The 57,671-nt window shown below is 66.1% G+C and carries 48 protein-coding genes and 2 tRNA genes; 24 read left to right on the top strand and 26 right to left on the bottom strand.

Annotation, left to right across the window (positions count from 1 at the left end; all coding sequences use genetic code 11):
- Positions 1-45: 45 nt before the first annotated feature.
- From ACFFGN_RS00250 to ACFFGN_RS00240, 3 genes are read right to left on the bottom strand one after another with little or no spacing between them, the layout of a single operon-like run.
- Positions 46-2,199 carry an acetate--CoA ligase family protein gene (locus ACFFGN_RS00250; RefSeq protein ID WP_380043153.1) on the bottom strand — a complete coding sequence of 718 codons (2,154 nt, stop codon included), beginning with the start codon at positions 2,197-2,199 and terminating at the stop codon, positions 46-48.
- Positions 2,200-2,238: 39 nt separating this feature from the next.
- Entirely contained in the window at positions 2,239-3,465 is a 1,227-nt protein-coding gene (gene frc, locus ACFFGN_RS00245) for a formyl-CoA transferase (protein WP_380043152.1), read from the bottom strand.
- 15 nt (positions 3,466-3,480) lie between these two features.
- Positions 3,481-5,220 carry a thiamine pyrophosphate-binding protein gene (locus ACFFGN_RS00240; RefSeq protein ID WP_380043150.1) on the bottom strand — a complete coding sequence of 580 codons (1,740 nt, stop codon included), beginning with the start codon at positions 5,218-5,220 and terminating at the stop codon, positions 3,481-3,483.
- Between the two features lie 159 nt (positions 5,221-5,379).
- Between ACFFGN_RS00240 and ACFFGN_RS00235 the strand changes: the two genes are divergently transcribed.
- Entirely contained in the window at positions 5,380-5,685 is a 306-nt protein-coding gene (locus ACFFGN_RS00235) for an Rv0250c family protein (protein WP_380043148.1), read from the top strand.
- Here the strand turns inward: ACFFGN_RS00235 and ACFFGN_RS00230 are convergent.
- Positions 5,682-6,311: a hypothetical protein gene (locus tag ACFFGN_RS00230; RefSeq protein ID WP_380043146.1), complete on the bottom strand. Its 630-nt coding sequence runs from the start codon at positions 6,309-6,311 to the stop codon at positions 5,682-5,684. The two genes, ACFFGN_RS00235 and ACFFGN_RS00230, sit on opposite strands and share 4 nt — an antisense overlap.
- 6 nt (positions 6,312-6,317) lie before the next feature.
- The gene (locus ACFFGN_RS00225) at positions 6,318-7,697 is read right to left on the bottom strand and encodes an MFS transporter (RefSeq protein WP_380043144.1); all 1,380 of its coding nucleotides are present in this window, start codon (positions 7,695-7,697) and stop codon (positions 6,318-6,320) included.
- Positions 7,698-7,857: 160 nt separating this feature from the next.
- Between ACFFGN_RS00225 and sucC the strand changes: the two genes are divergently transcribed.
- The 3 genes from sucC to ACFFGN_RS00210 are packed head-to-tail and all read left to right on the top strand — an operon-like array spanning position 7,858 to position 10,837.
- A complete protein-coding gene (sucC, locus tag ACFFGN_RS00220; RefSeq protein ID WP_380043142.1) occupies positions 7,858-9,045 on the top strand; it encodes an ADP-forming succinate--CoA ligase subunit beta in 1,188 nt (395 codons plus the stop codon).
- Positions 9,046-9,057: 12 nt separating this feature from the next.
- Complete coding sequence (gene sucD, locus ACFFGN_RS00215) at positions 9,058-9,948, top strand: succinate--CoA ligase subunit alpha (RefSeq protein WP_380043139.1); 891 nt, start codon at positions 9,058-9,060, stop codon at positions 9,946-9,948.
- A 13-nt stretch (positions 9,949-9,961) separates the two neighbouring features.
- On the top strand, positions 9,962-10,837 hold the full coding sequence (locus ACFFGN_RS00210; RefSeq protein ID WP_380043137.1) for a 2-hydroxy-3-oxopropionate reductase: 876 nt from the start codon (positions 9,962-9,964) through the stop codon (positions 10,835-10,837).
- Between the two features lie 60 nt (positions 10,838-10,897).
- Here ACFFGN_RS00210 and ACFFGN_RS00205 read toward each other — a convergent pair whose 3' ends face one another.
- From ACFFGN_RS00205 to ACFFGN_RS00195, 3 genes are read right to left on the bottom strand one after another with little or no spacing between them, the layout of a single operon-like run.
- Positions 10,898-11,872: a 2-dehydropantoate 2-reductase gene (locus ACFFGN_RS00205; protein WP_380043135.1), complete on the bottom strand. Its 975-nt coding sequence runs from the start codon at positions 11,870-11,872 to the stop codon at positions 10,898-10,900.
- Between the two features lie 11 nt (positions 11,873-11,883).
- A complete protein-coding gene (gene gcl, locus ACFFGN_RS00200; protein WP_380043133.1) occupies positions 11,884-13,602 on the bottom strand; it encodes a glyoxylate carboligase in 1,719 nt (572 codons plus the stop codon).
- 60 nt (positions 13,603-13,662) lie between these two features.
- Complete coding sequence (locus ACFFGN_RS00195) at positions 13,663-14,457, bottom strand: hydroxypyruvate isomerase family protein (protein ID WP_380043131.1); 795 nt, start codon at positions 14,455-14,457, stop codon at positions 13,663-13,665.
- Here ACFFGN_RS00195 and ACFFGN_RS00190 point away from each other — a divergent pair.
- Positions 14,417-14,752: a phospholipase domain-containing protein gene (locus ACFFGN_RS00190; protein WP_380043129.1), complete on the top strand. Its 336-nt coding sequence runs from the start codon at positions 14,417-14,419 to the stop codon at positions 14,750-14,752. The two genes, ACFFGN_RS00195 and ACFFGN_RS00190, sit on opposite strands and share 41 nt — an antisense overlap.
- Here ACFFGN_RS00190 and ACFFGN_RS00185 read toward each other — a convergent pair.
- Both ACFFGN_RS00185 and ACFFGN_RS00180 read right to left on the bottom strand, forming a co-directional pair.
- Positions 14,696-15,745, bottom strand: a complete 1,050-nt coding sequence (locus tag ACFFGN_RS00185; RefSeq protein WP_380043128.1) for a Gmad2 immunoglobulin-like domain-containing protein — start codon at positions 15,743-15,745, stop codon at positions 14,696-14,698. The genes ACFFGN_RS00190 and ACFFGN_RS00185 overlap by 57 nt on opposite strands.
- A gap of 99 nt (positions 15,746-15,844) precedes the next feature.
- A complete protein-coding gene (locus ACFFGN_RS00180) occupies positions 15,845-16,753 on the bottom strand; it encodes a LysR family transcriptional regulator (protein ID WP_380043126.1) in 909 nt (302 codons plus the stop codon).
- A gap of 92 nt (positions 16,754-16,845) precedes the next feature.
- Between ACFFGN_RS00180 and ACFFGN_RS00175 the strand changes: the two genes are divergently transcribed.
- Positions 16,846-17,940, top strand: a complete 1,095-nt coding sequence (locus tag ACFFGN_RS00175; RefSeq protein WP_380043125.1) for a TDT family transporter — start codon at positions 16,846-16,848, stop codon at positions 17,938-17,940.
- Positions 17,941-18,115: 175 nt separating this feature from the next.
- A complete protein-coding gene (locus ACFFGN_RS00170) occupies positions 18,116-18,319 on the top strand; it encodes a cold-shock protein (RefSeq protein ID WP_328996045.1) in 204 nt (67 codons plus the stop codon).
- 90 nt (positions 18,320-18,409) lie between these two features.
- Here ACFFGN_RS00170 and ACFFGN_RS00165 read toward each other — a convergent pair whose 3' ends face one another.
- Positions 18,410-19,294 carry an arginase family protein gene (locus tag ACFFGN_RS00165; RefSeq protein ID WP_380043122.1) on the bottom strand — a complete coding sequence of 295 codons (885 nt, stop codon included), beginning with the start codon at positions 19,292-19,294 and terminating at the stop codon, positions 18,410-18,412.
- An 88-nt stretch (positions 19,295-19,382) separates the two neighbouring features.
- On the opposite strand from ACFFGN_RS00165, the gene ACFFGN_RS00160 reads away from it, so the two are divergent.
- Entirely contained in the window at positions 19,383-19,991 is a 609-nt protein-coding gene (locus ACFFGN_RS00160) for a CGNR zinc finger domain-containing protein (RefSeq protein ID WP_380043120.1), read from the top strand.
- A 73-nt stretch (positions 19,992-20,064) separates the two neighbouring features.
- Here ACFFGN_RS00160 and ACFFGN_RS00155 read toward each other — a convergent pair whose 3' ends face one another.
- Complete coding sequence (locus tag ACFFGN_RS00155; protein WP_380043118.1) at positions 20,065-20,625, bottom strand: GNAT family N-acetyltransferase; 561 nt, start codon at positions 20,623-20,625, stop codon at positions 20,065-20,067.
- Between the two features lie 132 nt (positions 20,626-20,757).
- Here ACFFGN_RS00155 and ACFFGN_RS00150 point away from each other — a divergent pair, with 132 nt between their 5' ends.
- On the top strand, positions 20,758-22,119 hold the full coding sequence (locus ACFFGN_RS00150) for a hypothetical protein (RefSeq protein ID WP_380043116.1): 1,362 nt from the start codon (positions 20,758-20,760) through the stop codon (positions 22,117-22,119).
- 55 nt (positions 22,120-22,174) lie between these two features.
- On the opposite strand, the gene ACFFGN_RS00145 is transcribed toward ACFFGN_RS00150, so the two are convergent.
- The 3 genes from ACFFGN_RS00145 to ACFFGN_RS00135 all read right to left on the bottom strand — a co-directional run bounded on the left by ACFFGN_RS00145 (position 22,175) and on the right by ACFFGN_RS00135 (position 27,797).
- Complete coding sequence (locus tag ACFFGN_RS00145; RefSeq protein ID WP_380043114.1) at positions 22,175-22,567, bottom strand: M23 family metallopeptidase; 393 nt, start codon at positions 22,565-22,567, stop codon at positions 22,175-22,177.
- 41 nt (positions 22,568-22,608) lie between these two features.
- Entirely contained in the window at positions 22,609-24,387 is a 1,779-nt protein-coding gene (locus tag ACFFGN_RS00140) for a DUF222 domain-containing protein (RefSeq protein WP_380043112.1), read from the bottom strand.
- 155 nt (positions 24,388-24,542) lie between these two features.
- Positions 24,543-27,797, bottom strand: coding sequence for an AfsR/SARP family transcriptional regulator (locus tag ACFFGN_RS00135; protein WP_380043110.1), 3,255 nt, complete (start codon positions 27,795-27,797; stop codon positions 24,543-24,545).
- A gap of 115 nt (positions 27,798-27,912) precedes the next feature.
- Between ACFFGN_RS00135 and orn the strand changes: the two genes are divergently transcribed.
- From orn to ACFFGN_RS00120, 3 genes are all read left to right on the top strand, one after another.
- Positions 27,913-28,521, top strand: coding sequence for an oligoribonuclease (gene orn / locus ACFFGN_RS00130; RefSeq protein ID WP_380043108.1), 609 nt, complete (start codon positions 27,913-27,915; stop codon positions 28,519-28,521).
- 46 nt (positions 28,522-28,567) lie between these two features.
- A tRNA-His gene (locus tag ACFFGN_RS00125) sits at positions 28,568-28,643 on the top strand.
- A gap of 99 nt (positions 28,644-28,742) precedes the next feature.
- Positions 28,743-29,252, top strand: a complete 510-nt coding sequence (locus ACFFGN_RS00120; RefSeq protein WP_380043106.1) for a hypothetical protein — start codon at positions 28,743-28,745, stop codon at positions 29,250-29,252.
- Here the strand turns inward: ACFFGN_RS00120 and ACFFGN_RS00115 are convergent.
- The gene (locus ACFFGN_RS00115) at positions 29,222-30,949 is read right to left on the bottom strand and encodes an aminotransferase class V-fold PLP-dependent enzyme (protein WP_380043104.1); all 1,728 of its coding nucleotides are present in this window, start codon (positions 30,947-30,949) and stop codon (positions 29,222-29,224) included. The genes ACFFGN_RS00120 and ACFFGN_RS00115 overlap by 31 nt on opposite strands.
- Positions 30,950-31,018: 69 nt before the next feature.
- Between ACFFGN_RS00115 and tenA the strand changes: the two genes are divergently transcribed.
- The 9 genes from tenA (at position 31,019) to ACFFGN_RS00070 (ending at position 37,963) form a co-directional block, all read left to right on the top strand.
- Positions 31,019-31,678: a thiaminase II gene (gene tenA, locus ACFFGN_RS00110; protein WP_380043102.1), complete on the top strand. Its 660-nt coding sequence runs from the start codon at positions 31,019-31,021 to the stop codon at positions 31,676-31,678.
- 1 nt (position 31,679) lies between these two features.
- The gene (locus tag ACFFGN_RS00105; RefSeq protein ID WP_380043100.1) at positions 31,680-33,368 is read left to right on the top strand and encodes a phytoene desaturase family protein; all 1,689 of its coding nucleotides are present in this window, start codon (positions 31,680-31,682) and stop codon (positions 33,366-33,368) included.
- A 151-nt stretch (positions 33,369-33,519) separates the two neighbouring features.
- A tRNA-Lys gene (locus ACFFGN_RS00100) sits at positions 33,520-33,592 on the top strand.
- 517 nt (positions 33,593-34,109) lie between these two features.
- Entirely contained in the window at positions 34,110-35,306 is a 1,197-nt protein-coding gene (locus tag ACFFGN_RS00095) for a tyrosine-type recombinase/integrase (protein WP_380043098.1), read from the top strand.
- A 274-nt stretch (positions 35,307-35,580) separates the two neighbouring features.
- Positions 35,581-35,880 carry a 5-carboxymethyl-2-hydroxymuconate Delta-isomerase gene (locus ACFFGN_RS00090; protein ID WP_380043096.1) on the top strand — a complete coding sequence of 100 codons (300 nt, stop codon included), beginning with the start codon at positions 35,581-35,583 and terminating at the stop codon, positions 35,878-35,880.
- Positions 35,881-36,298: 418 nt separating this feature from the next.
- Complete coding sequence (locus tag ACFFGN_RS00085) at positions 36,299-36,514, top strand: hypothetical protein (RefSeq protein ID WP_380043094.1); 216 nt, start codon at positions 36,299-36,301, stop codon at positions 36,512-36,514.
- A complete protein-coding gene (locus ACFFGN_RS00080; RefSeq protein ID WP_380043092.1) occupies positions 36,511-37,332 on the top strand; it encodes a hypothetical protein in 822 nt (273 codons plus the stop codon). Before ACFFGN_RS00085 ends, ACFFGN_RS00080 begins: the two co-directional genes overlap by 4 nt.
- Before the next feature lie 171 nt (positions 37,333-37,503).
- Positions 37,504-37,749: a hypothetical protein gene (locus ACFFGN_RS00075; RefSeq protein WP_380043090.1), complete on the top strand. Its 246-nt coding sequence runs from the start codon at positions 37,504-37,506 to the stop codon at positions 37,747-37,749.
- Positions 37,750-37,789: 40 nt separating this feature from the next.
- Positions 37,790-37,963, top strand: coding sequence for a hypothetical protein (locus ACFFGN_RS00070; RefSeq protein ID WP_380043088.1), 174 nt, complete (start codon positions 37,790-37,792; stop codon positions 37,961-37,963).
- Positions 37,964-38,156: 193 nt separating this feature from the next.
- On the opposite strand, the gene ACFFGN_RS00065 is transcribed toward ACFFGN_RS00070, so the two are convergent.
- Positions 38,157-38,948 (bottom strand): double-stranded RNA binding motif domain-containing protein, encoded by a 792-nt coding sequence (locus ACFFGN_RS00065; RefSeq protein ID WP_380043086.1) that lies wholly within the window; start codon positions 38,946-38,948, stop codon positions 38,157-38,159.
- Positions 38,949-39,128: 180 nt separating this feature from the next.
- Here ACFFGN_RS00065 and ACFFGN_RS00060 point away from each other — a divergent pair, with 180 nt between their 5' ends.
- Entirely contained in the window at positions 39,129-42,425 is a 3,297-nt protein-coding gene (locus ACFFGN_RS00060) for a DEAD/DEAH box helicase (protein WP_380043084.1), read from the top strand.
- A gap of 162 nt (positions 42,426-42,587) precedes the next feature.
- On the opposite strand, the gene ACFFGN_RS00055 is transcribed toward ACFFGN_RS00060, so the two are convergent.
- From ACFFGN_RS00055 to ACFFGN_RS00045, 3 genes are all read right to left on the bottom strand, one after another.
- Positions 42,588-45,587, bottom strand: coding sequence for a DEAD/DEAH box helicase (locus ACFFGN_RS00055; RefSeq protein ID WP_380043082.1), 3,000 nt, complete (start codon positions 45,585-45,587; stop codon positions 42,588-42,590).
- Positions 45,588-46,976: 1,389 nt separating this feature from the next.
- Positions 46,977-47,897, bottom strand: a complete 921-nt coding sequence (locus ACFFGN_RS00050; protein ID WP_380043080.1) for a hypothetical protein — start codon at positions 47,895-47,897, stop codon at positions 46,977-46,979.
- Positions 47,898-48,329: 432 nt separating this feature from the next.
- Positions 48,330-48,995 carry a hypothetical protein gene (locus ACFFGN_RS00045; protein ID WP_380043078.1) on the bottom strand — a complete coding sequence of 222 codons (666 nt, stop codon included), beginning with the start codon at positions 48,993-48,995 and terminating at the stop codon, positions 48,330-48,332.
- A gap of 148 nt (positions 48,996-49,143) precedes the next feature.
- Here ACFFGN_RS00045 and ACFFGN_RS00040 point away from each other — a divergent pair, with 148 nt between their 5' ends.
- Positions 49,144-50,001 carry a hypothetical protein gene (locus tag ACFFGN_RS00040; protein WP_380043076.1) on the top strand — a complete coding sequence of 286 codons (858 nt, stop codon included), beginning with the start codon at positions 49,144-49,146 and terminating at the stop codon, positions 49,999-50,001.
- 172 nt (positions 50,002-50,173) lie between these two features.
- On the opposite strand, the gene ACFFGN_RS00035 is transcribed toward ACFFGN_RS00040, so the two are convergent.
- The 6 genes from ACFFGN_RS00035 to ACFFGN_RS00010 are packed head-to-tail and all read right to left on the bottom strand — an operon-like array spanning position 50,174 to position 53,702.
- On the bottom strand, positions 50,174-50,380 hold the full coding sequence (locus tag ACFFGN_RS00035) for a helix-turn-helix transcriptional regulator (RefSeq protein WP_380043074.1): 207 nt from the start codon (positions 50,378-50,380) through the stop codon (positions 50,174-50,176).
- A complete protein-coding gene (locus ACFFGN_RS00030; RefSeq protein ID WP_380043072.1) occupies positions 50,373-50,714 on the bottom strand; it encodes a hypothetical protein in 342 nt (113 codons plus the stop codon). Before ACFFGN_RS00030 ends, ACFFGN_RS00035 begins: the two co-directional genes overlap by 8 nt.
- Before the next feature lie 22 nt (positions 50,715-50,736).
- The gene (locus ACFFGN_RS00025; RefSeq protein WP_380043069.1) at positions 50,737-51,696 is read right to left on the bottom strand and encodes an ArdC-like ssDNA-binding domain-containing protein; all 960 of its coding nucleotides are present in this window, start codon (positions 51,694-51,696) and stop codon (positions 50,737-50,739) included.
- On the bottom strand, positions 51,690-53,072 hold the full coding sequence (locus tag ACFFGN_RS00020) for a hypothetical protein (RefSeq protein WP_380043067.1): 1,383 nt from the start codon (positions 53,070-53,072) through the stop codon (positions 51,690-51,692). Before ACFFGN_RS00020 ends, ACFFGN_RS00025 begins: the two co-directional genes overlap by 7 nt.
- Positions 53,053-53,409 (bottom strand): hypothetical protein, encoded by a 357-nt coding sequence (locus tag ACFFGN_RS00015; RefSeq protein WP_380043065.1) that lies wholly within the window; start codon positions 53,407-53,409, stop codon positions 53,053-53,055. The genes ACFFGN_RS00020 and ACFFGN_RS00015 overlap by 20 nt, the downstream gene beginning before the upstream one ends.
- A gap of 11 nt (positions 53,410-53,420) precedes the next feature.
- Entirely contained in the window at positions 53,421-53,702 is a 282-nt protein-coding gene (locus ACFFGN_RS00010) for a hypothetical protein (RefSeq protein ID WP_380043063.1), read from the bottom strand.
- Between the two features lie 711 nt (positions 53,703-54,413).
- Between ACFFGN_RS00010 and mobF the strand changes: the two genes are divergently transcribed.
- Positions 54,414-57,614, top strand: a complete 3,201-nt coding sequence (mobF, locus tag ACFFGN_RS00005; protein WP_380043061.1) for a MobF family relaxase — start codon at positions 54,414-54,416, stop codon at positions 57,612-57,614.
- Positions 57,615-57,671: the final 57 nt, after the last annotated feature.

The following is a 57,671-nucleotide window of genomic DNA, read 5'->3' as shown; positions in this document are numbered from 1 at the left end:
ATGGTCGACGCCAACTGGGAATGTACCCCCGCGGTAGTGCTGCTGCTAGAGCGTTTGCCGGCCGACCAGGCCGGCGTTGCGGGCCCAGCGGTACTTGGCGCCGAGCACGGCGACGGGTGTTTCGGTGGTGTACGGATAGGCCACCACGCCGTGCTCGAACAGGTACTGGCTGGCCTCTTCGACCTCCACGTCACCGGACAGTGAGGCGACAACCGGCTTGGAGATGCCCTTGGCCCGGTATTCGGCCACCACGTCCGCGACCAGTTCGGCGAACACCATCGGTGGCGTGACGATGGTGTGCCAGTAGCCCAGGATGAGCGCGTGGATCCGCTCGTCCTGCAGGCCGAGGGCGATGGTGTTGCGATAGGTGGACGGCGGCTCGCCGCCGGTGATGTCCACGGGATTGCCCGAGGCACCGAACGGTGGGATGAACCTCTTGAACGCCTCGTCCAGGTCGGCCGGCATGCTCATCAGGTGCAGGCCGTTGTCGACGCAGGCGTCGGAGAGCAGCACTCCGGAACCACCCGCGCCGGTGATGATGACGACGTTCTCGCCCTGCGGAGTGGGCAGCAGCGGAATGCCCCGGGCGTACTGCAGCATGTCGTTCAGCCCGGGCGCCCGGACCACACCCGACTGCCGCAGGATGTCGTCGTACACCTTGTCGTTGCCCGCGAGCGCTCCCGTGTGGGAGCTTGCCGCCCGCGCGCCCATATCCGTTCGGCCGGCTTTGAGCACGACCACCGGTTTCGTCTTAGACACCCGCGACGCCGTCTCGGCGAAGGCCCGGCCGTCCTTGAGGTCTTCCAGGTGCATGGCGATCAGATTGGTGTTGTCGTCGGCCTCGAAGAACGTGAGCAGATCGTCCTCGTCGATATCGGCCTTGTTGCCGACACCGACGATCGCGGACACCCCCATCCGGCTGGACCGGCTGAACCCGAGGATCGCCATCCCGATACCGCCGCTCTGCGAGGACAGCGCCACGCTGCCCTGGACGTCGTACGGCGTGCAGAACGTGGCGCAGAGCTTTTCGGGCAGGTAGTAGTAGCCGTAGATGTTCGGCCCGAGGAGGCGCACCCCGTGCTTGCGCGCGACGGCCAGTACCTCGTCTTGCAGGGCCTGCTCGCCGGTCTCGGCGAAGCCCGACGGGATCAGGATCGCCCCGGCGACACCCTTGAGACCGCACTGCTCGAGCGCACCGGCAACGAACTTGGCCGGTACGGCGAACACGGCCACATCCACGTCCCCGGGTACGTCGGTGATGCTGGGGAACGCCTTCAGGCCGAGGACCTCACCACCCTTGGGGTTGATCGGGTAGATCTCGCCCTGGTAGCCGCCGTTCACCAGGTTCTTCATCACCGAGTTGCCGATCTTGCCGTCCTCGTTCGAGGCACCGATCACGGCGATGGCTCGCGGCTTCATGATCCGGGTCATCGCCGTGAGGATCTCGTCCTGGCTGAACCGTTCGACCGGTACGCCGGCGGCCGGGTCCACGATGATGCGTACGTCGACCGCGGTGGCGCCGTCCGGCCCGGCCAGCACCGGGTTCAGGTCGACCTCGGCGAACTGCGGGAAGTCGCTGACCAGGTCGGACAGGGCCGTGATTATCGCGGCGATGGCCGGCTTGTCGACCGGCTTGGAGCCGCGGACGCCGTTCAGCATCTCGTGCGCGTTGATGCCCTCCACCATCGAGGCGGCTTCGTCCGGCGTGGTCGGGGCCAGCCGGAAGGTGACGTCCTTCAGTACCTCGACCAGCACCCCGCCCAGGCCGAAGGCCACGATCTTGCCGAAGGTCTGGTCGTGCACGGCGCCGACGATGACCTCCTGCACGTCCGGACCGCGCTGCAGCATCTTCTGCACCTGTACGCCGCTGATCTCCGCGTCGGCCTGATACGCCTTCGCGTTCGCGACGATCCGGTCGAACGCCTCCTTGGCGGCGCTCTCGTTCTCGACCCCCACCACCACCCCACCCGCGTCGGTCTTGTGCAGGATGTCCGGCGAGACGATCTTCAGTACGACCGGGAAGCCGATCTCGGCCGCGAGTTCCGCGGCGCCGTCGGCGGTGGTCGCCAGACCTTCGCCCGGGGTGGCAATGCCATAGGCGTCGGCCACCAGCTTGGCCTCCGGCGCGCTGAGTGCGGACCGGCCCTCTGCCAGGGCCCGGTCGAGCACCGCCTGGACCGCTGCCTTGTCGTAGCTCATCTCTCTCCTCCGGCTCTTTCGTCTCTGCTGGGGCCAGGGTCAGACGACGCCGGCGGTCTTCAGGTCTTCCAGCTCCGCGGCACTGATGCCGAGCCGGCCGTAGATGTCCGCGTTGTGCTCACCCAGACCTGGTGAGGTCTCGATCCGCACCGGGGAGTCGGACAACTTGATCGGCATGCCGACGGTCTTGAACGTGCCGCGCTGGGGATGCTCGACCTCCACCACCGCGCCGAGTTCGGCGAGCGTCTCGTCCTCGATCAGCTCGCGAGTGCTGAGGATCGGCCCGCAGGGCACGTTGAGCGCGTTGAGCGCGCCCATCACCTCGAATTTGGTGTGGTCCTGGGTCCAGGCCTCGATCAGCTCGAACATCTTGCCGAGCTTGTCGAGCCGGGCCGTCGGCGTGGACCACTCCGGATCGTCGGCGAGTTCGGGCCGGCCGATCAGGTTCGCGATCGGCGCCCAGCCGGGCGGTTGCACGATCACGTAGATGTAGTCGTTGGGTCCACCCGGCGCGCAGCGCACCGCCCAGCCGGGCTGCCCACCGCCCGAGGCGTTGCCCGAGCGTGGGACCTCGTCACCGAAGTCCTGGTTCGGGTACTCCTTCAGCGGGCCGTGCGCGAGCCGCTGCTGGTCGCGCAACTTCACCCGGGTCAGGTTCAGCACGGCCTCCTGCATCGCCACGCTGACCCGCTGGCCCTTGCCGGTCTGGACCCGCTGGTACAGCGCGGCGAGGATGCCGGCCACGAGGTGCATCCCCGTACCCGAGTCACCGATCTGGGCGCCGGTCGCGACGGGCGGACCGTCCTCGAACCCGGTGGTGCTCATTGCACCACCCATCGCCTGGGCCACCACCTCGTACGCCTTGAAGTCCTCGTACCGCCCGGGGCCGAAACCCTTGATCGAGGCGAAGATCAGCCGCGGGTTGATCTCCTGCAACTTCGCCCAGGTGAAGCCCATCCGGTCGACCGCGCCGGGTGCGAAGTTCTCCACCAGGATGTCGGACTCCTGCACCAGCTGGGTGAAGATCTCCTTGCCGCGATCGGACTTCATGTTCAAGGTGATGCTGCGCTTGTTGCAGTTGAGCATCGTGAAGTACAAGCTGTCGACGTCCGGGAGGTCGCGCAGTTGCTGACGGGTGATGTCACCGGTCGGCGCTTCGAGCTTGACCACATCGGCGCCGAGCCAGGCCAGGATCTGGGTGCAGGACGGTCCGGACTGCACGTGCGTCATATCGAGAACGCGGACACCTTCAAGGGCTTTGCCCATGATCAGCCTCCCGGGCTACTTGTACATGGTCTGGTTCAGCGTTCCCGGCGCGTACGCGTCCGGGTCGACCCACACGTTGATCAGCGACGGCAGTCCCGATTCGCGGGCGCGCTGCATGGCCGGCCCGATGTCCTTCGGGTCGCGGACCTCTTCGCCGTATCCGCCGAGCATCCGGGCGAACTCGTCGTACCGGACGTCACCGAGGGTGTTGCCGACCCGGCCGCGGGCGGCGCCGTACTTCTGCTCCTGGCCGTACCGGATCTGGTTCATCGAGGAGTTGTTGCCGACCACCCCGACAAACGGCAGGTTGAACCGCACGAGCGTCTCGAAGTCCCACCCGGTCAGCGAGAAGGCACCGTCGCCGAACAGCGCGACCACTTCCTTGTCCGGCCGCGCGTACTTGGCCGCCATCACGAAGGGGATGCCGACGCCGATGGTGCCGAGCGGACCTGGATCCATCCAGTGACCGGGCGACTTCGGCTGGACGACGCCACCGGAGAAGGTGACGATGTCGCCACCGTCGCCGATGTAGATCGAGTCCTCGGTGAGGAACTCGTTGATCTCGTGCGCGAGCCGCAGCGGGTGGATCGGGTTCGCGTCGGACAGCTGGCGCGGAAGGCGCTTCTGGTACGACGCGTCCTCTTCCGCGCGCAGTTCGCTGAACCACGCCTTGCGGTCGTTCGCCTTGTTGTGCAGGCGGCCCGACGCGGCCTGGGTCACCGCGGCCAGGATCGCGCCCGGGTCACCGACCAGGCCGAGATCGATATCGCGGTTGCGGCCGACGGTGCGGTAGTCCATGTCGATCTGTACGACGGTCGCGTTCTTCGGCAGCCGGCGGCCGTAGCCCATCCGGAAGTCGAAGGGCGTACCGACGATCAGGATGACGTCCGCGTTGTTGAAGGCGTACCGCCGCGACAGGTGGAAGTGGTGCGGATCGCCGGGCGGCAGCGTGCCGCGGGCCGATCCGTTCATGTAGGCGGGAATGTTGAGCGTGCGGGCGAAGTCGATCGCCGCGTCCGTGCCGCGGGAGGTCCATACCTGCGTGCCCAGCAGTACGGCGGGCTTCTCGGCCCGGACCAGCAGGTCCGCGAGGGCCTCGATGTTGGCCGGGTCACCGATGCTCTTGGTGGAGGCGCGGTACCGGCCGCCTTCGGGAATGACCGCCTGCTCGACCGGTACCGAGCTGTCCAGGATGTCCCGCGGGATCTCCAGGAACGACGGGCCGGGTGCGCCGTTGAAGCACTCCCGGAATGCCATCGACACCATGTCCGCCACCCGCGAGGTGTGCGGCACGGTGGCCGCGAACTTGGTGATCGGGGTCATCATGTCGACGTGCGGCAGATCCTGCAGTGAACCCATCTTGTGCTGGTTCAGCGCGCCCTGGCCGCCGATCAGCAGCATCGGGCTCTCGGCCCGGAAGGCGTTCGCGACACCGGTGACGGCGTCGGTGGTGCCCGGGCCGGCGGTCACTACCGCGCACCCCGGCTTACCGGTCATCCGGGCGTACCCGTCCGCCGCGTGCGCGGCGACCTGCTCATGCCGTACGTCGACGACGGCGATGCCTTCGTCCACGCAGCCGTCGTAGATATCGATGATGTGGCCGCCGCAGAGGGTGAAGATCACGTCGATGCCCTCAGCCTTGAGGGCCTTCGCGACCAGATGACCACCCGAGATGGTGGTGGCCTCCGCGTCCGACTTCGGGGCCGAAACGCTGCCGTTCGCGGCGGCACTGGTTTCCGACACTGTTTGCGCCATCTGTGTAGTCATCTCCTCGAGGGGGAGGCCGGTGTTCTGGCTATCAGTCCAGCCGGTTCGTAGATTGCATACCGTATGGTGTAGCCGTATTCATAGCCCACTTTCCGGCGGCTTGTCCAGGGTCTGACGACTTCTAGGCGACTGTATGCAGTATCCCGTATGCTCAACCTGGAAGATCAGGACGAGTGTGGGGAGAACGCCGTGAACATCCGCGAAGACCTGGACCACGCCACCCGTGCGGTAAGGGATCTGGAGGCGGCCGTCGGCCGGCTCCAGCACCGGATCGGCCACCATCTCGACGTACAACGCCTCGCTGACGACGTGCAGCGCTGCCAGGCGGATCTACTGCGGCTCACCACCCAGACCCGGCAACCGGCGAGCCACCCGGACCTGGTTCTTGTACCGGACGACGACTACGACGCCACCATGTGGCAAGACGCAGACCACGAAGGCGTCCGTCCCTAGCGGACCGCTCGCGGCCGCGGTGGTTCAGACGCACCCACACGCGGGAGGACGCGTGTGGCGGTCTGGCGGGGTGGGGTGCTGGAGAGGCACAGTTTGAGGAGCCGCCGGAGCTGGGCATCGCGCCCGGCGCCGGCGGCTTTTGCGGTCACGGCGACGGCCTCGGCCGCGTGTTCGGTGGCCACGAACGTTCGGTAGAACGGCTCGCTCAGCCTGATCCGATCCAGCACGGGAAACCACCATCGCGCCGGGCCCGCCACCTTTGCGGGGTTCTCCTCCAGCAAGCCGAGCGCGGTCTGCCGGGCAGTCTCCAGCCGACGCCGTTCGTCTGCCGTGATGAACTCGGGCCGCGGACTGGCCAGCGCGTTCGAAACGCACACCGCCACCAGCCTGGCCGACGTGGCGAACCCGGTGTGCGCCGTACCGACAAAGGCCGGCGCGAACTCCCGCAGTGCAAGCCGGCCCGGCACGCTGCTGTGATCATGTACGGCGCGGGCGATCGCGCCGAGCGTTGGATGTACGCAGCTCGGGTGATCCGTCCACGGTTCACCCGCGAGCTTCGACACCACCTCCAGCAGGCACGGGGTCTTGCGTTCGGCGGCACTCAGGCGGTCGTACCTCGACTTCATCGGCGGTCACTCACCCGGCCGGGGCGCGGCGGCTTGAGCGACAACCGGCTGGCCGAGCTGAGGTCGAGGCGACTCCGCGGCCAACGCCGGGCGCCCGGGTTGCCGCAGGAACCGCACCGGCACCGCTGCCATCAAGCCGACCAGCCCGGCGACCAGGAACACCGGTTGGTAGCCGACGGCAACAACCAGTGATGCGGCGGCGCCAACGCCGACCAGGCCACCGAAGGCTTTCGCGCTGTAGAGAACGGCCTGGTTCTGCAACAGGCTGTTCTCGCCGAAGTACTCCAGAACGAGATTGGCCATGATCGCGTAGAAGGCGCCGCCGCCAAGCCCCGCGAACATCGCACACAGCACGAACAGCCACGCGACGCCGGACCCGCCCGCTAGCGCGAGACCGAGGTGGGTCACTCCTTCGACCGCGAACACCGCCGCCAACACCCGGCGCCGCCCGAACCGGTCGGACAGATGGCCCGCGGTGGAACGGCCGAATCCGTTGACCGCGGCAAGCATCGCCGCCGCGAGTCCGGCGGTCCCCGCGCCCACGCCGGCCTCAACGCCGTACCCGAAAACAAAGGCGATCCCGAACAACGAGATCGCCGTACTGAGTGCGAGGGTCAGCCACATCAAGGGCAAGGCGCCGGTCCGGAAGGCCTCACCGGGAGCGTAGTGCCGCAACGCGGGCTGGTTGTGCGGGAAGCTCCGGTTGAGCTTGCGGTCGACCGCCCAGGCCTGCGCGTCGAGTTCGGCCGGCCACCAGTGCGGCGGCGGATCCTTCAGTACGCGACCGGCCACCAGGACCACCGCAACGGCCGCGACCGCCGCCATGTCGAACACGACGGCGTCGGACCACACCTGCAACAGCAGGATGCTCGGCACCGCGCCACAGGCGAATCCACCGGTCACGAATCCGATCGTCGCGGTACGGCGCTCGGGGAACCACCTGGCGGCGGTGGTGATGCACGCCGAGTAGACGATCCCGGCACCAACACCCCCGATTACGGCATACCCCGCGAGCGCGACGCCGTACGACCCGGCGTGGGCCAGTGCGACCAGGCCGATCGCGGCGAGCACTCCCCCGAGTACGACGAGGCGGGCCGGTGTGACCCGGCGCTGGCGATGGACCCGGGCAACAGGCACTGCGACGACGGCCTGGAACGCCACGAAGAGCGCGAGCAGCCACATCGTCTGGACGAGACTCCAGCCGTGATCGCCTTGCAGACCGAGGGCGGTGACACCGAAGGAGTACTGCAACGGGCTGATCGCCACCAGGCACGCCCAGGCAATCCACAGCTGCCAGCCGCGACTCCGGCCGGTGAGTTCTCGTGGATCTTCGCCGACCCGATATCGCCGGCCATAAACATCTCGCACGTCCCGCGCTGTGGTCATCCGGATCGCCTCCTCGGCTACTGCATACCGTATGAAGCCTTGGTACTCCCCTGACCTCCAGCTTGTCCAGAGGCGAATTGCGGTGACTTCTTGTTCATCTCGCTGTATACAGCATACAGTCGACCTACGCTTTGACGGCCCGACCGTGGAAGGACCACAGATGGATCTGATGGAGTACCAGGCCAAGGAACTGTTCGCCGCGCACGAGGTGCCGGTCACGCTCGGCACGGTGATCGACGACCCCGCCCTGGCCGCCGAAGCCGCTGCCGCGCTCGGCGGGCGGGTGGTCGTGAAGGCGCAGGTGAAAGCGGGCGGGCGCGGCAAGGCCGGCGGAGTGAAGCTCGCCGCAGACCCGGCCGAGGCGGCCGCCCGGGCGGAGGAGATCCTCGGCATGGACATCAAGGGTCACACCGTGCGGCAGGTGCTGCTCGCGCCCGCGGCCGAGATCGCCGACGAGTACTACTTCTCGTTCCTGGTCGACCGGGCCAACCGCGGCTACCTGTGCATCGCCAGCACCGAGGGCGGCGTGGAGATCGAGGAGGTGGCCCGGACCAATCCCGACGCCGTCGCCAAGGTGCCGATCGATCCACTGGTCGGGGTGGACGACGAGAAGGCCCTGGAGATCGTCGCGGCGACCGGCTTCCCGGCGGAGGCCGCTGACGTGATCCAGCGGTTGTGGGACGTGTTCGTCAAAGAGGACGCCTCGCTGGTCGAGGTCAACCCCCTGGTGCGGCTGGCCGACGGCCGGCTCGACGCTCTCGACGGCAAGGTCACCCTGGACGAGAACGCCGACTTCCGTCATCCCGGGCACAGCGCTTTCGAGGACACGGCCAGTGGCGATCCGCTGGAGGTCGCGGCGAAGGCCAAGGGCCTCAACTACGTGAAGCTGGACGGCCAGGTCGGCATCATCGGCAACGGAGCTGGGCTGGTCATGTCCACGCTCGACGTCGTCGCGTACGCGGGTGAGCGCCACGGTGGGGTCAAGCCCGCGAACTTCCTGGACATCGGCGGCGGTGCCTCGGCGGAGGTGATGGCGAATGGTCTGCGCATCATTCTCGGCGATCCGCAGGTGCGCAGCGTCTTCGTGAACGTCTTCGGCGGGATCACCGCGTGCGACGCCGTTTCGAACGGCATTGTGCAGGCCCTCGAACTGCTTGGCGATCACGCCGACAAGCCGCTTGTTGTCCGGCTGGACGGCAACAACGTCGAGGCCGGCCGGAAGATCCTGAAGGAGGCGAACCACCCGCTGGTCACCTTGGTGGAAACCATGGACGGCGCGGCCGATCGCGCCGCCGAACTCGCCGCGCTCGCCGTGGCCGACGATGCCGCGTCTGTCGCGGCCGAATAGAGGAGTGTCGACATGGCGATCTTCCTGACCGAGCACAGCCGGGTCATCGTGCAGGGCATGACCGGATCCGAAGGCCAGAAGCACACCAGCCGGATGCTTGCCTCCGGCACCGATATCGTCGGCGGCGTGACGCCCGGCAAGGCCGGCCAGTCGGTCGAGTTCGGCAGCCGCCTGGTCCCGGTCTTCGGGTCGGTGGCGGACGCGGTGACGGAAACGGGTGCGGACGTATCGGTCGTCTTCGTCCCACCGCGGTTCGTGAAGGGCGCGGTGATCGAGGCGGTCGACGCTGGTATCCCGCTGGTGGTCGTGATCACCGAGGGCGTCCCGGTGCACGACACCGCCACCTTCTTCGCACACGCCCAGGCAGCGGGCACCACCCGGATCATCGGGCCGAACTCCCCCGGCCTGATCAGCCCCGGTCGTTCGAACGCCGGCATCATCCCGGCGGACATCTGCGGCGAAGGCCGGATCGGCCTGGTCTCGAAATCGGGCACGCTGACCTACCAGATGATGTACGAGCTGCGGGACTTCGGCTTCTCCACCGCCATCGGGATCGGCGGCGACCCGATCATCGGTACGACGCACATCGACGCCCTCGAGGCCTTCCAGGCCGATCCGGATACCGACGCCATCGTGATGATCGGCGAGATCGGTGGTGACGCGGAGGAACGCGCCGCGGCGTACATCGCGAAGCACGTGACCAAGCCCGTCATCGGCTACGTCGCGGGCTTCACCGCGCCCGAGGGCAAAACCATGGGCCACGCGGGCGCGATCATCTCGGGCTCATCGGGCACGGCCGTCGCCAAGCAGGAGGCCCTCGAGGCCGTCGGCGTCAAGGTCGGCAAAACCCCGTCCGAGGCCGCGCGACTGATGCGCGCGGCACTGCAGCGCCAGCCGGTCTGAGCGGGGTCGCGCCATGACAAAGATCGGATTCATCGGCCTCGGCATCATGGGATCCCCGATGGCGGCGAACCTGCTGCGCGCGGGTCACGACGTCACCGGGTACGACGTAGTGCCCGCCTCGGTGGACCGCCTACTCCAAGCCGGCGGAAAGCCCGCGCCCTCCATCGCCGAGGCCGTCGCCGGCGCGGAGGTGATCATCACGATGCTGCCGGATTCACCCCAGGTCACCGAGGTGGTCCTCGGCCCCGGCGGCGTACTCGAGTCGGCCGTCGAAGGCCAGCTGCTGATCGACATGAGCTCCATCGCGCCCGAGACCTCCATCGCGGTGGCCGCGGCCGCTTCCGCCCGCGGCGTACGTGCCCTCGACGCGCCGGTCAGCGGCGGTGAGGCCGGTGCGATCGAGGCCTCGCTGTCGATCATGGTGGGTGGTTCGCCGGAGGTGTTCGAGGCGGCTCGACCCGTGCTCGAGCTGCTCGGGAAGACCGTTGTCCACGTTGGTCCGGCCGGCTCCGGGCAGACCGTGAAAGCGGCCAACCAGCTCATGGTGGCAGGCATCATCGCCTTGGTAAGCGAGGCGATCGTGCTCCTGGAGGCCTCAGGTGTCGACAGTACGAAAGGCCTAGAGGTACTCGCGGGCGGCCTGGCGGGCAACACCGTCCTGAACCGGAAGGCGTCGTCCATGCTGGCCCGGGAGTTCGCCCCGGGCTTCCGCATCGACCTCCACCACAAGGACATGGGGATCGCCTTAACCTCCGCCCGCGCCGCCGGCGTCTCCCTCCCGGTAACCGGCCTAGTAGCCCAACTAGTCGCCTCAGCCCGAGCCCAGGGGTACGGCGGCCAAGACCACTCCGCCCTCCTCCAAGTAATCGAATCCCTCTCCAAGCCCTAACCACCACAAAAGGGCCGGCTGGCTCCCCAAGGGGAACCAGCCGGCCCTTTGCGTTGAGGTTTAGGCGGTGCCTACTTTGGTGCTCAGGAGGTCGGTTACGGCGTGGACGGCTTTGAGGGTGGGGGCGGGGGTGTTGGTGAGGTCGGCCAGTTCGACTACGGCGGCAAGGATGACGTCCAGTTCGAGGGGTTTGTCCTTCTCCAGGTCCTGGAGCATGGACGTTTTGTGCGCGCCTACCCGCTGGGCGCCGTCGAGGCGCTTGTCGACCGAGATGGCCGGGTGACAGCCGACCGCGGCCGCGATGGCCAGCGTTTCCTCCATCATCAGGCGTACGGTCGCCCGCGTGCCGTGGTGTCTCGCGATCTCCACCATCGTGGCCCGGGCCAGCGCGCTGATCGGGTTGAACGCGGCATTGCCGAGCAGCTTGATCCAGATGTCGTTGCGGATATCCGTTTCGACCGGGCACTTCAGTCCACCCGCGACCATCGCCGCGCTGAACTCGAGGCACCGGTCGGACGTCGTACCGTCGGGCTCACCGATCGAGAAGCGGGTGCCTTCCAGGTGGCGGATCAGCCCGGGCCCTTCGATCTCGGTCGAGCAGTAGACGACGCAACCGACGGCCCGTTCCAGCGGTAGTACCCGGGTCACCTCGCCGTCCGGGTCGACCGATTCGATCCGGCGGCCTTCGTACGGGCCCTTGAGTCCGTGGAAGTACCACCAGGGAATTCCGTTCTGCGCGGCGACTACCGTGGTGGTGGCGTGCAGCAACGGCTCGATCAACGGCCCGCACGACGCGTACGAGTTGGCCTTCAGGCCCAGGAAGACGTAGTCCACCGGGCCGACCTCGGCCGGATCGTCCGTTGCCGGGGTCATCGCGACGAAGTCGCCGCGGGGCGAAAGCACCTTCACGCCGTTCGCCCGGATCGCGTCGAGATGGGGGCCTCGGGCAATCAGGTGGACGTCCGTACCACCCCGGTGCAGGGCCGCTCCGACATAGGCGCCGATCGCGCCCGCACCCAGAACCGCGACTCTCATGCCGGTCACCCCTACACTTCCTCGAACTCGATGACGTTGTCGATCTCCGTGCCCATCGACACGTTCGTGACGCGTTCGAGAATGACCTCGACCACCACCGGTACCTCGAACTCCATCATCAGCTTGCGCGCCTCTTCCAGCGCGGGCTGGATTCCGTCCGGCTCGAACACGCGTAACGCCTTACAGCCAAGACCTTCCGCGACCTTCACGTGATCGACGCCGTAGCCGCCGACCTCCGCGCTGTTGATGTTGTCAAAGGCAAGTTGTACGCAGAAGTCCATGTCGAACATGCGCTGCGCCTGCCGGATCAACCCGAGGTAGGCGTTGTTCACCACGACGTGGATGTAGGGAATCTTGAACTGCGCACCAACCGCGAGCTCCTCGATCAGGAACTGGAAGTCGTAGTCGCCGGACAAGGCAACCACCGTCGCGCCCGGATCGGCTACCGCCACTCCCAGCGCGGCGGGCGCGGTCCAGCCCAGCGGACCGGCCTGGCCCGCGTTGATCCAGTGCCGCGGCTTGTACACGTGCAACATCTGCGCCGCCTGGATCTGGGACAACCCGATCGTCGACACGTACCGCGTCTCGGGGCCGAAGACCGCGTTCATCTCCTGGTAGACCCGTTGCGGCTTGATCGGCACATTGGCGAAGTCCGTACGGCGCTGCAGGGTCCGCTTGCGCTCGGCGCATTCGCCGGCCCAGCGGGAGCGGTCCGGCAACTGCTGGTCCTTCGCGACGTCGAGCAATCCCTCCAGCGCGGCCTTCGCGTCGGACACCACGCCGAGGTCGGGCGCGAACACCCGGCCGATCTGCGTCGGCTCGATGTCGATATGAATGAAGGTCCGGCCTTTTGTATAGGTGTCGAGGCCGCCGGTATGCCGGTTCGCCCAGCGATTCCCGATGCCCAGCACGAGGTCGGACTCGAGCAACGTGGCGTTGCCGTACCGCTGGGAGGTCTGCAGTCCGACCATGCCGGCCATCAGCGGGTGGTCGTCCGGAATGGTCCCCCAGCCCATCAGCGTCGGAACCACCGGAATCCCGGTCAGCTCGGCGAACTCCACCAGCAGGTCCGCGCCGTCGGCGTTGATCACGCCACCACCCGCCACGATCAACGGCCGATCAGCCGCCGCCAGCATGCGCAGTACCTGTTCGACCTGGGCCCGGGACGCGCGCGGTGTTGCCAGCGGCAACGGCTCGTACAGCTCCGGGTCGAACTCGATCTCCGTGAGCTGTACGTCGAGCGGCAGATCAACCAGCACCGGGCCGGAGCGGCCGGATCGCATGATCTGAAAGGCCTTCTGGAACGTGCCCGGAACTTGCGCAGCCTCCATCACGGTGACGGCCCACTTGGTCACAGGCGCCGCGATCGCCTGGATATCGACCGCCTGGAAGTCCTCCTTGTGCAGCTTTGCCACCGGGGCCTGGCCGGTGATGCAGAGAATCGGAATGGAATCGGCCGACGCCGAGTAGAGGCCGGTGATCATGTCGGTACCGGCCGGGCCGGACGTACCGATGCAGACGCCGAGGTTGCCCGCCTTGGCGCGGGTGTATCCCTCGGCCATGTGCGAGGCGCCTTCGACGTGCCGGGCGAGCACGTGCGTGAGCTCGCCCTGGTCCCGCATCGCCGAGTAGAACGGGTTGATGGCCGCGCCGGGCAGGCCGAACATGTGGGTGATGCCCTCGCGGCGGAGGATCTCCACCGCGGCGCGGGCCGCTGTCATTCGGGGCATGGGCGTGCTCCTAGGGGTGTCTCAGGTGCAGCGAGTAGCAGGGTCTTCGGTCCGCCGGGGTCAGCGGAGCCAGGTGAGGCTGGCCAGGGTCGACGCCGTGCTCGGTTTGTATTCCAGGGCGATCCGGCCGCGATATCCGGCGGCGGCGAGTTCGTTGAGGTGCTGGTCGAACGGGACCGTGCCGGAGCCGGGTTCGTTGCGCCCGGGTGCGTCCGCGAGTTGTACGTGCGCGATGCGGTCGCCGTACGTGCTGATCACCTTGCCGACGTCATCCCCGTTGACGGTCAGGTGGTAAAGATCGGCGAGCAGTGCCAGGTTGGTGACCCCGGTCCGCTCGACGTTCGTGATGACGTCGACGACATCCGCCGCGGTCAGCAGTGGATAGCGGTCCGCGCCGCTGAGTGGTTCGACCAGCACGGTGCCGTCGATGGAACGCAGCGCCGCGGCCGCGAGGGCCAGATTCTCGATCGCGATTTCGTCTTGGGCTGCTGGATGTACGCCGTCAAGGCGGTTGCCGTACAGCGCGTTGAATGCCCTACATCCGGTCATCTCGGCGATACCGAGCACGGCCGCGAGGTTGTCGCGGAACTCCAGGGATCGGGCCGGCCAGGAGACCAGGCCTCGATCACCGGCAGCCATGTCGCCGGCGGCGAAGTTGAGGCCGATCAGCCGTACGCCGGCATCGGCGAGCGCGGTGACGAACCGGTCGACCTCGCCGTCCTCCGGCACCGCCGAGGCGAACGGCCACCAGAACTCGACCTCCTCGAACCCGGCAGCCCGCGCGGCGGCTGGTCTCTCGTACAGGGGCAGCTCAGTGAACAAGATCGAGCAATTGACGGCAAAACGCAGCGACATAGGTCCGCCTCCCAGAGGGACTTGGTATACGGGATACAGTAGGCCGCTGTCCGATCCCGGTCAACCCTCCTACGGCTGGTACGACGTCAGCGTGACGGCCGACGGCGGGTTCATCCGCAGGTTCGCGGGTCACGTCGAGAAAGGTGCCCACAGCAGCAGTGATCCCGTGATGGGATCAGGCGCGCCGCCCACGACGGTGAAAAGTACGGCGGACAAGGATCACCACCCCATGCAGCATTCAGCGAACGGTGAAGGACTTGGTGTCGCGGGTGGTGAGGCGGCCGTCGAGAGCTGAGTACTCCACGCACTCCACCTCATACGAGCCGGGCGGTAGCCGGGCACTGATGACGAACGGCCGCTGCTCGGCCGGGTTGTCGCCGGAGTGCACGGTGACGGCGTTCCGGGCGACCACCTTGCCGGTGCGGGTGTTCCGGATCCGGTAGCTGACGTTGCCCTCGAAGGTGATCGCAAGACCCGTGATCTTGACCGCCGTCGACGTACTCGCGCCCTGCGCCGGACTGGTGATCCAGATCGGCGCGACAAGCTTCCCCACCGGTACCGGCTTCGCCTCGGCGACAGCCGGTACCGCCACGAACGCCTTACCCCCGACCGTGATGCGAACCGGCAAAGGCTCGGCGAAGGCGCCGTGCACGGTGTGCACCAACTGCTGGATCGCGGCGTCGGCCAACGCGGCGTCCTGGACCACCTTCGGCAAGCTCTCGAAATCCACCACGATCACGCCGTTGATCTCGCTGACGGAATTGACCCGAGCGCCGGCCCAACCGGAGAAGTAGTCCGGATCCGGCGCCCGCTCGGTCAGTCGCCGTACCGCGTGAACCGCGGTGAGCCCGGTGAACGTCTCGACCGTGCGGTACAGCCTCGGCTCCTTTTCGCCAGGCTGATATCCGAGCCAGTAGAGCGGGAATTGCCGTCCCGCCGGCTTCACCACCGTCGGATCCGCCTGGGATGCTGATTTCCCCGCGACCGCGGGCCCGGCCGACTCCGCGGCTGGTCCGGTGGACTCCGCGGCCGATTCGGGACCCGGTTTCGGCTGGAACGCGTCCGGCAGGATCGTGAACAACCCGATCGTGGCCGCCGTACCGATCACGGCAGCGCCGATCGTCGTCCGCAACCACGGCCGTACGGGCGGCTCAGCCGGTTCGCACGCCTCAGCGCGGAGGCGTGCCTGGATCTCCTCGAGCCCGTGCCTCGGCTGTTCCCCGAACTCCGCCTCCCGCCACAACGAAAAGCGGATCACGTCGTCGATCGACTCTTCGTCGTCGCTCATGACGGACCCGCTCCGGGGTGACCTGTGAAAACCTGCACGTACGTCGACGCCGCAAGGGCCGGTTCGGTTGGCGTGAACTCCTACTAAAGGAGGAGAGGCCTACGGCCGGATGGCGATCGCAAGCAGGTTCCGGACGGGCCCGGCCGGTGGAGTGGCCGATCCGGCCCAGACGGCTCGGAGCGTCCGGGTGAGGTCCAGCCCGGCCATCGGCACCTCCACGAGTCGACCCGTCGTGAGGTCGGACTCCACGGCGTACCGGCTGAGGATGGCGGGGGCGCTCCCAGCCCGCACTGCCTCCCGCACGGCGGTTGAGGTGGTCAGTACTACTGCAGGCTCCACCAACTCCAGGCCGTGCGCGGCAAGGGCCAGTTCGAGCACCTGACGTGTACCCGAACCGTGCTCGCGGGCGCTCAACGGCGTCGAGGCGATCTCGGCCGCGCTGATCGGCGTACGACGGCGGGACCAGGCGTGGCTCGGATCGACCACCAGGACGAGTTCGTCGGCGCCGACCGAGCGGCTGCGGAGGCCCTTGGGGGCGGAAGGCCCTTCGACGAAGCCGACCGAGGCGGCACCGGACCGGACCGCCTCCGCGACGTGCTCGCTGTTGGTCGCGGTCAGGTTGATCGTGGGCGGCGTACTGCCCTGGCGAAGCTGTACCAGCCAGCGTGGCAGGAGGTGTTCGGCGATCGTCATGCTCGCGGCGATCGTCAGCTGGCCCGCCTGGTCATCGCGCAGGGTGGCGATGGCGTTGTCGAGCTCGTGCGCGTGATCGAGCAGCTTGGCGGCCCACTCGACCAGGACCGTGCCGGACCGGGTGAGGCGCGAGCCGCGCGGAGTGCGCTGAAGCAACGTGCTGCCGACCTGGGCCTCAACCGCCCGCAGACGCTCGGAAGCGGCTTGCTGGGAGATGCCGTGCAGCCGGGCCGCCGCGCCGATGCTGCCTTCCCGGGCGGTGTCCACCAGCAGTTCGAGCGACGACAGATCGGGCATGCGCGGACTCAGGGACACCTTGTGACTCTACCTCGGTCACAGGCAGGGCTTGTGAGCACACAGGTTCGCGCCCGCTACCGGAGCGTGCCCTGGGCAACCACCCTCGAACTATGACCGCGGTAATGCTCGATCGGCCCACCACGACCACCAGCACCTCCCCCTGGTTCAGCAATGTCGGCCCCAACTGGTTCGCCGCCGCGATGGGCACGGGCATCGTCGCGAACGCCGCGGCGAGCCTGCCCTTCCAGGTGCCGGGCCTGCTGGTCGTTGCGAAGGGCATCTGGCTGCTGGACGTAGTGATCCTCGCCACACTCTTGACCGCCACCAGCCTGCACTGGGCCCGCAATCCGGTGGTCGCCCGAGGCCATCTCGAGCACCCGGTGATGGCCAACTTCTATGGCGCGCCGGCGATGGCTTTGATGACGGTCGGGGCGGGCGCGCTACTGCTCGGCAAAGACCTGATCGGCGTTCCGGCGGCCCTCGCGCTGGCCGCCGTTCTCTGGCTGGCCGGTACGGCGCTGGGCCTCTTCACGGCGGTCGTGGTGCCGTACAAAGCAATCACCAAGCACCGGATGAAACCGGACGCGGCGTTCGGTGGCTGGCTCATGCCGGTGGTACCGCCAATGGTCAGCGCGGCGACCGGTCCGCTGTTCCTGCCACACCTTCCGGCCGGGCAATGGCGGCTGTCTTTGCTGGTCTGCTGCTACGCCATGTTCGGCCTGACTTTGCTGGCAAGTTTGCTGGTCATAGCCATGATCTGGACCAAATTGATCCTGCACGGCGTAGGTGCCGCGGCCGCCGTTCCGGCCCTTTTCATCGTGCTCGGCCCGATCGGCCAGTCGATCACCGCGGCGCACAATCTCGGCCAGGCCGCACCGGCGATCGTGGGCGAATCCGACGGCCAGATCTTGCGCGTGTCCGGTCTTTTGTACGGGCTGCCGATGTGGGGTTTCGCGGTGCTGTGGCTGGCCCTCGCGAGCGCCCTCACGCTGCGCGTCGCGCGGACCGAGGGGCTGCCCTTCACGTTGACCTGGTGGTCGTTCACGTTCCCGGTCGGAACGGTGGTCACGGGGACCTCCGGACTGGCCGTCGCGACCGGCTCCACGCTGCTCGGCGCCGCCGCCGGATTGCTCTACGTGGGACTCGCCGCCGCGTGGCTCACGGTGGGTGCTCGAACACTTGGCCTGCTCCGTGCTAGGGTTTGACCCAGGTTGCTCGCTGTTTTGCAGTTCCACGAACGTTGCTTTCGAACGCCCGCGGATTGTGATCCGCTGGGCGTTTTCTCATGACTGGACTTGTTCCGACGTGGGAGGGCTCACCCGGCAGTGACCGGGGTGTCGGTAATTTCGCCGGCCCCTAGTACCCACGAAGGAGATTCACATGGCTAACGGAACCGTGAAGTGGTTCAACTCGGAAAAGGGCTTCGGCTTCATTTCGCAGGAGGGCGGCGGCGCTGACGTCTTCGTTCACCACTCGGCGATCCTGACCGACGGTTACCGCTCGCTGGACGAGAACCAGAAGGTCGAGTTCGACCTCGCCCAGGGCCCCAAGGGCCCGCAGGCGGAGAACGTTCGCCCGCTCTGATTTTCAGCAGCATCTGAAGCTTCAGCTTCATCCGTAGGGCCCGGCCTCACCGCCGGGCCCTACGGCATTTCCCGGCCGAATTCGACCCGCTCAGGTGCGCGTCCGCGTCAGGCTGCGCGCCAGCCGGGCGGCGAACGCGGCGATATCGGCCGGCACGGCGTGATCCGGATTAAGCTCGGTGACGACCAGCCCGCCCAGCGCCGGACTCGCCAGGAACACGTCCAGGCAGTCCATCGTCAGGGCGAACCGCAGCCCGGTGTGATCGTCCACATGCACCGGCACATCCGCGATCGGCAGATCGAAGAAGTCGATCACGTCCACGTCGAAGTGGACCAGGAACCGCCGGCCCCGCGCCTCCATCAACTCCCGCGCCTCTTTCGCCATCGCCACCCCGGTACGCCGTACGTCCGCCGAGGCGAAATGGCGCAACCCGCGCTGATCGCTCAGCTCGCCCGAGTCGTTGACCCCAAAGCCGAGGACCGCGTCCACCGCCATCGTGGGCCCGACCGAGGCCAGCGGCTGATGGCAACCAGGCTCACCCAGCAGATGCGCGAGGCCCATCGAGTCCGCGATACCGCCAGGCGTGGTCGCCGGCGTACCGAGGTCGAACCCGCCGTCGAAGTAGACCAGCCCCGGCTCCGGTTCAACCGTACTCAGCCCTGCCATCGCGCCTACCGTGATCGAGCAGTCCCCACCGAGTACGACCGGAAGACGGCCCTCGGCGAGCGTGGCTCCAACCCGTTCCGCCGTACGCCGCGCGACGGCGACCACGGTCGAGGCGTTCGACAGGCCATCGGCCTCGCGCACGGGCTGCCAGCGGCTCACGGGCGCATCCCCCGCGTCCAGGAAATCCACCCCGGCCTCACGCAGCGCCGTACCGAGACCCGCCTGGCGGAGTGCGGCCGGCGCCTTCTCCTGTCCGGGCCAGTGCGCCCCGGCGCTGGACGGAACTCCCAGCAGTTCGATCGTTGCCATTGGTTCTCCTCCTTCTGGCATAACGCATATTGCTGGAATCCTGCGGGTACCCGTTGAGAATTCCGGCAAACAGCGATTGGGTGGAAGCGTGAACAACAAGGGCGCGAGGTTCTACGCGGGCGTGCCCTGCCTGGACTTCGCGAACACAGTGGAGCCGCGCCGAGCCGAGACCGAGCACGACTTCGTGCCGGACTACGCGGCCCTACTCGCCTGGAGTCGCCAGGCGGACCTACTAACGCCCGAGACGTACGCCGCACTCGCGGACGTTTCCGAGGCCCGAGACGCTTCCGGGCCCCGGAGGGCTTCCGAGGCCCCGGTGGTTTACGAGCGGGCGATCGAGCTGCGCGAGGCCATCTACCGCGTCTTCGCTGGGATCGCTGAAGGAGCTTCCGCCCGGGCGGACGACTTGGTGGCGATCCAGCGGGCGTACGCCGAGGCGCAGGCCACGGCCGTGTTGCGGCCCGACGACCTCACCTGGACATGGCCGCGGCTCGAACCAGCCCTGCCGGTTTGGCTGATCGCCATCGATGCGATGGAGTTACTGCGCTCGAACCGGCTGGACCGGCTCAAACACTGCGAACTGCCGTGCGCGTGGCTGTTCCTCGACACGACCAAGAATCGCAGCCGCCGGTGGTGCAGCATGCGGGAATGCGGTTTCGAGGAGAAGGTGCGCCGGCAGGCGGCCAAACGCGCCTGACTGCAATGCACCCTGACTGCGACGCGACCTGGCTGCGACGCGACCTGGCTGCGACGCGATCGGCGCGACCTGACTAGGACGCGACCTGGTGGCGGCTTTCGGCTGGGATGGCGATCGTCGGCCGCAGGTGCAGGCGCCAGCGAACCTCGGCGGCCTGCAACCGGGCTGTCGGTGTGAGGCCTACGGCACGGGCGACGGCGGCGGACGCGGCGTGATTCGGATTGACGTGCGCGATCACGGTCGGCACGTGGTGCGAGATCAGCCAGTTGACCAGGCCGCGCGCCGCTTCCTTGGCGTAGCCCTGCCCCTGCCAGGCCGTGCCGACCACCCAGGCGATCTCACCGACCAGCCCGTAGGCCGAAGGTGAGACGGTGGCCTGCACATACCCGATCAGGCCGGGCTCGTCGTGGCGGCGCAGCACCCAGTTGTGCCAGGAAGCCGATTTGTCCGGCGGCCCGGCGAGCTGGCGCTGATAGCGAATGGCGAGATCGGCCACGGTCGGCGGGGTGCCGCCGGTGAAGGTGTAGAGGCTCTCGTCGGACAGCACGCCGGCCATTTCCTCGGCGTAGTCGACTCGTAACGGCAGCAGCGCGAGCCGCTCCGTGCGAATGGCCTCGGTCTCGACTAGGGTCACGGGCGCACCTTCCCGGCCGGCGGTCTCCGCCGGTCTCGCTCGTTCTCTCATCGATGTAAGACCATCGATACCCGCTCCACGCTCCGCCTAAGCCTGAAAGACGTCGTTGATGCATCAGAAGGTTTCCGCCCGGTGACCCGCCGTCCTCGCGCGGCCGCGGCCATGGTCGCGCTGCTCGTCCTGGTGGGCTCCGTCCGCACCGTGCAGGAGAACATCTGGTCCGCCTCGTCCGGCCCCGCCGCAAACCAGGCGAAGGCCGACACCTCCCTGGCCGCCCAGAACGTCACCCCCACGCCGACCCCGCTGCCTCTCCCGACGCTGCCCACGGTCAGACCGATCACCAAGCGGCCGTTCACGCTGCGCGGCGAGCTGGCCGGGGCGCCGTACGAGATCCGCGTCCCGCGTAAATGGAACGGCACGCTGGTGATGTACGCGCACGGGCTGCGCAACGTGCTGCCGAACGGCGGCCGCCCCTCGACAACCGCGGAGGCCTTTCTCAGCGACAAGGCCGAGAAGGAGATGCTCGCGCGCGGGTATGCGCTCGCCGGATCGGGCTATCGCGCCGATGGCTGGGCCGTCGACGAGGGCACAACGGACCTGCGTCAGCTGCTCACGTACTTCGAGGCGCTGGTATCGAAGCCGAAGACGACCCTGCTGGCGGGGTTCTCGATGGGCTCGGTGATCGCGCTGACCGAGGCCGAGCGCAACCAGCTGTACGACGGCGTGCTCGGCGGCTGCCCGATCGGCGCCGGCACGCCGCGGACGTTCGACATGATGCTTGACCTGGTCCTGGCCTACGACGCGATCTACGGCTGGCCGCAGGCCTGGGGTACGCCCGGCGACCTGCGCGACGACCTGAACTTCCCGAAGGAGGTACTGCCCGTACTGCGGCAGCGGCTCGCCGCGCCGGGTGGTCCCGCCCGCTTCGAGCTGATGCGCCTGCTCGCGGGAATCCCAAAGGGGCCGGAGTGGCCCGAACGCGTCTGGGGTTTCGCCACCACGACCCGGGCCCAGCTCGAACAACGCGCGGGTGGCCCGGTCGCGCAGAACCTCGACCACCAGTACGGCCTCAGCGAGCCGGACCGCCAGCGCCTTGTGCAACTCGGTCTGCCCAAGCTCGAGGTTGATCTGGCCATGTCGCGGATGGGCCGGAACCGGATCGCTCCCGGCGCCGGACGGTCGTACGTGGAACGTTTCGGCACCTTCGCGGGCTCGATCGACCGGCCGGTACTGCTGCTCGGCACGAGGGCGGACGCGCTGGTAACGCCGTCGCACGTGCGGGCTTACGAACTGCAGGTCAACTCGCAGGGTGGTTCGCGCTTCCTCGCCGACGCCTGGACCAATGGCGTCGGCCACTGCGACTTCACCCCGCGCCAACTCGTCGTAGCCGTCGACGCCCTCAACAAGTGGGTCAAGACGGGCAAACGGCCGGGACCTCTGCCGGCGAAGCTCGGATTCTTCGAGCGCACGCCGGCTCCGTGGCCCCAGCCGTAGCCGTCATCAAGAAGGCGGTGGTGACCTTGGCCTGTGGCGCGGAACAGTTTCATCGTCATCTCCCCAGTAGGCGGTGGTTCGGGTCCAGCAGGTCGAACAGTGGACTGCGATGATCCATGTACCGATAGGGCGCGACACGCTCCTCGTAGTGCAGGCCGTCTCCCCCCGTCGCGCCGAGCCGGTCCCCCGTCTCCACCCAGTCATCGCAGTCCACCGCCGCGGCCGACAGCCGGGCGTAGAAGTGCCTGATCCCGTTGCTCTCGACGACGACCAGCAGGCCGTACGTCGGTGTCGGCCCGGCTCGCACCACCACCCCGGCCAAGGTGGCGCGAACCGTCGTACCGCAAGCCGCCGTGTAGTCCCGTCCGGTGTGATAGCCGGCCGGCCACCGGTCCCCGGCCACCCCGAACTCGCATCCCACGAGTGCGGGCCGGACAGGTGTGGCCATCAGTTCCTCCTCGGATCGCCATCGGCTTGATGCGATCCTGCTCAGGAACCTTCAGCCAGTCTTAAAGTGACTGATGGAGGGGGTCGCGAGGCGGTGAAGACTCCCGTAGCCAGGTCGACCTGGCCGAGGTACTGGGTGCCGGTGTGATCGACGAGGTAGCGGGCTCCTCGTGGGCTGATCCATTCGATGCTGCCGTCGGGCAGGAGGGTGTTGCGCCAGCCGCCGTGGGTTTTGGCGTTGTGCGGCAGGCGTGTGACCGGTGAGAGGTTGGTGGTACTGGTTTGCCCTGGTGGACCGTTCTTGGTGAATGGCCGCACGTGGTCCAGATCAGTGCTCAGGGTCGTCTCGGTGGTTGCCCAGGGAACCATCGGGGTCGGGTAGCGCAGCTTGATCCATTCCCTGATCCGCTGAGGTGCTTCGTAGGCGTCGACGCTGATCTGTTCTCGCAGGTCGATGACCGGCTTGAGGACGACGTGTTCGTGGGCGATGAGTTCCTTCAGCTGCGAGACCAGCATCGGGCCGATACCTTCGACCCGCGCGACTCCTTCACCGGCCGCCAGGGCGGTATCGGTGATGTGCACGTAGACGGTATGTGGGGCTCGTCTGGCGCTGCGGTACTTGATGTCAGCGAGCAACCGATCCAGCGACACATCCTCGTCAACGCCGTCTTCGCTGTCTTCGCTGTCTTCGTCAACGCCGTCTTCGTGAAGGTCATCTTCGAGTTCCTTGGACTGGCCTCGGGCTGCGAGCTGCGGATCGGCGCCGACGTGACGGCTCGCGCTGAGGTCCGCGTCCGGTCTGCCACCGCGGCTCACGTTCGCGTCGGCGCAAGCGCCGCCGTCGGCGGAAGTGTCGCCGTCGGCCCTTGCGCTCGCGTCGACGGTAGCGCAGGCGGAGGCGCTCGCGGAGGCGGAGGCGCTCACGTTGGCGTTGGCGTCGGTGGACGCTTCGGCGATGGCCTCGGCGGGCGCGTTGAGCTTGGTGTCGCCAGGGTCAACGGGCCTGACCGGACTGGCAGGGCCGGCGGCGCTGGAAGTCGAACGCGCAGCCTTGCGGCGGCCGTGGCTGCGGAGTTCGAGGGCGGCGGCCGGATCGGCGAGTAGGCCGAGGGCCTTCGCACGGCGCTGCTGGTGACTGTCGGTATCACCGCACAGCGCCAAGATCTCGGCGAGTTCCTCGACGGCCGCGTCCAGCCGGTTCGCATCACCGGCCGCGGTACGAGCGATCACCGACTTCGTACCGTGCTCATTAGCCCGGCCCAGCCACACACCACGCTGCCGGGCGAACAACTCCGCGTCAGCCTTCGCCTTCTCCGGATCGGCCTGCATCTTGGCAGCGGCGACGATCCGGCCCAAACGGGCTGGAGTGACCTTGTTGATGATGCCACTCACCCGGTCATCCACGATTCCCGCCGCCACCAGGCTCAGGGAAAGGCAGGCACGGGCAACCTGACGGGCACGCCACGGTTCAGCTTTGCCGGCCAGAACCTGCGCGAAGGTCTTAGGGAAACGGTGCCGCAACGCCAGAGCCTCACCCAGATAGGCCGCCGCCGCCCCGTGCGACATACCCAACCGCCCACCGAACTCCATCGCACAAAACTCCGCCAACGGCGGACACCCCTCACCCCCGAACACCCGCAACCGCTCGATCCCCGGCACGATCTCACCACCCGGCGGCGGCTGCACCACAGCGTTCAGATCCGCGTAATGCAACGCCACCAAAATCAACTCAACCTGAGCAGCGTTCTCGGCGGCACGCGCTGCCGCGCCGCGGTCCAGCGTCTGGTCCACGTCGAACTCATCAGCAATCGGATCGAACATACTCTCGATTATATCCGACAGCTGACCCCGAACCCCGTTATCCACAAGGCGAATCGAGCCATCAGAACAAGAGAGTCGATGGCCGGCCGAACCGCCTCGGACGGCGCCTGGTCGGAGGATGCCTCAGCACCCAGTCGTCAGCTTGGACAACCGGATCACGTCAATACGGGAGCTGGGAAGGGCGCGGGCTCGACGTCCAGTTCGCCCATCCGCAAGCAGTACGTGCGGTAGGCCCGGCGCGCCTCGCCGTGGGCCCCGGACTCGACTAAACACGCTACGAGCGCCAGGTGGGCCCGTTCGTCAAACTGGTCGCGTTGGAGGACCCGAAGCAGGTAACCCGCGGCAGCGTCGTGGTCCTGCCCGGAACTCGCCCGAGCCGCCAGTTGCCGGGCCACCCGCACGTAGAGGGCCCGGGCCTCCTCACGCAGACCTGCGGCCCAATCGGCGTACAAGTCCTCTTCGAGGAAGTCCCCGCTGTACGACGCCTCGGCCGCTCGTAGCAGCCGGGTGCTTCGGCCCGCGTCGGCGGTGTCTAGGCCGGCCCGGGCATCCGCGAGGAATGCCTCCACGTCAATCGCCAACTGGTCGCCCTCGAGCCAGGCCGTTGCGCGGTCGGCTCCGATGTACCGATCGGCCGGGTACTTCTTGTCCGGGTCTAACACCGATCGAACGGTGGAAAGCGCCACGGACAGCCTTGCCGACGTGACGCTCTCGTCCTCGTCAGGCCAGAGCAGATCGAGTAACTGAGCCCTGGCCACCGGACGGCATCTCCTGGTCACAAGGATCTTCAGGAGATCTCGAGCCTTCTTGGAGGGCCACTCGCTCAGTAGTACGGGCTTGCCCTCTCGAAGCACTCGGAAGCCGCCCAGGCACTCGATGCGGACTGCAGGCGGTCCCGTGCTCTCGCTGACGGCTAGTGCCTCTGCAGCGTGGCGAGTCGCTCCTGCGGCCAGGAACCGCTCGCGGGCTTTCAAGGCCAGGTCACGTGCCACTGGGCCGGGGGACTGCCTTGCGAGCATGAGCTCGGCCCGCGCCTCTCCTAGCGGGTCACCAATTTCCCGGCGGATGTTGAGCACCTCGTGGACGTCACCCTGGTTGGCTGCCGCTAGAAGTTCCAGCGCGTCGGCAAGACCGCAACGATCGCGGCGGCGCCTACAAAGCGCGGCGGCCTCGTCTGCCGCATCTCCCGCGCCTACGGGATCGCCACTGTGCAGGGTGACCCACCCGAGCGCTACGAGTGCACCCGACTGTCCTAGTACCGGCCCGAACGACACAGCGCGCCTAGCCATCTGTGCCAGCTCCACGGCGCGATCCGGCTCTTCCTCGGCTAGTACGCGCGCTAGACCCGACAACGCGGGCACAAGCGCTTGCAGGTCTTTGGCGTCACCCACCATCGCAATGGCCTCTTCGTAGCAAGCCCGCGCCATGGCCAGGTCGCCGCGTTCGCGATAGACCTCGCCCAGCAGCGCCAGAGGCTGTGCCGCCCGCTTGGAGTCCAGCCGCTGGAATACCTCGCGGGAGGCCTCTAGCTCGCCTATCGCCTCGTCGAGTCGTCCCAGCCGCAGCAGGGCCTCGCCGCGGTTGTTCAGGGCTAGGCCTCGGTAGATGGCAAAGCCTGCCCGAACGGCCATTTCCAGCGCGATGTCGAGTTCAGCGATAGCCAGCGCGTAGTTGGCCTCGACGTTGTGGTGCGAGCCCCGGTTCACCCGGATGCGTATGGCCTGCAGGAGATCTCCTGCCTGTTCCGCGTGGTCCAGCGCCCGCAGGTAGTTGGAGGCGTTCCCGCGCGGATCACTGTCGCTGGCCGCAAGCATCGCCATCACGGTGTGAGCCGCCGCAAGTGCCCGGTGGTCCCCCGACCGGCGTGCGGCCTCGAAGCCGGCCGCACTTAGCCGACGGCACTCGTCGAACTCACCCCGCACCCAGTGCGCCCCAGCCCACCAGGCCTGCAACATGCCCTCGTCGGCCAGATGGTTGCCGTCGATCCTGCCCCGGCGGTACGTCGCTACGGCCAGGTCAGTCCGTCCACGCAGGTGGTGGATCTGCCCGAGGCGCCAGGCCACGCCGGCACCGATCTCGCCGTCCGGCCCGATGATCCGGTCGAAGCACCGTTCGGCGCCTTCCCAGTCGCCAAGCACCTGCCGGGCTTCGCCTTCGAGTTCGTCGACGGCGTGATCGTGGCACTCCGGCGGCAGCTTCTCGATGGCTTGCACGAGACTTTCGGGCCGCCCCTGCGTGATCATCGCCTCACCGCGGGCGCGGATCAGGTCGGCGGCCCGGTCTTTGTCCACGGCAAGCAAGCAGTCGAGCGCGTCCGGCAACTCCCCCGCCTGTTCGAACCACTGCCCGGCCTGCCGCATCAACGCCGTCAGCTCATCCGGTTCCAGCGGAATCCGGGCCTTGGCGAAGTCCCGCACGAGCGGGTTCAGCTGATAACTGTCCCCGGCGGTGACGAGAAGACCCCGCGTATGCAGTTGTTCCAGTACGTCGTTCGCGCCGTCGAGCCCGATCGCCTGGCACAGGTCGGGACCGAACCGCGGCAACACCGCCACGCGCGCCACGAGTCGCCGTACCTGCTCTGGTTCTGCCGCGAAGATCTCCTCCGCGAGGAAGTCGTACACCGGGCCGTCCGGCCGTAACGCCCGGGTCAACCGCTCTTGCCTCTGCCCGGCAGGCGCCGTTCGCAAGGCCTCCACCGCCAGCCGTACGGCGGCAGGCCAGCCACGAACCGCCGCGTGCAACCGGGCGCTCAGGGCCTCACCACCTTCGCCCAGAACCGCCGAGGCCACGGCCCAGGTCTCCGGCCCGGTGAAGGCCAGGGTGGGCCCGTCGACCTCGAGTACTTGCCCCCGGCCACGAAGACGGTCGATCCCGAACGGCATGGGCATTCGCGAGGCCAGCACAAGGTGCAGGTTCGCCGGCGCCACCCGGACCAGGGCCTCGATCAACCGGGAGGCGGGTTCGGCCGGCGCGATCTCCTGCAGGTCGTCGAGCACCAACACCAGGTCGCCGCTGAGGTGTTCGTCGAGCGCGCCCGCCAGCACCGCGGCGTACGCCAGGGCACGGGTCTGCTGCTCGGCGTCCGCGTCGGGACCACGCGCGCCGTGCAACTCCGAGGTCAGTACGGCGGAGATGCCCGGCACCTGCAACCGCAACGCCTCGACCAAGCCGGTCACCATCGCCGTCAGCGAACCATCGTCGGCCCGCACCGTGAACCAGGCACACGAACGCTGCGCCGCCCACGACGCGAGCAGGGTCGATTTACCGAAGCCGGCGTCCGCGACCACCGTGGTGAGCCGACGGCCCGCGCCCTCATCGAGCAACGCCAGCAGGCGCGCGCGCTCGACCGTGCCCCGCGGTACGTCCTGTGGAACCGCCCGCCCGGTACTCCGGCGACGCTGCGAAGTCATCCGGTCTCCCCCTGGTAGCGACACTAGACAGAACAGCAGAGGGTGGGGAAGGTCGCAAGGGCCTTTCGGCCAGCCGCCGTCGGCTGCCCTGGCGGCGCCCGTAAGGTGGGTCCTCATGAACGACCGGCTGGTATGGATCGACTGCGAGATGACAGGCCTCGACCTGGTTGCCGACGCCCTCATCGAGGTCGCCGTACTCGTCACGGACTACGAACTCAACGTGCTCGGTGACGGGATCGACCTGGTGATCGCGCCGCCCGCGGAGGCGCTGACCCAGATGGGTGACTTCGTCCGCGATATGCACACCGAATCCGGTCTGCTGGCGGAACTGCCCAACGGCATCAGCCTGGCCGATGCCGAGCAGCAGGTGCTCGACTTCATCGCCGGTTACGTGCCCGAACCGCGCAAGGCCGCGCTGGCCGGGAACTCCGTCGGCACCGATCGGACCTTCCTGGTCCGGGACATGCCGCGGGTGGAGTCCCACCTGCACTACCGCAACGTGGACGTCTCCTCGATCAAGGAGCTGGTCCGCCGCTGGTATCCGCGCGTCTACTACGCGACGCCGACCAAGAACGGCAACCACCGGGCGCTGGCCGACATCACCGAAAGCATCGCGGAACTGCGCTACTACCGGCAGACCGTTTTTGTGCCTCAGCCGGGCCCTGACAGCGACACCGCGCGGGCCGCGGCGAGCCTGGTTTCCGGCCCGATTTCGTCGCTCTGACAACCGCCGCTATGATTACCCAGGCCGCTGCGAGAGCGGCGACATGGTGGGTGTAGCTCAGCTGGTAGAGCACTTGGTTGTGGTCCAGGTGGCCGCGGGTTCGAGTCCCGTCACTCACCCCATGCAGGAGACGAACGGCTTCGCCCTCGGGCGGGGCCGTTCGTTTTTCCCGTATCCATGGCTGGTTCAGGATCCACGGCTGGTTCAGGAAGGGCTCGAGCATGGCAGGTCGTGACATCCGCGTCGCCTATGCGGGCGCCGTCGCCGCCACCACGGTGATCGGCCTGCTCTCGTTCAGCGTCTTTGTCCTGGCCCAGGTCTTCGGCGGCTCCGAGGACGATTCCCCGCCGCCCGTCGCCGTACAGCCCGTGGTGACGCCCTCGACGACCCCGGCCAGCACCACCGCCGGCTGGGTGGAGAAGCCCGCCACGATCGTCGGCGTACGCGTAGGGAAGAAGAACCCCAGGGCGCTGGTGATGGTCGTGGCGCTGCCAGTCGGCGCTCCGGGCTGCGCGCGCGGGCTGGACACCCGCATCGTGACCGAGACCGACACCGGACTGACGGTCGAGACCCGCCTGTCGACGATGCGCAGCGGGTGCGACGTGGTGTCCCGCACGATCGCCGCCACCGCCCGCGAACCGCTCGGCGACCGCCGTCTCGTCATCAACGGCGAGGCCTGGACCCGCAACGCCAAGGGCGGCTACCGCCGCTGCACGCCAACCTGCGAATAGGCCTCGGCCAGACAGCCGGAGGGCAGGTCGAACCACCTCAGGTGGTCGAACTCCGCGTTGACCGTTCCCTCGGCGTCCGTCGAAGGCGCGCCGGCCGCGGCGAACAAGGCCTTCGCCTCCGCCAGGTACTCGTCGAGCACCGACTCCGGCGCGGTGTCGTCGTGGCGCGGGTAACAGAGCCGCCCGTCCGCGTCGTACCCGACCTGGGACAACCTCAGCGGCGGTTCGACCGGGCCGCGGTGGTGCTTCCAGAGCCCGGTTGCCGGGTCGAACCGGTAGTCCCCCAGCAGGCGCCACCCGTCATGCGCGACCAGCCGCACCGCCTCCACGACGTACGCGAAAACGGGCTCGGCGATGAAGTAGTTGAAGTTGACCCGCACCCAGCCGGGTTTGATGCCCTCGCAGCCGTGCTCGATCTCCTCGGCGAACTCGTGGGACCGCTCCAGGTCGATGCCGAGCAGGTAGTGCCCGTACGGCCCGGCGCAGGAACAACCACCGCGCGACTGGATCCCGAACAGGTCGTTCAGCAGGGCCACCACGAAGTTGTGATGCAGGTACCGCCCGGACGGCGCGCGGACCACGAACGACACGATCGAGAGGCGTTCGGCGTCGAGATTGCCGAGGATCTCGATGGCCGGCTCCTGCTTCCAGCTGGTCACGGCCCGGCGCAGGTAGTAGTCCTCGTGCGAGCGGATCACGTCGATGCCGACGGCCTGCTTGAGCTGGAAGACCAGACCGGCGCGGATCGAGTCCACGATCGCCGGCGTACCACCCTCTTCGCGATGCACCGGGTCGTCGAGGTACCGGTGCTCGGTGGGATTGACGTACGCGACGGTACCGCCGCCGGGAACGTCCGGCACGCGGTTGCGCACCAGCTCGCGCCGGACCACGAGCACGCCGGGCGTACCCGGGCCGCCGATGAACTTGTGCGGGCTCAGGAACAGCGCGTCCTTGTACGCGAGGGGGTCCGCGTCGCAACCGCCGTACATGTCGATCTCGACGTACGGCGCTGCCGCGGCGCAGTCCCAGAACGCGAGGGCGCCATGCCGATGCAGCATGGCCGAGACGCGGGCGGTGTTGCTGACGATGCCAGTGACGTTGCTCGCGGCCGAGAACGAGCCGATCTTCAGCGGCCGATCGGCGTGCGCGACGAGTTCGTGGTCCAGGCGGTCGAGATCGATGTGCCCGTCCGCGTCCTGCGGGATCACCACGACGTCGGCGATCGATTCGCGCCAGGGCAGTTCGTTGGAGTGGTGCTCGTACGGCCCGATGAAAACGACGGGCCGTTCGTCGGCCGGGATCTGCGCGGTGAAGTGGTGCTTGTCGTCCAGCTGGGCCGGGATCCGCAGGCCGAGAATGCCGATCAGCTTCGCGATCGCACCGGTGGCACCCGAACCCGCGAAGATCACCACTGTCTGGTCGTCGCCGCCTACGCTCTGGTGAATGATCTGCCGGGCGTCCTCCCGAAGGCGGGTGGTCTGCAGGCCGGTGCCACTGGATTCGGTATGGGTGTTCGCATATCTCGGGAGGACCTCGTCGCGGATGAAGTCTTCGATGAAGGTGAGCGCACGCCCTGACGCTGTGTAGTCGGCATACGTCACCCGGCGCGGTCCGTACGGCCCGGGCATGACCTGGTCGTCGCCGATCACGGACGCGCGGATCTGCCTCAGCAGCGGCGTATCCGGTGGCGTGTCCACGGCCCCAGAGTAGGCGCGCACCGCCGCCACGGCAGCGGGCGCGTGTCTCGGTTCGGTTAAGGTCCCGGCATGACGTTTTCCGCCGAACTCTGGGACCGCGGTGCCGTGAAGGTGTACGACGAGATCGTGCGCCACCCGTTCATCACGGGACTGACCGACGGCACGCTGAGTCACGACGCGTTCCGCTACTTCATCGTGCAGGACAGTCACTATCTGCGCGCGTACTCCCGCGCCCTCACGCTCGTCGCCGCCCGCGCGACCGATGAGGCCGCCGTCAGCATGTTCGCGCGGCACGCGGCGGACGCGATCGAGGTCGAGCGCGAACTCCACACCGGACTACTCGCGCAACTCGGGCTCACCCCGGCCGATGTGGATGCGGCCGGCAGCGGTCCCACCACCACGGCGTACATGTCGTATCTGACGGCAGTGTGTGCCACCGGGACGTACGCCGAAGCCGTCGCGGCGGTGCTGCCCTGCTACTGGATCTACCGCGACGTGGGCAAGGAGTTGCTGGCGCGCTCGTCGCCCGATCCGGTCTACCGCGAGTGGATCGCGACGTACGGCTCGGAGGAGTTCGACGCCGTGGTCGAGTCGGTGCTCGCGGTGACTGATGGGCTGGACGTCGGTACGGCCGAGCGGGAACGGTGCCATCAGCACTTCGCAACCACCACGCGGTACGAGTGGATGTTCTGGGACGCGGCCTATCGCCAGCTCGAATGGCCGGTCTGAGATGGTTGCCTCCGACATCGTTGCCTCTGATCTCATTGCTGGCGGCAAGGACTTCTACGATGTGGTGATCGTCGGCGGCGGGCACAACGGGTTGGTTGCCGCCGCCTACCTTTCCGGCGCCGGCCTCAGCACGCTCGTACTCGAGCAGCAGGACCACACGGGCGGAGCCGCGGTCAGCGAACGGGTCTTCCCCGGCGTCGACGCACGGTTGTCGCGCTACTCGTACCTGGTCAGCCTCCTGCCGGACAAGATCGTGGCGGATCTCGGCCTGTCGCTCGATCTCCGCTCCCGCCCGGTCGCGTCGTACACGCCGATCCGTCGCAACGGCCGCGACCTCGGCCTCATGGTCGAACGGTCCGAGGGCGCGATCACCCGATCCTCGTTCGCCGCTGTGACCGGAAGCGACCGCGAGTACGACGAGTGGCGGCGGTTCTACGGCGAGGTGGCGTCGCTGGCTGCCACGCTCGCGCCGACGCTACTGGAGCCGTTGCTACCGGCAAGCGAACTACGCTCGCGCGTCGATCCGGCGCTCTGGTCCGCCTTGACGGAAAGGCCGTTGGGCGAACTGATCGAGTCCCGGTTCAGCGACGACACCGTACGCGGCGTGGTCGCGACCGACGCCGTGATCGGCACCTTCGCCGGACTGCACGACGAATCGCTGATCCAGAACCGGTGCTTCCTCTACCACCTGATCGGCAACGGCACAGGCGAATGGCGCGTCCCCGTCGGCGGTATGGGCGCAGTCACCGATGCCCTCGCGAACGCGGCCCGTCGCGCCGGCGCCGCGCTGGTAACAAACGCCGAGGTGCTCTCGGTCGATGCCGACGGCAACAACGGCACGGTCACCTGGCTCGGCGGCGACGGCGAACGCACCGCCGACTGCTCGTACATCCTCGCGAACGTGGCCCCCGCCGTACTGGCGAGACTCCGCGGCCAGTCCTCACCGGAACGGCCCGAGGGCTCCCAGCTCAAGATCAACCTGCTGCTGAACCGGCTACCGCGCCTTCGTTCCGGCGACGACCCGGCGCGCGCGTTCGCGGGGACCTTCCACATCGACGAGGACTACTCGCAGCTCCAGACCGCGTACGACGAGGCCGCCGCGGGGGTTTTGCCCGCCGTACCGCCCGCCGAGGTCTATTGCCACTCCCTCACCGATCCGTCCATCCTCGGGCCCGAACTACGCGCATCCGGACATCACACCCTCACCGTCTTCGGCGTCCACTTCCCCGCCCGGCTCTTTGCCGCCGACAACGACACCACCCGGGCCGAATCCGTACGGCGCGTCCTGGCCGGCCTCGAGTCCTACCTGGCCGAACCACTCGAACCCTGCATAGCCCGAGACGCCAACGGAGACCTCTGCCTCGAGGCCAAAACCCCACTCGACATCGAGGCCTCCGTAGGCATGCCCGGCGGCCACATCTTCCACACCAACCTCCAATGGCCCTGGCTCCCTACCCCTTCGTCCGGCGGTCCGGGCACTTCGGGCAGTTCGAGTCGTCCGGGCACTTCGGGTCGTCCGGGCAGTTCGGGCGCGTCGGGCGGTCCGGGTGCGTCGGGTGACGAGATCTGGGGTGTCGAAACCGACGTCGCGAACCTGCTCATCTGCGGCTCCGGCGCCCGCCGAGGCGGCGCGGTAAGCGGCATCCCAGGCCACAACGCCGCCCAATCCATCCTGACCCGCAACCGCTGATCCACCCCGCCCGGACTGCCCTCACCAGGGCTGTCCGGGCCCCGCTCCAAGCGCGCCAAGAACCGATTTCGTACTTGCGGCAGACCCCTGCTACGATCTTCCACGTTCGCCAGAAACACCGGCTGAACACCAGCAACACAACAAAATACGCGCGCCGCTAGCTCAATTGGCAGAGCAGCTGACTCTTAATCAGCGGGTTCGGGGTTCGAGTCCCTGGCGGCGCACATCAGCCCAGGTCACGCCAGTGTCCTGGGCATCTTAGTTCCCCCAGCGCCCGCTTTACACCCTCTTTTGCCTCGGCCATCGGTCGGTCGGCGAACGTGACAGACGGGCAGATCGCCTCTTGGCTTGCACGGAAGCCGGCCATCGCCATCCTCGCTCTCCATCTGACTCCATCCCCTCACGGTGACTGTGCGTCACATCCCACCCCGTCTGACCGCGCCTCTTCGATGTCGCCTCCTTGCCAGGCGTTGAGGTCTGGTCAGCAGCGGACGAGGGAGGCTTGAGATGCCGAGGCGCCCATTGCCCATCGGAACATGGGGACAGATCCGCACCGAGGTTGTGAAGACGGACAGCAAAGGCAAGCCGCTCAGCCATCGTGCTCGGGCGAACTATCGAGATGCCGACGGGCAAGTCCGGCTGGTGTCTGCGTTCGGCAAGACCAAGACCGCCGCACAGACCAACCTCGTCAACAAGCTGAAGGACCGCGGCCGAGCCGGTCACGGCGGCGAGCTGACCGCGATGCACAAGATCAGCTATGCCGTCGAACTCTTCGAGAAGAAGTTCGCCGACATGGTGGCCGACGGCAAGCGCTCCCCCACCTCCGTAGACACCTACCACCGCGCCATCAAGAACCACGTCCTACCCGCCCTCGGCGAGGTACGCCTCGGCGAAGCCACCACACCCCGAATCGACGCCGCGATCGCGGCCATCAAGAAGAAGGCCGGCGCCCCAACCGCCAAGACCGCCCGCAGCATCATCTCCGGCACCATGAGTCTCGCCGTCCGTTACGGCGCCATCTCCGTCAACCCCGTACGCGAAGTCGAATCCATCGAAGCCACAGCCAAGAACCCACCACGAGCACTGACCGCAAACGAAGTCCGGCTCCTGAACAACCAACTCGCATCCGACGAACGAGCAGTACGAGCCGACCTACCCGACCTCGTCGTCTTCATGCTCGGAACCGGCGTCCGAATCGGCGAAGCCCTAGCCGTCCTCTGGTCCCAAGTCGACCTCGAAGCCAGCGAAGTCGAAATCACCAGCACCATCGTCCGCGTCAAAGGCCAAGGCCTCCTCCGCAAGCGCACCAAATCAGCAGCAGGCCAGCGCATACTGCCCCTACCGCGCTGGGTAACCGCAATGCTGCGAACCAGACTCGCCGCCGGCGCCCGCCTCGACGAACCAATCTTCGCCGACACACTCGGCGGCTACCGCGACCCCTCGAACGTACGCCGCTCCCTCCGCGAAGCCCTATCCCCAGTCGGCAGCACCGCCCGACGAGACCTCGGCCAGTCTCTCCGTGCCCTCCGCCGCAACACCGGCCAGACCCGCCAACAAGCAGCCGCAGCCCTCGGCTGGCCCCAAAACAGAATCGAACTCCTCGAAACAGGCCGCATTCAAGTAGACCGCGCCCTCGTAACCGAACTGGTCACCTCCTACGGCATCCAGCTCGAGAACTCCCCAACCCTCCTCGCCGAAACCGACCAAGCCGCCCAACCAGCCCCAGCCGACGAACTCGCCTGGATCAGATCCCACGCCCTCCGAAAGACCACCGCCACCGTCCTAGACGACGAGGGCCAAACCGCCCGCCAAATCGCCGACCAAATGGGCCACTCCCGCGTCTCCATGACCCAGGACCGCTACATAGGCCGCAAGAGGCCCAATCCAGCCGCCGCCGAAGCCTTAGACCGTGCCTTCGGAGACCCCGAATTGGGCTGACCCATCCACCGCTCGTAGATGTCGAGGATTTTCCCGGTACAGGCGAGGGCAGATCGGCCAGTACCGCCGATCTGCCCTCTGACCTGCGGTTTTGTTCTCATCCGTTCGCACCCCTGACTGCCACTTGTCAACGTCCCGCGGAGCAGTGACGGAGCAAGCAGCACCGCCAGGACCAATCTCCGCAGCGGTACAGCTGGCTCCATCACCCACATACGTGGAGCACCGGAAGTGGGAGATGAGATGACTCGCCTCATCGTCGCCGATAATCAACCGCATGCCGCAGATCACCGTGGAGTACTCCGAGTCCCTGTCCGAAGCGTTCGACCGGCGTGCATTGGCGCTGGCGCTTCATCACGCCGCCGCCGAGCTGATCCACAGCGCGATCCCAGGCTTCAAGACCCGCTTTCGCGCGATCGATGAAGGCGTCATTGCAAGTGGCGGGTCTGGCGAAGCAATGATTCACGTCGAACTCGCGATTTTGCCCGGCCGTGACGAAGAGACCAGAACCCGACTCGGCGAGCTGACCTTGGCCACATTGCATGACCACCTCCGCCCGGCAGGAACTAATACCTAGCTCACGGTAGAGGTGCGCGATCTCGCAACGTATGTCAAACGCGTCCTACCGCCCGCGTCCACTGAGTGAGCAGGCACTACGAGACCACTCCCCCGCCGCAACACCAGCACAACCGGCAGCCGAGGCCACAGCGAAGCAACCGTGGACCGATCATCGTCGCCGTGCTGGCGATGATCAGCGCCCCGCTCCTCGCAATGGCCGCAATAGCACCGATCTTCAGCTTGTCGGTCAAGACGCTCGGCAGTCTGCTCGACTGTGGCCCGCCCAGCACCCCGCTGCAGAATGTCAGTTCACCGGTAGCCCAACAAGCCTCTGCGGCCAAGGCGCGCTTGGATCAGTACGGCTACAGCTGCAGCGACTTGTTCAGCAACGACGGGGGCAGTCCTGCTTTGACCTCCGTCAGCTCTAGCCGGCTGGCGTGTCAATTGGTCGCGTAGTACTCGGGGTCTTGTTGGTCTGCACTTTCGTCGGTTGTAGTGATGATGACAATCCGCTGAGCGAGCTGCCGCCGTTGCCGGAGGTGGTGCACACCAAGGCCGTAGTGGCCAAGAATCGCGACCCGGCGGCGGTGCTGGCGGCGCTGACCCGGCTCGACGATGCGCACTACTGGCGAGGCCGAAGGCAGAGCCGGTGAGCCCGCACAGCTGTGAGCAGGAGACCAGCTCGCTCGACCGTCTCACCTTGTCCCTTGGGGTTCCGATGGATCCCGCGAAGCGCAGTACCAGTTCAGTGCTGACGGTCGATGGTGCAAAGGTGTACGTCGCCACTTCGCGGAAGAGCGAGTGTGTGGTGGACATCCCGGTCAGCGTCACCCACACCATCCAGGTGAAGGCATCGACGGCAGGTGTGCTGTCGACGGCCAAGTGCGAGCAGCCGAAGACGACCGCGGCAGCCGTCGTCACCCGGCTGACGAATCCGAAGAAGTACGGCGCTCGCTTGCCCGCCGCACGATGGAGCGCGTGCGCGGCGCTAGGTCGTGCCCTTGGTGAACCGGATGACTTGACCTCGTTGGACATCGATAGCTGTGCCGGCGCCGACGGGCTTCGCCTGGAGCTGGACTACGGGAAAGGCGTAGACCTCTCGGCCCCGAAGCACATCCGGCAGTTCGGTGACCGGAAGGTCCGCCAGTTCAAGTTGCCCGAGTGTAACCTGCAGTGGAACCAGGGGCCGTCTGGGATCGCTGGTACCAACTTCGTGGTGACACTGCAGGCGAGTACCTGTGCGAGTGCGGACAAGCTCGCGCTCGGCCTCATGAAGTCGCTCAACGGTCCTGCTCCCGCGCAGGCGGCACCGCAACATCCCCTGACCTACAAGGCGAATGAGCCGATATGGCGTACGCGGGCGCCTGCGCCTGCGCCTGCGTACGCGCCGAGTACATCGGCCCTGGCGCCTGCGAGCCTTACCAGCAGGTTGAAGCGCCCACTGGCGGCGCAGAGGTCCTGCGGCGAGTAAAAGCCGATCCGAACGTCAACTGCGCCATCGCGGTCGATGCCGTCAGCAAGCATCTAGAGAAAGCCTTCTGTAGCCGTTGCAGATCGCACTGAGCGGTCCTGCGTCTTCGTCGAGCAGTCCCACAAGTTGCAGGTATCTGTGTCGATTGTCGGCTCAGAGCCGAGTGTGCCGATGACCGGTGCGAAGAACGTGAACGTGCACGGCTGTCCGGCGACCCTCGACTCGCAGCTCTCCAAGGGCGGTGTGCCGAATCGCCAGGACAACCTGTTCGTCCTGGTGGTGTCGAACGTGTCCCTTCGAGTGGAGTTCGGCTTCAAGGTCGGGCGTGGTGGGACCGATAGGACGGCACTCGATACCGAGCGGGCGGCGCTGCTCGAACCGTTGACAATCGACATTCTCGGCAAGCACTTCAGCTGACCTGCAGGGAAATGTCGGCGGGGCTTGGCACGACAGGCGTGTGACTTTCGCTCTCGCCGATGTACTAGCCGTCCTCGGCCGCCTCTACGGCCCGTCCTGGGCCGAGAGCTGGGACGCTGTCGGCCTGATGACGCGTGGTCCCACTCAGCCGGTACGGCGCGTGCGCATGGCCTTTTATCAGTTCGGCGAGCAGGCTTCGCGGCCCGGTCCGTAGATGACGGCGAGCCGGGGAGGCCATCGGCCAGCAACGCGGAGGTCAGATACGCCAGCCCGCTAAGGCCGACAGCGGCGCCCGCGCTCACCAGTGTGCCAGCAGGACGGTTAGCAGTGGGCCGCTGGGCAGGGCGGTCGACCGGGTCGTGCGACCTCAATCATCGGCCCAACTGGAGGCCCGGCGGGGGATGGGCTCAGTCCGACTGCTTCCCCCTAGCGCGATCCAGGTCGAACTCGCGCAGCATCGTCAGCAGGCGATCCGCGGCGTCGGTCTGTGCATCGCGCTTCGAGGATCCTGCCGCCGTTGCCTCAACCTGGTCATGACCTTCGTTCACTCGGACGCTTACCGAGTAGCTGAAAGTGGGTCGATGTGCAGGCCCAGTTCTGGTGTGCGACCACTCCGGCTGCGAAAGGTAGCCAGCTTGAGCCAACTCGTGGAGGGCCGAGATCGGCGACGCGCTACGGCGGGTGCGCAGAACACTGCTAATCGTCTGGGTTGGAGCAGAACGTGCGCTGATGTCGTGAACCTGGCCCACGTGGTCGATGGCAATGCCAGCCGACTTGAACCAGCTTCGAAGGACGTCCGTGGGTACGCCGAGCATATCGCCGACGTCTCGAATGCTCAGGCCGTCCTCAAGAATTTGTCGGTGGGCCTGCTCGAATAGGGAATCGAGTATCTCTCTGTCGTCCGCGGGCAATCCCAAATCTTCCGCATGATGCGCCGCGGCCGCCTGCAGTTGTCGATGTGCCCGCATCAGGCAGGTCAGAGAGCAGAAGAGACCGATGCGTCGCTGTTGTTCTTTCGACCCCAGGGCCCGGTGGACCGTGTACCAGCCTGACGGAACGAATGTGCCATCCTCACGCCGGCCGCACGTGCGACACCAGTACCCCCGACAGTCATGCGGGGCATCACCGCCGTAGCGCATGCCCGACCGGTGCACCGCACCTTGAGGATCGCCGCTGGCCTTCGTATCAGTGGTAACCACTTGGTGTACTCTCCGTGTTCATTGATAGCAAGGCGTAGCACTGTAGGGCACGCTGCACAGAATGTTGGACGGAGCCCTGTGTCTGAACGATTCCCCGAATGGGTCCGGGATGTGTTGCGTCATCGAAGGTTCACCACCGACACCGCTACCCGGTTACGAGAGGTGCTCGCTAGGGATCAGATGAGCCCCACACTTGTTCGTCTACTGCTGTTGCAAGACCTATCAGGCCGCCTGACCCCGGTCGTCCGGCGCGAGATCGTGGAGTGGCTGGCAGCAAAGCCCGAGGTCGCTACCAGTGTCGTGGCTCAGCACGTTCAGATTACGAAGCTGCCCCAGCCGCGAGTAGCGACGCGAGAACGACCCGCCGCGGTTGAGGTTCAGGTGTCCCTGCAAGTCAAGGGCGAACTGAAGGCAGGCGCGTGGTGCTCCGGACCCACTCTCGGTGCGGCCGAGCATCAAGCACATCTGAGTTTGTTGGTGAAGCTATGTGGTCTGGACGCCGCCCCATCGAGTCTCGCAGCCGACGTCAGGAAGTCCAGCGAACGGGTCGGGATTGCTCATTTGTGGAGCCGCGACCGTGCCGTCACTGGGAGCCGCCTCGGCGGCTCAACCGGCGCTCTTGAGTACCTGCTCGCGAACAATTGGGACCTCTTGTACGACGTTGACACATGCCCATCGAGTGCCCAACTTCTCCTGTTGCCGCCGGACCGAGACGCCATGGATCGCGATGTGGCCACGATTGGGCTACAGGCCCGACGGTCGCGGCTGAGGCGCACGATCGTGCGCCCTGACGGGACGGCCGAGGACGCGCACTGCCTACGTGTTGACCTGTTTGAGGGCGTCCCTCTCCTAGGTTCGGCATCGAGCCAAAGCGAGTGGACAGAGTCGACGCGGCTCCTGGCATCGATCATACGCGCCGCGCTGAACTGGGTTTCTGCGGACCGCATCATGCCGACAGTCGGCGATGCCCATGTGTACGCGGATCGTCATGCAAGTTGGAGGATCGCTCCACTAAGCCGCGTCATCGATGAGCAGCTCGCTCGGTGGGGGCAGGCTCTCGACAAATTGCCTAAGTGCTGCCGGACCTACTCGGGCACTACTGAGTCGACCAGCAGTGCCGAAACAGCACGCCAGCTCATCGATGCGGTTGCCGAGCACCTCGGACCAAACATGGAGCATTGGGCAATGAAGAACCAGATCGCGCTGCCACAGGTCGCCTCCGCTGGCATAAACGATCCGCTGCAGGACTGGGTCGACGACTTGGAAGCCGGCGCTGAAGGGCTTTCCAACTGTGGTTTGATTGTCCGGATCGAAGCTCCCAGACTCGGTTCAGACCAGCCGTCGGTCCGCGCCGAACTGCTATTCGAAAGTCAATCCGGGATTGCAGTGCCCGCTGACGACGTCTGGCGCGGGCTTGTGAAGGCTCCAGTAAGCGACTCAAGGCTGCGCCTTCGAACTCGGTGCTTGCTCAGGCATGCCGGCCGCCTATTCTCGCCCCTCCGGGCCCTTGGCGATCAACATCGACCCGCCTCTCTACTGATAGGACTGGACAATGTGGCCAAGCTGCGTGGACGTGTAGGAAGTCAACTTGCCCAGATGGGAATCACGTTCGATTGGGACGCCGACTGGCTCGCCACGCTTGAGCCACGCGTACTAATCGGTGAGCACTCACCTGTCGCCGAGCCCGATGGCACCCTCGGGCTCCCGCAAGTCCTCGACAGGCGGTGGCAACTGACACTCGACGGCGAGCCGCTAACCGATGACGAGATGGCTCTGCTCGCACAGGAGGTCATGCCGGTCGTCCGGTTGCGGAATCGATGGGTCCTGATGGACGATTCGATCCGTCAGAAAGCCGGCCAGCCACAACTTGACCCTGTTGAGCCTCCGGCGGGCGCACTCCAGGCGCTTCTCGGAACCGTCCGAATCGGGGATCGCACATATGCGTGCAGTCCGACCGATGGCCTGGCCCACCTGTTGTACCGGCTCCGTCAGACAGAGGGCGACAGTAAAGCCAGTCCCAGCGCGCGCGCCACCCATCTTCACGGCCTGCGTCGGCACCAGCAAGCTGCCGTCTCCTGGCTCGAACGCATCGGCCGGTTCGGCCTCAACGGTCTACTCGCGGACGACATGGGAGTCGGCAAGACGCTCACGGCACTGGCATTCCATCGATCTCCTCTTCGACCATTCGGCGACCTAGCCACGCTAGTTGTATGCCCGAACGGCGACCTCGTGCAAAAGTGGGGCGCAGAAGCCGCAGCGCTCATGCCCGACCTTGCTATTCATCTGTACTGGGGATCACACCGCTATATCCCCTCCTCGTTCAGCGGCGTCGTTGTCACCACCTACAGCACCTTGGCCCGCGACCAGGAGAATCTCTCAGGTCACCAGTGGGGCATGGTTGTTGTGGACGAAGCTCAGAGGATCAAGAACCCGAAGACTCAGACCGCCAGAGCGGTCCGCCGCATGTCATCGCCGCGTCGACTGGCATTGTCCGGGACTCCCCTGGAGAACCATCCTCGGGAATTGCACGCCATCTTGGACTGGCTGAATCCGGGCTTGTTCGGCACACGCCAACAGTTCGAATCGCGATTCGTCACGCCCCTGCGACAGACCACCGGCGCTGAAGACGAGAGAGTTCAACGGGAACGAGCCCACCAAATGGTCGGCCTGGTACTTCTCCGCCGGACGAAAGCCGATCCGAAAATCCTTCCCGGTCTGCCGGCCCGTCAGGACTTCATCCACCGCATCGAACTGTCCACCTCGCAGCGCTCATTACTACAGGCTCTTGGCCTCGACACCGCGACCCAATTCAGTTTCGCTACATCGACCAGACGCAGTGGAGAGGTACTGCTCCGGTTGATAGAGGCAGCTCGCCAAGTCTGTAACAGCCCAGCGCACTACAGAGGCGATGCCCCCTCCTCCGTCCTCACCGACCCGCGGAAGGCTGCCGAAGAGGCTCCCAAGTTGGCGCGGATGGGCGAGATCCTGACAGAAGTCACCGGACGCGCTGAGAGCGCGCTGGTCTTCACTCCATACGTCGTGATGGCGGATCTTATCCACGCCTATCTCGGCGGACTCGGACTTGAGAGTCTCCGCTACCACGGGATGATGACACGGTCCAGTAAACGCCAGGCGCTCGAGAAGATCCGGACTGAGCTGGGCAAGATCCTGGTTGTCACAGTTGGCAGCGGCGGCGTCGGCCTCGATCTCGTCCGCCCGAACCACGTGCTCCACTACGACCGCACCTGGAGCCCAGCACAGGAAGACCAGGCCAGCGATCGTGTACACCGGCTCGGTCAACGCCGCGAGGTGCAGGTACACCACCTGATCCATGCGAACAGCATCGAGGAACACATCGCGGCCAAGCACGTCGGCAAACGACGCTACGCGGACCACTTCCTCCCTGCCGATGGCGCAACCCCGACACGGCTCGACCCACGCGACCTCGCAAGCCTCTTCCAACTGGACCGCCGTTGACCCCATCAACCAGGGGTCGTTAGCCCAACGATCTCGATAGAAGCGCATTGCCTCCGCTACGAACTCAAACTCGGTCATCGAGCGTACGGCAGAGGCGAACCTACTCCCGGACCGGCCATTCAAAGTGTGATGGGCTTTGCCGCTGGCGCCAGCTCTTCGAATTTAAGGGCTCGTAAGAACGCGAAACTTCGTCTGGTAGGTCTCAGTAAGGAATCGGTCAGTTGCGCCAAGGAGCGCGAGCATGTCCTCACTGGCCTTGGCTGCTGACACCCCCGGTTGAACGACAGCGACGGTTACGTCGAGCTCACGAAACCGTGCTTCGTTGACGAGCGCTGCGAGAGCGCTGACGTCCCCTTTGACAATGCGGTGTTTGCCTTGACCTTGCCGCTTCCGTTCACGACGGAGCAGCCGCCGCACGAGTTGCTCGGGCATGGACTTGGCGCGGTTCATCTTCATCGCTTGGCCGCACACATCGTAGAGATCGCCGATGCGGCCACCCGCCGTCTTCTCCGACGAGTATTTGCAGTGGGCAAGCAGCACGTACAGCTTGTCTCCCTGACTCCGCAGACAGACGATGTCGGCTAGCTCGCCCGCTCCATCATCATCAACGATGACGTCCCAGTCGGCCTCAGCAGAGAGCAGCTCGATCGCACGGTACTGAATGCTGGTCGCATCTCTCCCGTCGCCCTGTGACTCCTTTTTCAGGTTGACGTTTTTCCAACTCGGCGTCTCGAGATCCTCCCGGGGGTAAAGATATCTTGCTCTCTCCGGCTTCAGCAGGAAACCCTGCTCGACGAGCACGACCTCGTCAGCGAACATCACGAGAACTCCGTGCTGCGTCAAGAATGCAGCCAGGCTGACACTGCCAGCAGGCGTCACAATCTCACCGTCATCCCCGAGCGGAACAATGACAGGAGGGCTGTCCGATTGGAACACGAACTCGAACTCGAGTTGCCATGCGGCCGTGAGCACCCTGAATCGCAGCGGACCTGTCTCAGCGTGATCGATGAGTTGGAGCTCAGTCTCAAGCAACGAGAAGCTGCTCGACTGGTAGCGGACCGAGCGAGTCTCACTCATCGTCGCCGTAATCTGATACGGCCACTCGATTGCGAGAGGAACATGCGTCGGGCGTGCGGTCGCCGGATGTGGGAGGAGGAAGCCTGCCATGACGGACTCCAGCGAAACAGATTCGTCTGTGATGGCCGGTCCGACCTGGCGGGCCCACTTCACCCAGTCATGGATGTCTCGAGCTTGCTCATGGCTCCATACCTTGCCCTTCCGCGACGCCCCGAAGCTCACTGCGCGCCCCTCGCGGAATCCATGGGCGAAGATGTTCGTCTTCATCTTCGTCGCGCCCTCTCCCTTCCACGCCGCCAGGACGTCCTGCCCGACGTACATGGAGAAACGTCGATTGCGACTGACGGAGTCGAGGAGACCGACATTCGTGGGAATCCGGCGTTGAACCTTGGCGAGGATTCGGTAGAGCGTCTCGCCCTTGACGATCGAAACGTCCGGGCCCCCAACCGCTTCTGCGATGTCTTCGTGTAATGGGCCGTTATCAGTGCTATTGATGTAGAGAAAGCCGTTCTCGTCGTCGACATGAACGACGTAAAGATGGTGGACGAGTTCGTTGAAACTCGAGAACTCGCCCCACCGCACAGGTACCGCTTCGCGAGAGACCCACCACACGACCGACCGCTCGTTGTTGATACCGAGCCGCGAGGTGAGCAGCCGGTCTTCGAACAGATCGTAGATCCGCTCGGGAGTCCATGTCAGCGAGGTGGAAGATTGGTATGTCACAGTGCTCATCTTGGGGTGAATGCTTCGCATCGCGATCTCGCGCGGCAGCGTGCCGAAACCCTGCTCGAACTCGGTCCGCTCCTTCTCGCGCCCAACACCGTGCTCGGTCAGGTCTTGGATGACCTCGTTCCAGTCAGCATCCTCGCCATAAAGCCTGCGCAGGCGCTCATCGATGCCGGCAACTTGAAGTGGCACGAAGGCAGAGGCTTCCCCAAGGGTCTGCTTGCCGGTACGGGTGAATCGGCCGATGAACTGCAGCGTAACCGCCAAGCTCTTCTGCGGATCGTGGATCGCGGCAATCTTCAGCTCAGGAAGGTCGAACCCCTCTCCTAGCATGTTGACACATACGACAATGCGGCTGGAACGCTCGGCCAGCGCGGTGCGCCGCTTCGTCCGAGTAGATGGTGCTACCCCGGTGTGCAAGCGGACCGGTGCGAGGTCTTCAGCTATCTCCTCGTAGATCTTGCACACTTCTTTCGCACGGGCGATCGAGCTCACTCGTGCCATGAGCAGATGGTCGAATCCCGCCGTCAGATCGTCACGAAGCCGCTGGACAGCGGCAACGGCAACCGACCTGTCCGGGTCTCCCAACTCGACAATAGACTGATATCTAATACGTGCGAAGTAGTTGTTCTTCTGAGCTAGCCTCAACGGGTAGGCGTAGGCAATTCTGCCGTTAAGATGCCTGCCATCCTCTCTGTAAGGCGTAGCGGTGAACTGCACCACCTCCTCGCCCGCGAACTCATCGACCACCGTCCGCCAAGTGCGCGCCGCTACGTGATGGGCCTCGTCAACGAAGAGCCGGGAGCAGCTGGCGACAAGGCGCTGCCGTATTGCTTGAGAGCACGCATCTAAGACCTGAGCGGTAGCAATTATGACGTTTGCCGAGGAAACGAGTTCGTCGACTTCGCTTTCCGTTGCTGGTGCGCTTGTCAAAACGAGCACTGCAGGACACTTGAAGTCGCCGATGATCGCGCCAACAGCTGGCAGAACGCCAAGGGACACGAATTTCGTCGCAACCTGAGTCCTTAGCGCATCGGACGGCACCATGACGAGCGTACGTGCGGGCGAGTGGCAGTAAGCCGCCAGCATCGTTTCCGTCTTACCAGTCCCCGTCGGCATGACGATCGTGATCGGCTCAGTACCCTCAGTGGACCTGTGAGCGAGAATTGCATGCAATGCTCCCAACTGGGGTGCACGCAGCCCGAGACTCGAATCTGTTTCCTCAACGAAGACGAACCGGCCCCGGAGGCTTACCTCAGCTGTCTCTGCGTCGACAGGTTGTGAGTCCCACGCACCAGGGCCGTCGGCGAGCCACCACAGCCCGTTCCTGCCGATAGTCTGGACAGCGATTTCAACCATGCTCGTCTCCCCCGAATGCGGTACCGCATCCCTATCCGACCTATCGCGCACGGTCGCACTGCGTTACAAGTCGTCAGGAAGACACAGTCGCCTTCTGAGTGTCATCGGCGCTAGCGGCTGGCAGCTCCTCGAGCACAGCGATCGGCGTATACGGTGGCAGGCTGGACAAACTCGCCGGCCCTGAGGCTCCGGCGCGCCACTTCGCCGCCGTCTATGCTGGCCGAGGCCAACGGGTCCATCCGCACGACCCGCGGCACACCCTCGCGGTCGATCTCAGCGATCCGGTGTGCCCTGCGGTAGGTGCTGGCTGTGGAGCGCTGGATGTCGCGGCCGAGGCGCCAGGGGCGCCGTTCGGCTAGCTAAACGGCGATCGGCAGGTTCGGGTCCGCGCAACGCGGAGCACTTGACCAGCTGGGCCGAGTCGCTGCGTACGATGTCGTGAGGATGCAGGGTCCGGCGGGGGCGACCAGCACCGCCGGCGAAGGGCACGGAGTCCTGCAGATCAGCGGTTCGAGGTTCGAGTCGCTGCGGCCCACATGAGCCCGGGTCACTATCGCCTGCTGCTAGATACGGGCGAGGCGAGCGGCGTCGCCTGCCTCGCAGCCAAGGGCGTCCTCGGCCTGTATGTCGGTTCCCGCCGCCCCGGTCGCCTCCTCTTGAAGTAGAAGAGGAGGCGACGGCACGGAGTTAGTTGCTAGGGCCATGGCCAAGGTGTTCGCCAGGGTGTCGGTCATCCGTCCGCATTTCCCAGCTCGACGTCGCAGCGGATCAACGCGGCCTTGCCCGGGTTTCCAAGTCCGGTTCGACTCCAAAGAGTGCCATCAGGGCAGGAAGTTGCTGCCTTACTTCGTCCTTGAGTTGATCGGCCAGCCTTCGAGCGCCATCTTCGACGTCCAACCCTGTCGCCGTTTCTGAATCGGTGACACTCGGCTGCTGGGCCGCCTGCCGGTCTTGAAGCGGCCATGAGCTCGCGCAGGGCCGGAAACGACTCGCGCGCCTCGCGCTTTAGCTGCTCCAAGCCGTCGCGTTCTACTGCCTGAGTACTCGATGACACCAACTTGCCACTCCAAGCTTATGGTCGACGCCAGTCGATCGACGCCAGGAGCGAACCTTACGGCGATGTCGTCGCAACGCCGGTGGCCAACGCCGCTCTGGTCATGGTTCAAGCGGGCCGAGCCGTGCAGCAATACAAGGCACATTGCTCTGGGCCCCACCACTGTTGTTCTAGTTTGAGCTCTCCACGCGTAGTGCTGCGTCGTTACCGGCGCGCAGTCTCCATCCAACCGTCCTCGCCGCAGGTGCGATGTGTTCTGCGTGCGGCCCAGCTGGCACAGGCGGTTCGCCCCAATGGCCCAGTCGCAACGGTTGCCTAGCCATCTGCAGTCCTCTTCACAGACCAGGTCCGTGATCTGGAGGAAGTACATGAGGAAGCAGATCAGGAGCCTCCACGAGGATGCCTCTGCGCTGCCGCGCTCTGCGTGATGTTGTCTCGGAGGCGTGAAGGTGGCGCTCGGTGGCATCGATCAGACGCCTAGCGGTAAAGAGGACTCGACCGCCCAGCATTTGAATAGCCCGTTCGGGGTGCTTCTTGCCGAATCGTGCAGCGGCCGCGGCGAGCGAGAGCGACGGTGACACGTCGACCGCTCGCCCAAAGTGGGCCAGCAGCAGGTACGCAACGGAGTTGGCTTCCAGCTGAGCCAATCCGCGGCACGTCCTATCTCGCGTACGTTTGTGCATCCGAACGTGGGCCAACTCGTGCGCGACCATCGCAGCAGCAAGCGTTGTACCTGCGTCTTCTCGACTGGCGATTCGACCCCGGTCATCGCTTGACGACGTCGGCTCCACCGCATGACAGGCTGGATTCACGGTGAAGCTGTGTCCAGCTTCGTCGGCGATACTCACAAGTGCGTTGTAGATCGCCAGCGTTGTGGTTCCCGCCCCGGCAGCTGCCGAAGGGGGCAGTAGATCTGGGCCGTACGTCTGGCTGACGTCCCATACCGTGGAGACGCCGTGTCCCTGCACGGAACTGCCCACCAGATCAAGGCGACTGGGCTCGGCCGCCTTGATGATCCTGATTCCGGACTCGTCATGAGGGACGCGACGCCCGACGCGCAGCCACGTGCCTCGATCGGCGACCAAGGTGGCTCTCGACATCTGCAGCTTGATCAGAACAACGTTCCGGAACGACGGATCGCGGAGCACACAGGCAGCGTCGAGCCATTTGATCCATTGGCTGCCAGACCAGGTATGTCGAATCTCCTGGTCGCTGGCCCGGCGCAGGTCATCCACGGTGATTCGAACCCGGTTCATGTGAGCTCCCAGTGTCAGCGTTGGGACAGCTCAACGTTTGGGAGCAGGTCAGAACTGACCAGTACTGATAGTGGCCCCGAGGCACGCCCGCGCCTTCTGGTCTGACCAGGCCGCGGCGGCCGCAGCGGCCCCTGAAGCACCGTCTGGCCGCGGCGTTCCCTCACGATCCATCTGCTTCTTCGACCCGATGATCTTTCGCTCGGCTAGACGGTCGACGCAGGCGCACACGAAGAAGTCCTCGTCGAAGACAGGTCGGAGCCGTCTGGCGCGGTTCTTCTAGGCGGTGTGGCATCAGGTCGTCTACGCCTTACTCACCACGTCGCAAGGTTCCCCGTTGCCTGGCGCATCCGAACCGCGCGCTGCCCCATCGTCAGAACTTGATCGGTGCGCTCGTCTACCAGCACACCTGATCGAACGCCCAGCTCGACCGTTTCAGGCAGGGTCGAGAAGAGGTCGGTTGAGTAACAACGGAACGGTTGAAGTCACGGTGCTCTTGACGGGAGCCGCCGTTCGCGTGCGCGGCAGCGCGTCGTTCCAGTCTCCGTCACGGTCGAACGACGCCGCTCGACAACCTCGCCCACCCCAGTACGACAGCGGCATCCCAAAGACATCGCAGTGCATCCAGACGCCCCGCTCCTCGTCCAAGCGGGCAATCCTGTGCGCGTAATAGCGGCAGTCTGCCCAGACCATCACTGGGTCGATCGACGTACCAAGCTTGCCGATCTCTTCCAGCCGAACCGTGTACCAGTCGATCTCATCGGCAACTGCTTGTAGTCGTTGCTGGCGTTCCGGACGGTCTCCGGACCAAGCTAACCCTTGCGATAACTTCTTTCGCTTGATCGCGTCGGTTCGGCACTCAATCAGATCAGCGATCAAAGCATCCAGTTCGTCCCCAGCGAGCGTCCCAGGCGGCTGATGGTGGAGTTCGCGACGCCGCGTCCGCAGGGCCTCCAGACGCGCCGACGGCTCGACCATGCGCTTGTCGCAGTCAGCCTTGCTGATGTGGCGGTCTATGTGCTGCACGACCAAGCGGTCAATCTCAGCTTGGCCGCGGGCAATCCCGTCCCGAATAACCGCAAACTCGTCCCGCAGCACCATTCCCCCAGATCCATCGCGCGTACTTCACGGAGAATACTCACATGACGGCCAGCTTCCCTCGTTCGCAGTCTGGCTGGCTACGGCCAGACGATGACAGTTTCGCCGGCGCTGCTGTTCGGAGGCGTTGAGGCGCAATAAAGTTGAGCAGGTGACCAGCCAGCGCGAGCTCACCAGACCGATCGCCGCCCGAGCGATGCGGGTCCCCGGCACATCCCGCCCACGCGAGGAAATACTGAAGGAAGTCGCCGAGTACAACGCTGGGTTCGAGGGGCCGTTCAAGCTTCTTCTCGGGCACGATCCAAATAAGCTCTACCTATGGCGAATCCAATTGGATTGCGGCTGCGTAGAGGAATGCCTCACTTACGGCGAACCGCCCACTGAGCGTGCGACACGAGACTTCCTCAACGGAGGCCTCATCCAAGCTGGGCAGCGACTCTGCTCCAGCACCCACGGCGCGCCTCCGTGCTACTCAACCATCGAAACGTGGGACGACCGCCGCGAGGAAACCTTCCCGCCCGACCCGATCGAACCCAAGTACGACATGTCCCACGAGGAATGGCAGCTGTTCCGGAAAGACCACGAATACAGTTTCGCTTTCTGGACAGTGACGCTGACATGCCGCCACCAGACCGAAATCTGCACCGACCTCGGCTGGCGGCCTGAAGACAAACTGCGGCGCCTGTCGCCGGACCGACTGCGGAAGATGCGTGACGGTTTCGAGTCCTACTGGGAGTCGGAACCTACCGAAGACGTCGCCGAACAGGCACATCGCGAACACCGGCGCCGCATGCTAAACGACGGCTGGCCACGGCCCGAACCAGAACAAGAGTGCTCAACCTGCCGTAGGGTGCGCTGGATCGTCGGCTACCAAGCCATCGGCTGGCTCGTCCCACGTCCGAAACCGCCCAAGCCGAAGCCATCGAAACGCGTGCAACTGACCCGGAAACTCGCCAAACTCGAGGCCGAGGTAGCACAACTACGCCGCGAGCTCGACACACTGGAGTGACGCTGTAGCGTCCACCCGACAACCGAGTCAAAGACCTTCGCTTCTTCGAAGAACATCCGGCCACGGACATCGAGCAAGAGCAGTCGGGGCCTCGTTCCACGCGGGGTGCGAAACGCTCGTGGAGGATCAGTTTCACGCGAGGCGTCCCAGCGCGACTCCCTAATCCAGTTGCTCAACTACGGTCGGCCAGGCCGTCGAACCAGGCGACGACGTCGGTGGCTTTGTACCGGAGGTGGCGTCCAATCCGTTCGCCGGGCGGCCCGTAGTTCTTAGTACGCCACTGGTAGAGCGTTCGGACGGGGACGCCTAGGTAAATCGAAACCTCCTCCACGCCCCACAGCGGTTCTCGAGCGCGATCACTGTTCTTCGTCTCACTCATGATTGGACCCTGTTGGGCCTGTCACGCCGATCTTCTCGGGCGACTGACTAGACGCAATTTTGGCGATCCGGCGCAGTTCTCGAACATTCCAGCCGAGTATTTCCGCTGCTGCTTCCGACGAGCCACAGGTCTGTGCCAACTCGCTAGCGGCAACAGCGACTGCCTGCTCCGCAGCGGCCACTCGCTCGTCATGTTTCCGGGCCGACATTTCGCGAACCTTGATCGCGCGCTCAGCCGCAGTTTGGGCGCGGATGGCGCGGGCGGTTGCGGCCTCGATCCGGGTCTGGCGCTCTCGGGCTCTTTTGAGGGCGGCGAGGCGTTCGTTGCCTCCCATCACTGGTCTCCGTTCGGGTGGTTCATCTTGGGTCCAAGCCGATGTCGGCCTTGTCGAGCGTGGTGGAGGTGGTTAGAAGTTTGTCGCGAGTGGGCCGACTGGCGTGGTGGCCCAAGTGGGCGTCTGTTCGGTCGATCAGGGTCCGGGCGACGTTGACGACGTAGTTGCCGACCTTCTGGACCTCGGCTTCCGGTTCCGTCCGCGAAAGAGAGGCTGCCCAGCCGGCGACGTACGCGAATGACGCTTCGTCGGTGCGCAGGCCGTGATGGGACAAAAGCATGTATGCGACCGATTCGGCCTCGACTTCCCTTATCCCTCGACATTTCGCGATTTCGGAGGCGGCTTGCGGGTCGGGCAGGTGCATCGTCATGTGGGCGACTTCGTGCGCGAGGACCGCGACGGCGGTGGCCTCGTCGAGTTCGGCTGCGACGACGACTCGACGGTCGAGGTAGGTGGTGAAGCCCTTGGCTCCGGCCGCCGAGATCGCCTCGCGGTTCAGGGTGAAGCCTGCCCTGGTCACTTCGGCCGCGAGTGCGTCCCACAGGCCGGCCGGGGCGCGGCCGCGGATGAGACCCGGCTTCGGTAGAGCGGGCAGGGGGTCGCCGGATGTTTGGCTGATGTCGAACACGCTGGTGACGCGGTACCCGACCAGCCGTCTGCTGGCTGCCTCCTCGGTGGCCGGCTCATTCAGTTCGCCGCTTCGCGGCTTGCGGTAGATCGGGGCAAGGATCTGAATGCCTTTCTCATGTCTATTGACGTGCCGGCCCAGCCTCTTCCAGGTGTGGAAGCCGGCGACTCGGGTCGCGCCGGGGCATTGCATCGCGATTAAGACCACGTTGCGGAAGCTGTAGTCGTGGAACCGAGTCGCCGCGTCCAGCCACGCCTTCCATGCCTTCCCGGTCCGCAGCTGCCGGACCTCGTCAACCAGACGTTGATGCAGCTCGTCGACCTTCGCGCGGCGTTCAGCTTCACGGTTCACCATGAGCCTGCCTCCGGCGTCATCTGAGTCGAGGGCTCGGGTCGCGGCGACGCCTTTGTCACCGGGTCGCGGTTGAACCGTTGTCTGACTTCGGGCGGGACGCTGGGGATGGAGCCGCCGTACGGCCGGAGTTGCCCGGTAGTCGCGGCAACGCGCTTGGCCAGCACTGCGGAGTTACTCCAATGCTGCTCGACCGCGGTGAGCGATGCGGTCAGCTCGGTGAAGTCCTCGGCGCGGCTGGTTCTGACCCATGCGCCGGGTGTGGTGTCTCGATAGCGGAGGTTGCCATGTCGGTAGTCCGGATTGCTTCTCGCCACGACGGTGATGGGCGCAAAGAGCATTCCGCGCACGATCAGTTCGTCGACTGCCTCGCGCTGCAGTTCGGCGATGCGATGGCTGGCGTGCGACAGCTCGTCCAACGCCGACATCAGCGCGTAGGCGGATCGCTGGGACGTCACCAGTTCGGCGGTGTCTACGGTGCGGCCGTCTCGCATCGTCAGGTTACGTAGTTCTTTGAGGAGTACGACGTATCGGTCGACGCCGGGGTGGTCACTTCGGCCGTTGACGTCGGACAGGCGAGTACGCCACCCCATCGCGACGTCGCGGCCGGCCGCCTCGGCCTGGCGACTTTCATCGCGCAATTGGGCGAGGTCGGTCACCATCCATGCTTCGAGTCCGGCGGTTTGGCCTGACTGGATGAGGGCGTCGGCGAAGTGGGCCGCGTAGGCGCCGGCGCTGCGCAGCTGGGCGGTGATCGAGCGAAGGTCGCGAGTGAGGAGGACCTTGGCCGGGATCTCCTCGTGGGCGCGTTGCCAACTGGCCGAAAGTTGCGCGACGTACGAGGTCTGTTCCGTGCCCGGTGGTGGCGAGGCGGTTGCTAGCCCGGACAGTGGGTTGGCGTGCCACGGCGTGTCCGATGTTCGAGGTTGGGCCTCGATCTCGGCGATGACCTGTTGCACGTGCACGCCGAGTGCCTTGACCTGGCGGGCTCGGGTTGCTGGTGCCGCGAGGAGGCCGCGCTGGACGGCTGCGGCGGCGGACGTGGTGATGGCGGCGACGCGGTACCGGGCGGCGCTGAGGGCTTGTGGGTCGTCGAGGAGCCGCGATGTGGGCGCGGTCTGGGTGGCGAGCAGATCGGTGGCGGCGCCGAGGCTTCGCGCGACGGCTTGGAGGTAGTAGTCCGGGCTGGTGTTGGCATCGACAGTTAGTTCCGGTGAGGGGAGGTCGCTGTGCAGCCAGTTCAGGTGTCTGCAGGTCGCGGTTACCACCTCGGCCCAGCCGGTGGTGAGCTGGTCGATGTCGTGTCCTGGGTTCTGGTTGGCTGCCATGGCCCAGCGGTGTGCGACTCGCAGCAGGTCGTCATACGTGGCGCGTGGCATCTTGGATGATCCGGATGTCGTGGACGACGGTTCGCAGGGCATCTGACAGTGCGAGCGCCCAGGCCATCTGGTCTTGGTGGACCTCGAGGTTCTCGACTGCGACGGCGGCCTCTTCGTAGAGCTGTGCGGAGTCTCCTTCGAGCGGGCCGTCGACCGGTTCGAACGGCTCGGTGCCGAGCAACTCGCTGACCCGGTGGCGGCTGAACGTGGCCATCGCCCACTGCGAATGCGGCGATGCCTCGGTAAGCTGGTCGAGCAGGGCTTCGGCTCGGTTGACGAGCGACTTGATCCGGTCGATCTCGTCGCCGACCTCATCGGTGCTGGTGCTGGTGATCATTGCGGCTCCTTTCAGTCGAGAGAAGGTGCACGGTTGGGGGCAGGCTCGTCGGCGCCGGCCGAAATCTGTGGATGGAAGACACTCGGCCGCGTCCGCCGACCGACGCGGCTGACCGGTGCGGTGGGCCCGTCGGTCCACTCCGGCGGATCGGGCGCGCGCATCATTCGCTCGCCGGCCGCGTCGATCGCTCGATCCACCAGCTCGATCGCGCGCCGGATCGTCCAGCGCGCCGGCCGCCGGGGCGGCGCCTCCGCGTCATCCGGGTGGTCGGGCCGGCTGACGTCGACCTGCACCGTTCTGCCGCTATCTGCGACACCGTCTTGTTCCGTCATGCGCACTCAACGGATGCGCCACGGCCCAGTTGCGCGCCGCCACCACCGCTAGGCCCGACCGCCGCTCCCCCGCCGAGGCCTGTCCGCCCGGCCAACGGCCGGTCCGAAAGCCGACACACTTCTTGCACTCAAGGCGTTTCAGCGGCCGAAACGGCATCTGGACGACCATTCACCGGTCACGCGTTGACCCGTCATGACGTTGCCGCCCAGACCGATTTCCACCCCTGACGCTCGACTGACCGGGCGATGCGAGTTCTGCGGCCAGCCCTTCACCGCCGTACGGACGACGAAGCGGTTCTGCGGCGCTGCCTGTCGCCTACGTGCCTGGCGAGCCCGCGCTGACTCGACCACCCAAGTGCCACGATCAGGTCGACGGCGACCCGTCAAAGTCGCAGAAGCAGCCCCGCTCACCCAGGCCGCAGAGCCACGGCACCTCGCTGCAGATTGCCCGGCCGGCGATCGCTGCGCAGCCATCCAAGCGGCTCATCTCCGGACTCCGACGGACCCCTCTAGCCGGGGATCGGCGCGGCTGGATCGCAGTACGGCGGTGCTGCTGCATCAGCTCCGCAAGGCCGAGAAGGAGCTAGAGCAACTGCGTGCCGAGAACACGGTCATGAAGCGATGGATTCGGCGAATCCGTGCCAGCACCAACGAGCGGCCGGCGCCCTGAGCATGCTGACTATCCACCGCCTCACCGCTGGCAACGGCTACAAATACCTGCTCAAACACGTCGCCACCGGCGACGTCGACCGGCGGATGACCAGCCCACTTACCGCCTACTACGCGGCCAGCGGATACCCAGCAGGACGCTGGCTCGGCAACGGACTACCAGGCCTAGGTGACGGCGCTCTCCAAGCCGGGACAGAGGTCACTGAGGCACAACTCGCCGCGCTGTTCGGCCGCGGCGAAGATCCCCTGAACGGACGCCTGCTCGGCAAGGCATACCCCGCATACAAGAGCCCCTCCCAACGGATCAACGAGCAGATCGCCGCCTTGCCCTCCATCTTGTCGGACTCGGATCGGGCGACCGCAATCGAGCACATCCGGCAAACCGAAGCGCGCCGCCGCACCCAGCACCCTGTGGCCGGATTTGACCTGACCTTCTCCCCAGTCAAGTCTGTTTCCGCGCTGTGGGCGATCGCCGACACCGGCACCCAGGAACAGATCGTCCGCGCCCACCACGACACCATCAACGACGTACTCGACCTCATCCAACGCCACGCCGCGTTCAGCCGAACCGGCGAAAAGGGCGTCGCGCAGATCGACACCCGCGGCGTCATCGCCGCCGCCTTCGACCACTGGGACACCCGCAGCGGCGACCCCCAACTCCACACCCACCTCGTCATCGCCAACCGCGTCCAAGGCACCGACGGCCGCTGGCGAACCCTCGACGGCCGAGTCCTCTACCAGTCCTGCGTCGCGATGTCGGAGATCCACAACGTCCTACTCGCCGACCGCCTCACCGAACGCCTCGGCGTCGACTGGGAACACCGCAACCGCGGCGTACGACGCAACCCCGCCTTCGAAATCACCGGCGTACCCGACGAGCTGCTGCGCGAATTCTCAGCGCGCACCACCCAAATCGAGGACAACCTCGCCGAACTTCTCGCCCAACGTGAACCCGGCACACCGGACCCCACCCGACGCGGGATGTACGTACTGCGGCAACAGGCAACCTTGATGAATCGCCCGGCCAAGCACCTCGTCAAACCCCTGAGCGAGATGGTCGCCGGATGGCGACAACGCGCCCGCGACAACGTCGGCCTCGACCCCGCAACGGTCGTCGCAGCCGCCGTACAAGAGTCCTCCAGACGACCGCTACACGCCGGCGATCTCGCCGACGACACCATCACCGCCTACGCATCCACCGTCGTACTGGCGCTCCAGGCCCGGCGCTCCACCTGGACCCGCTGGAACATCCTCGCCGAAACAGCCAGGCAAAGCCGCACCCTGCGAATGGCCACCGCCAACGACCGACTCGCGCTCCTGGACACGATCGCCGACCAGGTCGAGGCCCAATCGATTAGCCTGTCCGCTCCCAGCTTCGTCCAGCGAACAGAACGCCTCGCGCGCCTCGACGGCGAAAGCGTGTTCACCATGCACCACGGGCGCATCTTCACCTCCGCCATGGTCCTTGGCGCCGAAGCCCTGCTCCTGGACCTCACCAACGACCACACCGGCCCAGCCGTACCCGCCCGCGCCGTCAGATCCGCAGTGCACAAGGCCGAACTCGGTGATAGTCAACGACAGGCCCTTGAACGCATAGCCGCCAGCGGGCAGAAAGTAGAAGCGCTCGTCGGACCCGCCGGCACCGGCAAAACATCCGTCCTCGCAATTCTTCGCGACGCCTGGGAAAGCCAATACGGCCCGGGCACAGTCGTCGCCGTAGCACCATCGTCCGCCGCAGCCGAAGTACTGTCCGACGCACTCGACGTACCAAGCGACAACATCGCCAAGTGGATCCACGAATCCATCGGACTCGGCGCCGCCCAACGCGCCGACTGGATCGCCCGCGCAGAACAAGCACTCCGCACCACCAGCCACCACCCCCGAACCAAGAAGCGCCAACTCCAACTCCTCGCCCAACTAGCCGAAGCCCGCAGCGACCAAGACCGATGGCGCCTCCGCCCCAGCCAACTGCTCATCGTCGACGAAGCATCCATGGCAGGAACCGCCGACCTAGCCGCACTCGCACGCCAAGCTGCAGACGCCGGCGCCAAACTACTCCTCGTCGGAGACGATGCCCAACTCGGCGCCGTCGACGCAGGCGGCGCGTTCCGGCTCATCGTGAAAGACACCCACGCGGCACGACTCACCGAGGTGTGGCGCTTCGACAACGAGTGGGAGCGCCAAGCCAGTCTTGGTCTACGCCAAGGCAACGCTCGCGCGCTTGACGCCTACGAAGACCACGGCCGGATCGTTGCCGGCTCTTCGGACGACATGGAACGCGCCGCCTACCGGGCATGGCTCAAAGACACCGAAGTCGGACTCGCCTCGCTGCTCGTTGCCGCAGACAACCAAACCGTCACACGCCTCAACGCACGTGCGCGCCTCGACCGAGTCGCCGCGGGTCAGGTCGAATCCGAAGGAGTACTGCTGCACGACGGCAACGAGGCTGGCGTCGGAGACGTCGTGGTGACCCGCCTCAACAGCCGCCACATCCGTTCTGAGACAGGAGACTCGGTACGCAACGGCGACACCTGGGACGTCGTACGACGCTGGGACGACGGCTCCCTCACCGTGCACAACGTCGACTCCGGAACACTCACCTTGTCGGCCGCCTACGTGGCCGAATCGGTCGAACTCGCCTACGCGACAACGGCACACCGCGCCCAGGGCTCGACGGTCGATACCGCGCACCTGCTAGTCACCGAACGACTGTCCCGCGAACTCATGTACGTCGGCATGACCCGAGCTCGGACACACAACCAGGCCTACGTCGTCACCACCGACACCACCCAAGAACTCCACGAACCCCGCACCGAACAAACCCAACGCGACATCCTCGAAGGCGTCCTCGAACGAGTCGACCTCGAACCCTCCGCCCACGAAGTCATGCGCCAAGAACTCGACAACGCCGTACGCCTCGACCGCCTCATCCCCATCCACGACCACCTCTGCCAAGTAGCCATGGCCGAACGCGTCCAAGCCGCCCTCGCCACGACCAGCCTCCCCGCCATCGACCACGCCCAAATCCTCGCCTCCCCTGCCTACGGCCCACTAGTCGCCGCCTTGCGCCGAGCCGAACACCACGGCTTAGACCTCGCCATCACGCTGCAAAAGGCGACTAGGCAAGGCTCCCTCAACCGCGCCAAAGACCTCGCTGCAGTCCTCCACGCACACGTCGAACGACTGGTCCAACGCGCACAGTGAGCCGCCCCGGCGAGTCCGGAGGCTTCGTTAGGTGTTAACCGGCCTCGGCGAGACGGG

This window comes from Kribbella deserti, from assembly GCF_042434725.1.
In the GTDB taxonomy this organism is placed as follows: Bacteria; Actinomycetota; Actinomycetes; order Propionibacteriales; family Kribbellaceae; genus Kribbella; species Kribbella deserti.
Note: the sequence above shows the minus strand (reverse complement) of the source record. Positions and strands in the feature narration are given on the sequence as shown.

Coding starts and splice junctions, on each gene's coding strand:
- ACFFGN_RS00035 (WP_380043074.1), bottom strand. CDS start 50,380: ATGAGTGAGACGAAGAACAGTGATCGCGCTCGAGAACCGCTGTGGGGC.
- ACFFGN_RS00195 (WP_380043131.1), bottom strand. CDS start 14,457: ATGTCGCTGCGTTTTGCCGTCAATTGCTCGATCTTGTTCACTGAGCTG.
- ACFFGN_RS00175 (WP_380043125.1), top strand. CDS start 16,846: ATGACCGCGGTAATGCTCGATCGGCCCACCACGACCACCAGCACCTCC.
- ACFFGN_RS00165 (WP_380043122.1), bottom strand. CDS start 19,294: ATGGCAACGATCGAACTGCTGGGAGTTCCGTCCAGCGCCGGGGCGCAC.
- frc (WP_380043152.1), bottom strand. CDS start 3,465: ATGGGCAAAGCCCTTGAAGGTGTCCGCGTTCTCGATATGACGCACGTG.
- gcl (WP_380043133.1), bottom strand. CDS start 13,602: ATGCCCCGAATGACAGCGGCCCGCGCCGCGGTGGAGATCCTCCGCCGC.
- ACFFGN_RS00075 (WP_380043090.1), top strand. CDS start 37,504: ATGACCGGTGCGAAGAACGTGAACGTGCACGGCTGTCCGGCGACCCTC.
- ACFFGN_RS00050 (WP_380043080.1), bottom strand. CDS start 47,897: ATGAACCGGGTTCGAATCACCGTGGATGACCTGCGCCGGGCCAGCGAC.
- ACFFGN_RS00025 (WP_380043069.1), bottom strand. CDS start 51,696: ATGGTGAACCGTGAAGCTGAACGCCGCGCGAAGGTCGACGAGCTGCAT.
- ACFFGN_RS00020 (WP_380043067.1), bottom strand. CDS start 53,072: ATGCCACGCGCCACGTATGACGACCTGCTGCGAGTCGCACACCGCTGG.
- ACFFGN_RS00090 (WP_380043096.1), top strand. CDS start 35,581: ATGCCGCAGATCACCGTGGAGTACTCCGAGTCCCTGTCCGAAGCGTTC.
- ACFFGN_RS00140 (WP_380043112.1), bottom strand. CDS start 24,387: ATGTTCGATCCGATTGCTGATGAGTTCGACGTGGACCAGACGCTGGAC.
- ACFFGN_RS00225 (WP_380043144.1), bottom strand. CDS start 7,697: ATGACCACAGCGCGGGACGTGCGAGATGTTTATGGCCGGCGATATCGG.
- ACFFGN_RS00095 (WP_380043098.1), top strand. CDS start 34,110: ATGCACAAGATCAGCTATGCCGTCGAACTCTTCGAGAAGAAGTTCGCC.
- ACFFGN_RS00030 (WP_380043072.1), bottom strand. CDS start 50,714: ATGGGAGGCAACGAACGCCTCGCCGCCCTCAAAAGAGCCCGAGAGCGC.
- ACFFGN_RS00145 (WP_380043114.1), bottom strand. CDS start 22,567: ATGGCCACACCTGTCCGGCCCGCACTCGTGGGATGCGAGTTCGGGGTG.
- mobF (WP_380043061.1), top strand. CDS start 54,414: ATGCTGACTATCCACCGCCTCACCGCTGGCAACGGCTACAAATACCTG.
- ACFFGN_RS00120 (WP_380043106.1), top strand. CDS start 28,743: ATGGCAGGTCGTGACATCCGCGTCGCCTATGCGGGCGCCGTCGCCGCC.
- ACFFGN_RS00045 (WP_380043078.1), bottom strand. CDS start 48,995: ATGGTGCTGCGGGACGAGTTTGCGGTTATTCGGGACGGGATTGCCCGC.
- ACFFGN_RS00230 (WP_380043146.1), bottom strand. CDS start 6,311: ATGAAGTCGAGGTACGACCGCCTGAGTGCCGCCGAACGCAAGACCCCG.
- ACFFGN_RS00185 (WP_380043128.1), bottom strand. CDS start 15,745: ATGAGCGACGACGAAGAGTCGATCGACGACGTGATCCGCTTTTCGTTG.
- ACFFGN_RS00015 (WP_380043065.1), bottom strand. CDS start 53,409: ATGATCACCAGCACCAGCACCGATGAGGTCGGCGACGAGATCGACCGG.
- sucD (WP_380043139.1), top strand. CDS start 9,058: ATGGCGATCTTCCTGACCGAGCACAGCCGGGTCATCGTGCAGGGCATG.
- sucC (WP_380043142.1), top strand. CDS start 7,858: ATGGATCTGATGGAGTACCAGGCCAAGGAACTGTTCGCCGCGCACGAG.
- ACFFGN_RS00250 (WP_380043153.1), bottom strand. CDS start 2,199: ATGAGCTACGACAAGGCAGCGGTCCAGGCGGTGCTCGACCGGGCCCTG.
- ACFFGN_RS00240 (WP_380043150.1), bottom strand. CDS start 5,220: ATGGCGCAAACAGTGTCGGAAACCAGTGCCGCCGCGAACGGCAGCGTT.
- ACFFGN_RS00055 (WP_380043082.1), bottom strand. CDS start 45,587: ATGGTTGAAATCGCTGTCCAGACTATCGGCAGGAACGGGCTGTGGTGG.
- tenA (WP_380043102.1), top strand. CDS start 31,019: ATGACGTTTTCCGCCGAACTCTGGGACCGCGGTGCCGTGAAGGTGTAC.
- ACFFGN_RS00135 (WP_380043110.1), bottom strand. CDS start 27,797: ATGACTTCGCAGCGTCGCCGGAGTACCGGGCGGGCGGTTCCACAGGAC.
- orn (WP_380043108.1), top strand. CDS start 27,913: ATGAACGACCGGCTGGTATGGATCGACTGCGAGATGACAGGCCTCGAC.
- ACFFGN_RS00205 (WP_380043135.1), bottom strand. CDS start 11,872: ATGAGAGTCGCGGTTCTGGGTGCGGGCGCGATCGGCGCCTATGTCGGA.
- ACFFGN_RS00235 (WP_380043148.1), top strand. CDS start 5,380: ATGCTCAACCTGGAAGATCAGGACGAGTGTGGGGAGAACGCCGTGAAC.
- ACFFGN_RS00170 (WP_328996045.1), top strand. CDS start 18,116: ATGGCTAACGGAACCGTGAAGTGGTTCAACTCGGAAAAGGGCTTCGGC.
- ACFFGN_RS00210 (WP_380043137.1), top strand. CDS start 9,962: ATGACAAAGATCGGATTCATCGGCCTCGGCATCATGGGATCCCCGATG.
- ACFFGN_RS00105 (WP_380043100.1), top strand. CDS start 31,680: ATGGTTGCCTCCGACATCGTTGCCTCTGATCTCATTGCTGGCGGCAAG.
- ACFFGN_RS00060 (WP_380043084.1), top strand. CDS start 39,129: ATGAGCCCCACACTTGTTCGTCTACTGCTGTTGCAAGACCTATCAGGC.